General features: G+C 39.8%; 54 protein-coding genes, 3 tRNA genes, 1 pseudogene and 1 riboswitch (1 of these 59 running past the window's edge). Of the genes and pseudogenes, 27 read left to right on the top strand and 31 right to left on the bottom strand.

Features of this window, described 5'->3' with window-relative positions:
* The 3 genes from FZ954_RS09050 to FZ954_RS09040 all read right to left on the bottom strand — a co-directional run.
* Positions 1 to 323: the 5' end (the start) of a DUF4956 domain-containing protein gene (locus tag FZ954_RS09050; RefSeq protein WP_148878136.1), read on the bottom strand. Its footprint begins 358 nt before the window's first position; only the first 323 of its 681 coding nucleotides appear in the window; its start codon is at positions 321 to 323; its stop codon lies beyond the left edge, outside the window.
* Positions 316 to 1,041, bottom strand: a complete 726-nt coding sequence (locus tag FZ954_RS09045) for a polyphosphate polymerase domain-containing protein (RefSeq protein WP_148878135.1) — start codon at positions 1,039 to 1,041, stop codon at positions 316 to 318. The genes FZ954_RS09050 and FZ954_RS09045 overlap by 8 nt, the downstream gene beginning before the upstream one ends.
* Positions 1,042 to 1,282: 241 nt before the next feature.
* Positions 1,283 to 3,682: a YhgE/Pip domain-containing protein gene (locus FZ954_RS09040; RefSeq protein ID WP_148878134.1), complete on the bottom strand. Its 2,400-nt coding sequence runs from the start codon at positions 3,680 to 3,682 to the stop codon at positions 1,283 to 1,285.
* Positions 3,683 to 3,823: 141 nt separating this feature from the next.
* On the opposite strand from FZ954_RS09040, the gene FZ954_RS09035 reads away from it, so the two are divergent.
* A complete protein-coding gene (locus FZ954_RS09035) occupies positions 3,824 to 4,354 on the top strand; it encodes a TetR/AcrR family transcriptional regulator (RefSeq protein ID WP_005591417.1) in 531 nt (176 codons plus the stop codon).
* 104 nt (positions 4,355 to 4,458) lie between these two features.
* Here the strand turns inward: FZ954_RS09035 and rpsD are convergent, their stop codons facing one another.
* From rpsD to FZ954_RS08955, 16 genes are all read right to left on the bottom strand, one after another.
* Entirely contained in the window at positions 4,459 to 5,070 is a 612-nt protein-coding gene (rpsD, locus tag FZ954_RS09030) for a 30S ribosomal protein S4 (RefSeq protein ID WP_148878133.1), read from the bottom strand.
* Between the two features lie 251 nt (positions 5,071 to 5,321).
* Positions 5,322 to 6,044 carry an ABC transporter ATP-binding protein gene (locus FZ954_RS09025; RefSeq protein ID WP_148878132.1) on the bottom strand — a complete coding sequence of 241 codons (723 nt, stop codon included), beginning with the start codon at positions 6,042 to 6,044 and terminating at the stop codon, positions 5,322 to 5,324.
* A complete protein-coding gene (locus FZ954_RS09020; protein WP_187423359.1) occupies positions 6,044 to 7,042 on the bottom strand; it encodes an ABC transporter substrate-binding protein in 999 nt (332 codons plus the stop codon). Before FZ954_RS09020 ends, FZ954_RS09025 begins: the two co-directional genes overlap by 1 nt.
* A 42-nt stretch (positions 7,043 to 7,084) precedes the next feature.
* The gene (locus FZ954_RS09015; protein WP_148878130.1) at positions 7,085 to 7,837 is read right to left on the bottom strand and encodes an ABC transporter permease; all 753 of its coding nucleotides are present in this window, start codon (positions 7,835 to 7,837) and stop codon (positions 7,085 to 7,087) included.
* Positions 7,800 to 8,090, bottom strand: coding sequence for a thiamine-binding protein (locus FZ954_RS09010; protein WP_045499954.1), 291 nt, complete (start codon positions 8,088 to 8,090; stop codon positions 7,800 to 7,802). Before FZ954_RS09010 ends, FZ954_RS09015 begins: the two co-directional genes overlap by 38 nt.
* A gap of 222 nt (positions 8,091 to 8,312) precedes the next feature.
* Positions 8,313 to 8,415, bottom strand: a riboswitch (TPP riboswitch).
* An 84-nt stretch (positions 8,416 to 8,499) separates the two neighbouring features.
* Positions 8,500 to 9,123 (bottom strand): HAD family phosphatase, encoded by a 624-nt coding sequence (locus FZ954_RS09005; RefSeq protein WP_187423358.1) that lies wholly within the window; start codon positions 9,121 to 9,123, stop codon positions 8,500 to 8,502.
* A gap of 204 nt (positions 9,124 to 9,327) precedes the next feature.
* Positions 9,328 to 9,600, bottom strand: a complete 273-nt coding sequence (locus tag FZ954_RS09000; RefSeq protein WP_005592064.1) for a Veg family protein — start codon at positions 9,598 to 9,600, stop codon at positions 9,328 to 9,330.
* A gap of 1 nt (position 9,601) precedes the next feature.
* A complete protein-coding gene (gene dnaB, locus FZ954_RS08995) occupies positions 9,602 to 10,957 on the bottom strand; it encodes a replicative DNA helicase (RefSeq protein WP_005592121.1) in 1,356 nt (451 codons plus the stop codon).
* Between the two features lie 25 nt (positions 10,958 to 10,982).
* Positions 10,983 to 11,435: a 50S ribosomal protein L9 gene (gene rplI, locus FZ954_RS08990; RefSeq protein ID WP_005591407.1), complete on the bottom strand. Its 453-nt coding sequence runs from the start codon at positions 11,433 to 11,435 to the stop codon at positions 10,983 to 10,985.
* A gap of 1 nt (position 11,436) precedes the next feature.
* Positions 11,437 to 13,422 carry a DHH family phosphoesterase gene (locus FZ954_RS08985; protein ID WP_187423357.1) on the bottom strand — a complete coding sequence of 662 codons (1,986 nt, stop codon included), beginning with the start codon at positions 13,420 to 13,422 and terminating at the stop codon, positions 11,437 to 11,439.
* Between the two features lie 287 nt (positions 13,423 to 13,709).
* Complete coding sequence (gene mnmG / locus FZ954_RS08980) at positions 13,710 to 15,620, bottom strand: tRNA uridine-5-carboxymethylaminomethyl(34) synthesis enzyme MnmG (protein WP_148878128.1); 1,911 nt, start codon at positions 15,618 to 15,620, stop codon at positions 13,710 to 13,712.
* A 146-nt stretch (positions 15,621 to 15,766) separates the two neighbouring features.
* A complete protein-coding gene (locus tag FZ954_RS08975; RefSeq protein WP_148878127.1) occupies positions 15,767 to 16,198 on the bottom strand; it encodes an SseB family protein in 432 nt (143 codons plus the stop codon).
* Between the two features lie 21 nt (positions 16,199 to 16,219).
* Entirely contained in the window at positions 16,220 to 17,341 is a 1,122-nt protein-coding gene (gene mnmA, locus FZ954_RS08970) for a tRNA 2-thiouridine(34) synthase MnmA (protein ID WP_148878126.1), read from the bottom strand.
* Between the two features lie 283 nt (positions 17,342 to 17,624).
* Positions 17,625 to 18,161 (bottom strand): LysM peptidoglycan-binding domain-containing protein, encoded by a 537-nt coding sequence (locus FZ954_RS08965; RefSeq protein WP_148878125.1) that lies wholly within the window; start codon positions 18,159 to 18,161, stop codon positions 17,625 to 17,627.
* 144 nt (positions 18,162 to 18,305) lie between these two features.
* Positions 18,306 to 20,900 carry a YfhO family protein gene (locus tag FZ954_RS08960; RefSeq protein ID WP_148878124.1) on the bottom strand — a complete coding sequence of 865 codons (2,595 nt, stop codon included), beginning with the start codon at positions 20,898 to 20,900 and terminating at the stop codon, positions 18,306 to 18,308.
* A gap of 75 nt (positions 20,901 to 20,975) precedes the next feature.
* Positions 20,976 to 22,598 (bottom strand): ATP-binding cassette domain-containing protein, encoded by a 1,623-nt coding sequence (locus FZ954_RS08955; RefSeq protein WP_045499935.1) that lies wholly within the window; start codon positions 22,596 to 22,598, stop codon positions 20,976 to 20,978.
* 239 nt (positions 22,599 to 22,837) lie between these two features.
* Here FZ954_RS08955 and trpS point away from each other — a divergent pair, with 239 nt between their 5' ends.
* Together trpS and guaB are read left to right on the top strand one after the other, a co-directional pair.
* Positions 22,838 to 23,863: a tryptophan--tRNA ligase gene (gene trpS, locus FZ954_RS08950; protein ID WP_148878123.1), complete on the top strand. Its 1,026-nt coding sequence runs from the start codon at positions 22,838 to 22,840 to the stop codon at positions 23,861 to 23,863.
* Between the two features lie 165 nt (positions 23,864 to 24,028).
* On the top strand, positions 24,029 to 25,510 hold the full coding sequence (gene guaB / locus FZ954_RS08945; protein WP_005591397.1) for an IMP dehydrogenase: 1,482 nt from the start codon (positions 24,029 to 24,031) through the stop codon (positions 25,508 to 25,510).
* 83 nt (positions 25,511 to 25,593) lie between these two features.
* Here guaB and recF read toward each other — a convergent pair whose 3' ends face one another.
* Both recF and yaaA read right to left on the bottom strand, forming a co-directional pair.
* The gene (gene recF, locus FZ954_RS08940) at positions 25,594 to 26,709 is read right to left on the bottom strand and encodes a DNA replication/repair protein RecF (protein ID WP_148878122.1); all 1,116 of its coding nucleotides are present in this window, start codon (positions 26,707 to 26,709) and stop codon (positions 25,594 to 25,596) included.
* A gap of 3 nt (positions 26,710 to 26,712) precedes the next feature.
* Positions 26,713 to 27,102: a S4 domain-containing protein YaaA gene (yaaA, locus tag FZ954_RS08935; protein WP_061909924.1), complete on the bottom strand. Its 390-nt coding sequence runs from the start codon at positions 27,100 to 27,102 to the stop codon at positions 26,713 to 26,715.
* 189 nt (positions 27,103 to 27,291) lie between these two features.
* Here yaaA and yfmF point away from each other — a divergent pair, with 189 nt between their 5' ends.
* From yfmF to FZ954_RS12000, 8 genes are all read left to right on the top strand, one after another.
* Positions 27,292 to 28,539 carry an EF-P 5-aminopentanol modification-associated protein YfmF gene (yfmF, locus tag FZ954_RS08930; RefSeq protein WP_316246115.1) on the top strand — a complete coding sequence of 416 codons (1,248 nt, stop codon included), beginning with the start codon at positions 27,292 to 27,294 and terminating at the stop codon, positions 28,537 to 28,539.
* Complete coding sequence (yfmH, locus tag FZ954_RS08925) at positions 28,539 to 29,834, top strand: EF-P 5-aminopentanol modification-associated protein YfmH (RefSeq protein WP_148878120.1); 1,296 nt, start codon at positions 28,539 to 28,541, stop codon at positions 29,832 to 29,834. The genes yfmF and yfmH overlap by 1 nt, the downstream gene beginning before the upstream one ends.
* Positions 29,835 to 29,892: 58 nt before the next feature.
* On the top strand, positions 29,893 to 30,708 hold the full coding sequence (gene rodZ, locus FZ954_RS08920; protein WP_148878119.1) for a cytoskeleton protein RodZ: 816 nt from the start codon (positions 29,893 to 29,895) through the stop codon (positions 30,706 to 30,708).
* A gap of 10 nt (positions 30,709 to 30,718) precedes the next feature.
* Positions 30,719 to 31,258, top strand: coding sequence for a CDP-diacylglycerol--glycerol-3-phosphate 3-phosphatidyltransferase (gene pgsA, locus FZ954_RS08915; RefSeq protein ID WP_125370924.1), 540 nt, complete (start codon positions 30,719 to 30,721; stop codon positions 31,256 to 31,258).
* Position 31,259: 1 nt separating this feature from the next.
* Positions 31,260 to 32,087 carry an energy-coupling factor ABC transporter ATP-binding protein gene (locus tag FZ954_RS08910; protein WP_187423356.1) on the top strand — a complete coding sequence of 276 codons (828 nt, stop codon included), beginning with the start codon at positions 31,260 to 31,262 and terminating at the stop codon, positions 32,085 to 32,087.
* Entirely contained in the window at positions 32,072 to 32,911 is an 840-nt protein-coding gene (locus tag FZ954_RS08905) for an energy-coupling factor transporter ATPase (RefSeq protein WP_148878117.1), read from the top strand. The genes FZ954_RS08910 and FZ954_RS08905 overlap by 16 nt, the downstream gene beginning before the upstream one ends.
* A complete protein-coding gene (locus FZ954_RS08900) occupies positions 32,904 to 33,698 on the top strand; it encodes an energy-coupling factor transporter transmembrane protein EcfT (RefSeq protein ID WP_148878116.1) in 795 nt (264 codons plus the stop codon). Before FZ954_RS08905 ends, FZ954_RS08900 begins: the two co-directional genes overlap by 8 nt.
* 186 nt (positions 33,699 to 33,884) lie before the next feature.
* The gene (locus tag FZ954_RS12000) at positions 33,885 to 34,544 is read left to right on the top strand and encodes a LysM peptidoglycan-binding domain-containing protein (RefSeq protein WP_148878115.1); all 660 of its coding nucleotides are present in this window, start codon (positions 33,885 to 33,887) and stop codon (positions 34,542 to 34,544) included.
* Positions 34,545 to 34,601: 57 nt separating this feature from the next.
* Here FZ954_RS12000 and sdaAA read toward each other — a convergent pair whose 3' ends face one another.
* The 9 genes and pseudogenes from sdaAA to rlmH form a co-directional block, all read right to left on the bottom strand.
* Positions 34,602 to 35,474 carry an L-serine ammonia-lyase, iron-sulfur-dependent, subunit alpha gene (sdaAA, locus tag FZ954_RS08890; RefSeq protein ID WP_148878114.1) on the bottom strand — a complete coding sequence of 291 codons (873 nt, stop codon included), beginning with the start codon at positions 35,472 to 35,474 and terminating at the stop codon, positions 34,602 to 34,604.
* A gap of 8 nt (positions 35,475 to 35,482) precedes the next feature.
* Complete coding sequence (gene sdaAB, locus FZ954_RS08885) at positions 35,483 to 36,154, bottom strand: L-serine ammonia-lyase, iron-sulfur-dependent subunit beta (RefSeq protein WP_061909938.1); 672 nt, start codon at positions 36,152 to 36,154, stop codon at positions 35,483 to 35,485.
* Positions 36,155 to 36,286: 132 nt separating this feature from the next.
* A tRNA-Asn gene (locus FZ954_RS08880) sits at positions 36,287 to 36,360 on the bottom strand.
* A gap of 5 nt (positions 36,361 to 36,365) precedes the next feature.
* Positions 36,366 to 36,437: transfer RNA gene (locus tag FZ954_RS08875), tRNA-Glu, on the bottom strand.
* 69 nt (positions 36,438 to 36,506) lie between these two features.
* On the bottom strand, positions 36,507 to 37,250 hold the full coding sequence (gene comE, locus FZ954_RS08870; RefSeq protein ID WP_148878113.1) for a competence system response regulator transcription factor ComE: 744 nt from the start codon (positions 37,248 to 37,250) through the stop codon (positions 36,507 to 36,509).
* Positions 37,247 to 38,588 (bottom strand): annotated as a pseudogene (locus FZ954_RS08865) (sensor histidine kinase). Before FZ954_RS08865 ends, comE begins: the two are co-directional and overlap by 4 nt.
* A 22-nt stretch (positions 38,589 to 38,610) precedes the next feature.
* A complete protein-coding gene (locus FZ954_RS08860; RefSeq protein ID WP_005591382.1) occupies positions 38,611 to 38,739 on the bottom strand; it encodes a bacteriocin in 129 nt (42 codons plus the stop codon).
* Positions 38,740 to 38,915: 176 nt separating this feature from the next.
* Positions 38,916 to 38,989: transfer RNA gene (locus tag FZ954_RS08855), tRNA-Arg, on the bottom strand.
* A 43-nt stretch (positions 38,990 to 39,032) separates the two neighbouring features.
* Positions 39,033 to 39,512 carry a 23S rRNA (pseudouridine(1915)-N(3))-methyltransferase RlmH gene (gene rlmH / locus FZ954_RS08850; protein WP_148878111.1) on the bottom strand — a complete coding sequence of 160 codons (480 nt, stop codon included), beginning with the start codon at positions 39,510 to 39,512 and terminating at the stop codon, positions 39,033 to 39,035.
* Between the two features lie 202 nt (positions 39,513 to 39,714).
* On the opposite strand from rlmH, the gene FZ954_RS08845 reads away from it, so the two are divergent.
* The 5 genes from FZ954_RS08845 (at position 39,715) to FZ954_RS08825 (ending at position 44,934) form a co-directional block, all read left to right on the top strand.
* Positions 39,715 to 40,893: a S1C family serine protease gene (locus FZ954_RS08845; protein WP_148878110.1), complete on the top strand. Its 1,179-nt coding sequence runs from the start codon at positions 39,715 to 39,717 to the stop codon at positions 40,891 to 40,893.
* 62 nt (positions 40,894 to 40,955) lie between these two features.
* Positions 40,956 to 41,717 (top strand): ParB/RepB/Spo0J family partition protein, encoded by a 762-nt coding sequence (locus tag FZ954_RS08840; RefSeq protein ID WP_148878109.1) that lies wholly within the window; start codon positions 40,956 to 40,958, stop codon positions 41,715 to 41,717.
* Between the two features lie 212 nt (positions 41,718 to 41,929).
* A complete protein-coding gene (dnaA, locus tag FZ954_RS08835; RefSeq protein ID WP_148878108.1) occupies positions 41,930 to 43,285 on the top strand; it encodes a chromosomal replication initiator protein DnaA in 1,356 nt (451 codons plus the stop codon).
* A 157-nt stretch (positions 43,286 to 43,442) separates the two neighbouring features.
* A complete protein-coding gene (gene dnaN / locus FZ954_RS08830; RefSeq protein WP_148878107.1) occupies positions 43,443 to 44,579 on the top strand; it encodes a DNA polymerase III subunit beta in 1,137 nt (378 codons plus the stop codon).
* 160 nt (positions 44,580 to 44,739) lie between these two features.
* Entirely contained in the window at positions 44,740 to 44,934 is a 195-nt protein-coding gene (locus FZ954_RS08825) for a DUF951 domain-containing protein (RefSeq protein ID WP_015604158.1), read from the top strand.
* Between the two features lie 90 nt (positions 44,935 to 45,024).
* Here FZ954_RS08825 and FZ954_RS08820 read toward each other — a convergent pair whose 3' ends face one another.
* On the bottom strand, positions 45,025 to 45,519 hold the full coding sequence (locus FZ954_RS08820; protein WP_148878106.1) for a DUF1307 domain-containing protein: 495 nt from the start codon (positions 45,517 to 45,519) through the stop codon (positions 45,025 to 45,027).
* Positions 45,520 to 45,684: 165 nt separating this feature from the next.
* On the opposite strand from FZ954_RS08820, the gene ychF reads away from it, so the two are divergent.
* The 11 genes from ychF to FZ954_RS08765 all read left to right on the top strand — a co-directional run bounded on the left by ychF (position 45,685) and on the right by FZ954_RS08765 (position 57,568).
* Entirely contained in the window at positions 45,685 to 46,800 is a 1,116-nt protein-coding gene (gene ychF, locus FZ954_RS08815) for a redox-regulated ATPase YchF (protein ID WP_125388440.1), read from the top strand.
* A 72-nt stretch (positions 46,801 to 46,872) separates the two neighbouring features.
* Positions 46,873 to 47,442 (top strand): aminoacyl-tRNA hydrolase, encoded by a 570-nt coding sequence (gene pth / locus FZ954_RS08810; RefSeq protein WP_148878105.1) that lies wholly within the window; start codon positions 46,873 to 46,875, stop codon positions 47,440 to 47,442.
* Complete coding sequence (gene mfd, locus FZ954_RS08805; RefSeq protein WP_148878104.1) at positions 47,435 to 50,938, top strand: transcription-repair coupling factor; 3,504 nt, start codon at positions 47,435 to 47,437, stop codon at positions 50,936 to 50,938. Before pth ends, mfd begins: the two co-directional genes overlap by 8 nt.
* 88 nt (positions 50,939 to 51,026) lie before the next feature.
* The gene (locus tag FZ954_RS08800) at positions 51,027 to 51,293 is read left to right on the top strand and encodes an RNA-binding S4 domain-containing protein (protein WP_005591371.1); all 267 of its coding nucleotides are present in this window, start codon (positions 51,027 to 51,029) and stop codon (positions 51,291 to 51,293) included.
* Positions 51,286 to 51,654: a septum formation initiator family protein gene (locus FZ954_RS08795; RefSeq protein WP_045499867.1), complete on the top strand. Its 369-nt coding sequence runs from the start codon at positions 51,286 to 51,288 to the stop codon at positions 51,652 to 51,654. Before FZ954_RS08800 ends, FZ954_RS08795 begins: the two co-directional genes overlap by 8 nt.
* A gap of 2 nt (positions 51,655 to 51,656) precedes the next feature.
* On the top strand, positions 51,657 to 51,785 hold the full coding sequence (locus tag FZ954_RS11995) for an SP_0009 family protein (RefSeq protein WP_125372373.1): 129 nt from the start codon (positions 51,657 to 51,659) through the stop codon (positions 51,783 to 51,785).
* A complete protein-coding gene (locus FZ954_RS08785; protein WP_148878103.1) occupies positions 51,778 to 53,061 on the top strand; it encodes a serine hydrolase in 1,284 nt (427 codons plus the stop codon). Before FZ954_RS11995 ends, FZ954_RS08785 begins: the two co-directional genes overlap by 8 nt.
* Complete coding sequence (tilS, locus tag FZ954_RS08780) at positions 53,058 to 54,332, top strand: tRNA lysidine(34) synthetase TilS (protein ID WP_148878102.1); 1,275 nt, start codon at positions 53,058 to 53,060, stop codon at positions 54,330 to 54,332. The genes FZ954_RS08785 and tilS overlap by 4 nt, the downstream gene beginning before the upstream one ends.
* 8 nt (positions 54,333 to 54,340) lie before the next feature.
* Complete coding sequence (gene hpt / locus FZ954_RS08775) at positions 54,341 to 54,883, top strand: hypoxanthine phosphoribosyltransferase (RefSeq protein WP_048765820.1); 543 nt, start codon at positions 54,341 to 54,343, stop codon at positions 54,881 to 54,883.
* Positions 54,884 to 54,900: 17 nt separating this feature from the next.
* Positions 54,901 to 56,868, top strand: a complete 1,968-nt coding sequence (gene ftsH, locus FZ954_RS08770; RefSeq protein WP_148878101.1) for an ATP-dependent zinc metalloprotease FtsH — start codon at positions 54,901 to 54,903, stop codon at positions 56,866 to 56,868.
* A gap of 217 nt (positions 56,869 to 57,085) precedes the next feature.
* Positions 57,086 to 57,568, top strand: a complete 483-nt coding sequence (locus FZ954_RS08765; protein ID WP_045497765.1) for a sigma-70 family RNA polymerase sigma factor — start codon at positions 57,086 to 57,088, stop codon at positions 57,566 to 57,568.
* Positions 57,569 to 57,671 lie beyond the last annotated feature (103 nt).

Raw genomic sequence — 57,671 nt, 5'->3', positions numbered from 1 at the left:
ATGGCAATCCCGATTGTCATGACTAGGAAAATGGACACCAGCTCCTTGGCCCCTCCTGGTGCGGAACGGAAACGAATCAAGCTGAAGGCCCCCATGACGGCAACCCCTGCTCCCAAACTTCCATTGACCAAGAAAATCACAATTGCAATCAAGGTCGGTAAGAGCGCCAAACTCATCACAAAGGATTTGCTGTAAACTGTCTTAAACTGGTAAACCTTGGCAATGACTAAGCCCAAAAACAAGGATACTCCGATAGCCAGCATCATCATAGCCGGATCTACGGCCGTATCGGTAAAAATATCATAAAATAAGTGACTAAGCATGATTTACAACTCCTTTATAGTCTGTCGTTTTCTTATAAGCAACCCCGTATTTGGAAAAGGAGCTTGGGAAGACCTGATGGCGATCCAAAATCTCACTCAGCCAGAGCGGATAGGCTCCTGGCACCTTGACTTCCATAATCACATGATGATTCGGCAGAAGATTTTCCCCGTAATGACCATTCAAAAGGCTTAAATCATAGTTGCGGTAGGTCAAATCGTGGTCAATGGTAATCCGAACATTGGGATCCTCAATCCCCTTCATAGAATAACGATTGTAGTAGATATACATCATGGGCTGCAGGCCACCGTAGCGCTGACCCAGCCAGTCGATTTCCTCACGAATCTGACAATCTTCAATCTTACTGTGATCGCCCTCCAAGTAAGCCTCGGCAGCTACTAAATCTGTCGAAATTCGGCGCTTGTAGACAATCTTGCGCACTTTTTTCTTGATTTCCAAAAAGACTTGACTGTCTTCTTTCGGATTTTCATCGTAGGTCCGCACGCGCAATTTTTCTTTAAAATAAGGCTTTTCTAAGGACTCACGAATCATTTGATAGGTCGGGGTGTCGTAGTAAAGATTATGGATGGTCGAGTAAGCATGCTCATCCTCCACCAGATGACTTTCAAACTCGGTCAGTAAATCGGCCAAAGTTTCTTTGGAAATAATGTATTTGGTTTCAAATCGTTGAAATTTATCTTTAAATGTCTTTTTAGCCATGGATTCTCCCCCTGTCTTTCTTGTAACTAGAGCCATTTTACGGATGAAAACTTAAAGCAAGGCTAAAGAAAACTTAAAGAAAACAAAACATTCATATTTTCATAGCGAATAACATAGACTTGTGGAGAAAATCTACACAGCAAAATTCTCTACTGTTTCACGTGAAACAAAAAAACTTGGTTCTGTTCACAAAACCAAGTTGTTCCTTTCGAAGAGAAAATAGTCTGCGCTCTTCTCTATCTTAAATAATTTCTTTCTTATCAGGACGATAGGCCATTGTACCTAAAGCCATGAAAATCAGTAAAGTTGCGGACAGGAAGGCTAGTTGCCCACCGATTTGACCATTCATCGATATCGTTTCCCGCAGTCCTGACACCGCATAGCTCATTGGCAAGATTGGATTGAGCATTTGGAAGATTTCCGCCGTCAGGGGCAGCGGATAAGTACCAGCACTGGAAGCCAACTGCAGGAGCAAGAGGATCAAGGAGATAAAGGCCCCGACCTTACTATCCCAAGTGACCAGAGTCGTCACAACCGCCATAAAGGCCATGCTGGCTAAAATAGTCAAGGCAAGCGTCATCCATTCGTAGTTGGCCTCAAGACCAATCAAATGAACCGCTCCATAAACCAAGATACCTGCCAAAACAGAAATCAAGCCATTGACTTCCAGACGAGCCTTGAGCCAAGCTTTGCGAGAAGCTGGCACCTGACCAGAAGGGAGCGTGCCAAAAATAACATTGGTCGAAATCGCCGCCACAAAAAGAGCAACAGAAATCATGTAGGGAGCCATACCAACACCATTTTTACCGACTTGATCTTTATCTGTCTTTTTCAGATTGACAGGGCCAGCCAGGGCTGCCGCATTGTCCTCTGTCACTGAAAGCTCAGATAATTGACCCTTGGCATCCGTCAACCCTGTATTTAGAGTCTGGGCACCGACTGACAAGTCTCCCAGCCCACTACTTAAAGTGAGACCACCGGTCGCTAACTGCTGAGAACCATCTGCCATTTGAGTAGCACCTGTAGATAATGTTTGCATACCTGCGACCAAAGTAGATGATTTATCATTTAATTGAGAGAGGCCTGAGCTGATTTGACCGATTCCTGAAGTCACTTGGTCATTATGGCTCGCTAAATTAGCCGCTCCTTGAGAAAGCTGGTCGACCCCTGTAGTATAAGCCGCTACTCCCTGAGCTACTTGAGAAAGGCCACCTGTATAAGCCGTAATGCCTTGAGAAAGGGTCGCTGAACCAGTGCTGGCAGAGGACAAGGCGTCATTTACCTGACCCAAGCCACCGTAGAGACCACTAATCATAGCTGAAGCACCTGGCAGGACTTGGTTGGCTGCTGCCGACAGCTGACTTGCCTGACCACTGGCCGTTTGCAGTCCTTGCAGATTCGTTTGGATAGCTTGGACTTCCTGTACAATAGCTGCCGCTGCACTACTGCTAGAATCAGCACCACCTGCTAGAGCTGCTTTTAGTTCTTCTTGCTCACTGGCAGAAAGTTTCTGGTAAGCAGCTGTGCCTTCTAAAGCGGCCACGGCTGCAGCCCGATCACTTTGCGCACTACTTGCCAAAGACTGGGCATTGGTCACAATCGTTGTGAGAGAAGCCGCAATTGTTTCCGTTGGCAAGCTCGTTCCCGATGTGGCATTCTGAATAGCTGTATTGAGCTGATCTAGACCTGTCGTCAACTGAGCAACCTTTTCTTGATTAGCAGCAACACTACTATTAACAGATGATTGCAGTTCTGCTAAACCGCTGTTTAGTCGCTCCACACCAGCGACTAATTCCTGTGAATTGCCCGTTAGTTGGTTGGTTCCATTCAGTAATGTTTGTGACTGAGCGGTTAATTGACTGGCACCAGCTGAAAGCTGCCCAACTCCATCTGTATATTCCGTCATCTTGCTAGTAAAAGTCGGCAAGCCGGCATTGATCTGAGCCACTCCATTTGTGTATGCTACCAGACCAGTTGACAGCGCTGTGGCTCCATCTGAGAAAGTGAGGCTAGACTGAGCTAGACTTTCCAAGTTAGTAGACAGCTTTTGGCTACCGTTTGCCAGTTCCTGACTGCCTTCGGCCAATTTAGCTGTGCCATCTGCGGCTGTTCCAAGTCCACCTTTTAGCTTATCCATACTCGCAAAAAGGCTTGTCACATAGCTGTTTGTAATCTTCTGACTGACCGATTGCTTCATCGAAGTCATGGCAGAATCGCTCATTTTGCTGGCGATAAAACTATGACCACTGGATGTTTGGTAGTGGATCGTAACTTGCTTAGGCTGATTGCTCAAGATACTAGCCGCATTGGCTGATAGATCCTTAGGAAGAGTCACCACCATGTAATAGTCGCCCTTTTCCAGTCCCTTCTCTGCCTGATCCTTATCCACAAAATGAAAATCCAGCGCTGCATTTTTTTTCATATCTTGAACCATATCTGAACCAATGGACAAGTCTTTTCCATATAAGCTTGCCTTCTGGTCCTGATTGACCACCGCTACTGGCAGATCAGAAAGTTTGCCATACGGATCCCACATAGAGCTCAAAAAAATCACATTATACAAGGCTGGAATCAAGGCAACCCCCAGCATGACTACAATAATCTTCGGTTTTTTGAAGATCGCTTTCCATTCTTTGAACATCTTTTCTCCTTTTTTATACACATTGTCTAAAAATTTGATATAATAGATTATACACAATAAAAAAATTAAGGCAAGCAGAAAAATCTTTTTTTGTACACATTGTCTAATTTTGTATAATTCAATAACAAAGGAAAGATTAAAATGACAGAAAGTAATAAACGTAAGAAAACCAAGGCTATCATTGAGAAGGCTATGGTTGACTTATTGCATCAAGAATCTTTTGACCACATTACGACAGTCGAATTGGCCCGAGCTGCTGGCATCAGTCGCAGTAGCTTTTATACCCACTACAAAGATAAATATGATATGATTGAGCGCTATCAGCAAGGGCTCTTTCATCAACTAGAATACATCTTTGAGCACAATCGTGAAGATGTAGCAGTCGCTATCACAGAGGTCTTTCAATTCCTGACCCAAGAGCCTCTTCTGGCTGCCCTCTTGACGGAAAACGGCACTAGAGAAATCCAAAATTTCCTACGCCATAAGCTCCAATCCTTACTTTCCCAAATCCTACAGGAACGGTTTCGCAATAAAGCTTTCAATCAAATCGAAAAGGAATACGGCATCGTCTACCTCGTTAATGCCTTCTTTGGCGTCTACCAGATGTGGATCGCCCGAGGCAGTAAGGAAAGCCCGGAACAAATGGCTAATCTTCTTTTAAAGATGCTATAAAACTCAACAACTAATAAAGGCTGGGACAAGATATCCCAGCCTCTTTTTGTTAATCGAATAAAAAAGAAGCCAAAAACGGCTTCTGAATAAATTTCCAATAGAAATTAAAGCATTTTGTTGTAGAATTCAACGACAAGTGCTTCGTTGATTTCTGGGTTGATTTCGTCGCGTTCTGGCAAGCGAGTCAATGAACCTTCCAATTTTTCAGCGTCGAATGATACGAATGCTGGACGTCCAAGAGTAGTTTCTACTGCTTCAAGGATTGCTGGAACTTTCAATGATTTTTCACGAACTGAGATCACTTGACCTGGAGTTACGCGGTATGATGGGATATCAACGCGTTTGCCGTCAACAAGGATGTGACCGTGGTTTACGAATTGACGAGCTTGACGACGAGTAGTCGCAAGACCAAGACGGTAAACAACGTTATCCAAACGACGTTCCAAAAGAAGCATGAAGTTGAAACCAAGGATTCCGCCTTTGATTTTTGTAGCTTGTACGAACAAGTTACGGAATTGTTTTTCACCTACACCGTAAGTGAAACGAAGTTTTTGTTTTTCAGCCAATTGCAAACCGTATTCTGACAATTTAGAACGGTTGTTTGGTCCGTGTTGTCCTGGTACGTAGTTACGACGTGCCAATTCTTTACCTGTACCTGTAAGTGAAAGGCCAAGGCGACGAGCTTGTTTCCAAGATGGTCCTGTATAACGTGACATATGTATGTCCTCCTAAAAATAAAAATATTTCGGTGGAAATAGTCACTTAGAAAGCCCTGATTCGTGCAGATGCCCTTCGCCTAAACAGCCAAGGTTACTTGTTATAAGACACCTGTTGACGAGCTTCATGCTTTCCTGCTGCTATTTCACACAAAGGCTATTGTACCATGAATAAAGTCAAAAGTAAAGACTATTCTACAAAAAATCAAGCCCAGAGGCTTGATTAAAGTCATTTTTAGAAAAAAGGCAGCTTACAGCCCCAAAAGCTTCAAAATCTCCTGCTTGTATCGCAGCTTCTGCAGTTCTTTATCCTCGCTGTCTGACCAAGTCAGTTGGAGATCTGCTACGATTTGTCCAGGCCGATTTTTCAGGATATAGATACGGTCGCTGAGAGCCAGAGCTTCCTCGATACTATGAGTAATGAGGAGAGTCGTCAGGCCTAGCCTACGATGAATATCCAGATACCAAGCGTGCAGCTCCATCTTGGTCAGCTCATCCAAGGCACTAAAGGCCTCGTCCAGAAGAAATAGCTTATGACCGAACATATAGGTCCGCAGCAGAGCCACGCGCTGCCGCATCCCCCCGCTCAACTCATGTGGATACTTGTCTGCCACATCAAAGAGCCCGAACTCCTTCAAAATCTGACTTGCCTGCTCCGTCGCTTCCTTTTTGGATACTTTTCGGATTAGCAGGGGCAAGATGACATTGCCCAAGACCGTCTTGTGCTCCAGCAGCAAGTCCTTCTGCAGCATATAACTCACCCTGCCCTTGGGATTTTCCTGCCCGTCTAGGACAATCCTGCCCGACTGGACTTCCAAAATCCCAGCAATCAGATTAAAGAGGGTCGTTTTACCGACTCCACTAGGGCCCAAAATCGCTACGACCTGACCTGCTTCCACCTGTAGGCTGATATCTTTCAAAATCTGCTGCTCATCATAAGCGTAGCTTACATTTTCAAGTTTAATTTCTGTCATTATTTTATATAATCGTTGCTAAATCCCTTGTCACTCAAGTCATTGTTCACAATGCCGTTGTTCTTGGCCCATTTATAAAAGGCATTCCAGCGGCTAGCCTCAAACTGACCCCACTTGTCCTTATCCGATGCATATTGCTCGGACAAATATTTTTGAGAAGCCAAGACAAAGTCACGCTTAGTTTTCAACTCTGGCGCATGCTTGATTAAAATATCCGCCGCTTCTTCAGGGTGATCCATGGCATATTGATAACCCTTCTTGATAGCCTGTAGAACCTTTTTCGCTTCGTCCGGATTCTTCTTCAGATAGTCATTATTGGCAATAATCACTGGAGAATAATAGTCAAACTCCTTGACATAGTCCTTCATATAAAAGAAATTCGTGTCCATGCCCTGAGTTTGAGCCATGATACCGTCCCAGCCGTGGTAAATCCAGGCTGCATCAAACAAGCCATTTTCAATCGGCGTAATTGAGTTGGAATCGTTATTTGGAACCTTCTCTACATCATCAAACTGACCGCCTTGGCTTTCGACCAAGGTTTTGAGCATGCCCAGCTCCACTGGATCATTCCAGGTGCCATATTTCTTGCCAGCCAGATCCTTAGGACTTGTGATCCCTGCAGATTTCTTGGAAATAATGCCCGAAGTATTATGTTCTACAATGGCCGCGACAGCTGTGATTTCTGCGCCCTTATCCAGTTTTTTAGCCATGGAGTCCTGGAAGTAAATACCAAAAGGTGCCTTGCCGTTGATAATCAGATCCGAACTGCTATCTTCCGGTGGCAACTTGATATCCACATCCACGCCTGCTTCCTTGAAGTAGCCTTTTTCTTGAGCTACATAAAGGCCGGTATGGTTGGTGTTGGGTGACCAGTCTAGGATAAAATCAATCTTTTTATCCTTACTAGCAGACTCTGAGCCTGACTTGCTGCAAGCCGCTAAGCCGAAGATAGACACGGCAGCCAAACCTGCCAGCAACATTTTATAAGTTTTTTTCATTATAATCCTCTTTTCTTTTTTGGAAATAGCAGAGCTGAGCTCCTATTTCCATTTAATGACATATTTTTCACTGACAGCTACCAGCTTCATCCCCAGAAGACTGATAACCGAAACCAATATGATAATAGCAAACATGGTGTCATACTGGAAAAGTTTCTTGGACTGAATCATGTAAACACCCAAACCTTCGAAACCGCCCAGCCATTCGGAAACAACGGTCGTGATAAAGGCGTAGGAAACACTGACGCGCAAGCCCGCATAGAAATAGGGCAGACTAGCTGGAATCTTAAAATGCAAGAGAATCTGCCAGCGATTGGCCTGCATAAGCTCAAAGAGAGTCAGAGTATCTCTATCACAATGCCGAAAACCGTCCAGAATACTGACGATAATCGGAAAAGTCGTCGTCAGAATAATGAGCACAATCTTGGGCAAAATCCCATAACCCAGCCAGAGAACCAGAATTGGCGCCAAAGCAATGGTCGGAATCGTCTGCACCACGACCATCATGGGGTAGATCAGATCATTGAGCCAGCTCATGCTGTCCATGAGCACGGCTAATATACAGGCCAAGATGACACCCAAGACTAACCCCAGCAAGGCTACTTTTAAGGTGGCCCAGCTATGAATTGCTAGAAAGCTCGCATCTCTGATAAAGGCCTGACCGATTTCCAGAGGCGTCGGCAGGATAAACTTGGGCAAGAGCTTGAGCCAGCCCATGACCTGCCAGATGACAAGGATTCCCAGCATACCCAAAAGGCTAATCTGCTGCCGCAGGATATTTTTCAAGTTTTTCATCAATACTTAAAATCTTTCCATAGTTTATTTTCACATTAGCAAAAACATTGTCTGCCTGAGTGCCTGCAAGCTCAATCGCCTGCTGCAGAATAGGAAATAAGGTCTCCCATTCCCCTTCTAGAACGGTCTCAAAAGGCGTCACGACCATCTTCACTGGCTGTTTTTGCAAAAACTCAATTACTTCCTCTATGACTGCCAAACGATTCACATCATGTGACAAAGGAAGAATTTGTAAAGCAATGCTGGCTTTCATCTCTTCACCTCCTTACTTTCATGCTTCATCTGAGAATAATGTAGACAGATAGGATTAAAATTCACAAGAAAATAACTTGGTTTTTAAACAAAAAGACAGCGAGCTCCCTTTATAAACACCTTACTTTCCATACAAAAACACCTTCTCCAATATGGAAAAGGTGTTGCATGCATCAGTAAACTAAAGATTGGTGAATAATTCACCATTTTAGCAAAACCACAAGGTCTTTACAAATACAATTCCCTACGCTGGCATTACCCAGATCAGGTGCGGTCGAAGCTTACACTTCCTCTCAGACTGTACACAGACTCCCATATATAGGATTATGATAACGCAATCATCAGCAAATGTCAAGATTGGAGCTTGGACTCACTACTTTTCAACGATAAGTGAAGCAAACGATCATCAACTAGCCAAACTCTCCTTTCGTAGCCAACAAAGACTCCATAGCCCTGATATTCTTTGGCTCGCTTGTGGATAAGATGGTTTCAAAACCCAGTTCAGCTGCCGTATCCAAGTTAGCCTGGATGTCGTCAATAAAGACTGACTCTGTCGGATCAAGACTATACTTTTTTAGTAGCTTTTGATAAATCTCTGGCTCTGGCTTGACAACCCCAACTTCTGAGGAAAGGATATAGCCTGACAGCAGTGGAAAGATGAGCAGCGAACCAGCTTTTTCAATACGGTAAAAAATCTCGCAAGTAGTTGACAGGATGTAAATGCGATAACCTTGATTAGCCCATAGTCGAATCTTTTCCTGTAAACCACTGTAAACCTCCACAACCTCATACCAATTGTAGAAGATATTCTGAACAACAGGATGGTAGGAGTCATCCAGCTGAACTAGCACTTCGTCACAGGCTTCTTTCAAGCTCAACTCTCCCTTGTCTGTTTGATGCCAGACACCCGAATCAAAAATAGCCTGTCTAAGAATCTGTCGACGCTCTTTCTCAGGTTCGAAAGAGGTCAAGATTTTTTCAGAATTCCATTCAATCAAGACATTTCCTAAGTCAAAAACCAAATTTTTTATCATTTCTTTCACCAGCCCTTTCTCTATATGTAGGAGCTTTCGTAAGTTCTAGCTCATGCCTTCGCAGATACACCATTCGGCTGATCTTAACCATCCTTAGTATAGCATGTTTAGGTTAAGAAAAATCCCAGAAATGAACTGTTCCTCAAAGTTGGGTTTTACCCAACTCTAGGAAGCAATACAAAGTTCTGGAATCACCTATTATTCTTAGTCAAAATAGCGAATTAAATTTTTCTCTGTCAAAATATCTGAGTAAGTATAGGACTCCACATAGGTGTTGGCAATTTCACCCGGCTGCCCCCCTTCATTTTCATACTCAACGATAAAGAGAGAAGGATAAACTTCAATCAAACGACCTTGTTTACTTTTTTGGCGCTTACGGCCATTTTCCAAGGTCATTTCCACCATCTGCCCCTCGTGAGCCTTGATGTCCTCCTTGATTTTCTTCATTTTTGCTACATCTGTAAATGCATCACTCATACTATACATCCTCTCTTTTAGAAATACTTGAAAATTTATTATATTCTTTTTGGAAAATTAGCTCAACCGTACCACGCGCTCCGCTCCGGTTTTTCTCAATAATGACTTCAACCTTGTTGTTAGGAATGCCTTCCTCTTCCTCACCGGCCCGTTCATAATAGTCATCTCGGTAAAGAAAGGCTACGATATCCGCATCCTGCTCGATAGACCCAGACTCCCGAATATCAGATAGTACTGGGCGCTTGTCCTGCCGCTGCTCCACGCCACGCGAGAGCTGACTCAGCGCAATAACCGGCACCTTGAGCTCCTTCGCTAAAATCTTAAGCTGGCGAGAAATTTCCGAAACTTCCTGTTGACGGTTTTCACGACCCGTTCCTGTAATCAATTGCAGGTAGTCAATTAAAATCAGGCCAAGATTGCCTGTCTCTTGAGATAGCTTACGAGCTCGCGAACGAATCTCCGTAATCCGAATCCCTGGCGTGTCATCAATATAGATACTAGCATTGGCCAGATTCGCTGTCGCAATGGTATATTTCTGCCACTCTTCATCTGTCAGTTGCCCCGTACGGATAGAGTGAGAATTAATCACTCCCTCTGAAGCCAGCATCCGATCCACCAGGCTCTCTGCCCCCATTTCTAGGGAGAAGATAGCCACCGTCTTATCCAGCTTGGTCCCGATATTCTGGGCGATATTGAGGGCAAAGGCCGTCTTTCCGACCGCAGGACGAGCAGCTAGGATGATTAACTCTTCTTCGTGCAAACCAGTCGTCATCTTATCCAGCTCACGGTAACCCGTCGCAATCCCTGTAATATCAGTAGTTTGCTGAGAACGGGCTTCTAGATTAGCAAAGTTAAGATTTAGAATATCTTGAATATTTTTAAACCCACTGCGGCTGGCCGTTTCACTGACATCAATCAGAGCCTTTTCTGCTCCTGCAATGATTTCCTCTGATGGTCTCTCACCGTCATAGGCTTGGTTGATGGATTCTGTCAAGCGTGAAATCAGGCGGCGTAAGATTGCTTTTTCAGAAACGATCTTGGCATAGTACTCTGCATTGGCAGAAGTCGGTACAGAGTTAACGACCTCCACCAGATAGCTCAGTCCGCCAATATTCTGCAAGTCTCCTTGGCTATCCAAAATATTGCGAACGGTGGTCGCATCAATAGCATCCCCACGATCTGCCAAGTCAATCATGGCCTTAAAAATCAGCCGATGGGCATATTTAAAGAAATCCCCAGGCTCAATATATTCACGGACAAAGACCAGTTTGCTCTCATCGATGAAAATGGCCCCTAGTACAGACTGTTCTGCTAAAATATCTTGAGGCTGAGCTCGCAACTCATCAATCTCTGCCATAGGTGAATCCTTCCTTTAATTCTTTTTACCCTTCCGTAACTCGCAGGCGAATCACACTTGTCACATCTTGGTAAATCTTTACAGGAACATCAATCAAACCAATCGAACGAATGGGAGAATCAACCTTGATATTCCGTTTATCAATTTTTAGACCAAATTGCTTTTGTAGTTCATCAGCAATTTTTTTATTAGTAATCGAACCGAAAGTCCGTCCGTCTGGGCCGACCTTCTCTGTAAAAGCAACAACCGTTGCTTCTTCTTCCAACTTAGCTTTAATGGCTTGTGCTTCTGCCACCATCTCTGCATGAGCCTTTTCCTGAGATTTTTGCTTTCCTCTCAGCTCACCGATAGCTTGTGCATTGGCTTCCTTAGCCAGATTTTTCTTAATCAGGAAATTTTGAGCATAGCCAGTAGGTACTTCCTTGATTTCCCCTTTTTTCCCTTTTCCTTTTACATCCTCTAAAAAAATAACTTTCATTTTATTTCTCCTTTTCTATTGATTCCTCATTATCCATCACTTGATCCATAATCTCTTGATTTAGACGTTGAGTGACTTCAGCAACTGTTTGATCGCTAACTTGCGCTGCTGCTAGATTAAAGTGGCCGCCACCACCCATTTTCTCCATAATCCGCTGAACATTGATCTTACTGCGACTACGAGCTGAAATGGATACGTAACCCTCAGTATTCCTGCTGACCACAAAGGTTGCTTCAATGCCCGACATGGCAAGCATGGTATCAGCCGCCTTACTGATGACGACTGTATCATAGCTGGCATTTTCAGCACCCGCTGCTACAATCACATTTGGCAAAAGCTTCTTACCTGTCAAAATCAGCTCATTGACTGCTCTATACTCTTCAAAATTCGTCGAAGAAATATCCTGAATGACTACACTATCACTACCCCGAGCCCGCAAATAACTGGCTACATCAAAGGTTCTACTCGTTACTCTGGAGGTAAAATTCTTGGTGTCCAGCATAATCCCAGCCATGAGCAGGCTAGCTTGAATTTTATTCAGGCGATTTTTCTTGGAATTTTGAAACTGAATCAGCTCCGTTACCAATTCGCTGGCACTGCTAGCTCCACTTTCGATATAGGCGATGACTGCATTTTCAGGAAAATCCTCATCGCGACGATGATGGTCCACCACAATCGTCTGACTAAATCGATCAAATAATTCTCTTGAAAGCGTTAAGGCCAACTTCGAGTGGTCCACCATTATTAAGAGTGAGCGACTGGTCACTCGGTTTACAGCTTCCGATATCGGCAAAAGATAATCAGCGCCTTCTGATGTCAATTTTTGAATAGAGCGATAGATATCCGAGCCCATCTGTTGGTCATCATACACAACATAGGCTTTCTCAATGATATTGCTAGCAAAAAGCTGCATACCCACCGCGGAACCTAAGGCATCCAAATCAAGATTGCGATGACCAACCACGAAAACCTGATCTACACTCTTGATTTTATCTGAAATAGCTGCCATCATAGCCCTCGTACGCGTACGTGTACGTTTGACAGATGCAGCCGTTCCACCACCAAAGTAAACTGGATTCTTGGTCTCATCATTCTCTTTGACAACCGCTTGGTCACCACCCCGGACCTCAGCTAGGTTAAGATTAAGGAGGGCAATCTTACCAATTTCATCATGCTTACCATCCCCGTAAGAAAAGCCCATACTAAGCGTCAGAGGAAGTTTTCGATTCTTGGCTTCTGTCCGAAATTGATCAATGATCGAAAATTTACTATCCATCAGTTGTTCCAAAACCGTATAATCCGTGAAAAGATAATAACGATCCATTCCTACCCGACGGTAGAACATATGAAATTGCTCAGAAAACTCTGCTACAAAGTTAGCTACAAAGCTATTGATATGACTGATATCTGAATCTGATACAGCATCTTCCAAATCATCATAATTATCAACTGAGACAACACCGATAACTGGTCGCGTCGTAACGAGCCCAACTGTTGCTTCATACTCACTTGATGCATCAAAAAAGTACAGGACACTAGAAGCCGAATCAAAATAAACAGAATACTGGTTATCTCCTACTGTTGCGTAGCTACCCGATTTCGAAGCAGCAAGCTGGATAATTTCTTGCAGGAGATCACTATTTAGCTCCCCATCATCCGTTGTAAAAATCAATTCAGCATAAGGATTGAACCAGTCCACATCTCCACTATTTTCATTGATTTTAATCACACCAACTGGCATCTTATCCAACAAAGAAGCTAAACTTCCCTCTGCTTGATGATTGACATAACGAATCTGCTCAAGCTCGTCCAATTCGGTCACTCTTTGCTGCTGTATAAATAGCCAAACCAAGAGCACCAGCACTATGAAAAGAGACACCAGCATAGGCAAACTATCACCAAAAAGGCGTAGACAAATAGCTAATATGATAAAGGAAGTAAAACCCACTATCGCAAAGTGGCTCGGGGAAAAACGAATTCTTTTCATTAAAAAACCTCTTATTGCGCCATTTTACCATATTTTCTTAAAAAAAGCGAGTTTTCACTGCCCTTGAATACTTGTAAAGCAAGAAAGACTCAAATCTCGGATCTATTCTCAAATAAACATTCACAATTAATTTACAAGATGTGTAAATCTTGTAAATTTTATTAAACAAAAAGTTGACATTAGTTGTAAAAGCTTCTCTATATAAAAGAGATCTTTTGTAAACAGACATTTACAATTCTGTAAGCTATATAAAAACGTACTATCAATAAGATAGTACGTTAATATGGCTATGATTTTGCTTTATTTTTAGAAATGCTTCTAGACTTGCCTTCTAAGTAAACCATCAAAATAGAAATATCTGCTGGATTGACACCCGAAATACGGCTTGCCTGACCAATCGTTTCTGGATTGATTTTCTTAAACTTCTGTCTTGCTTCTGTCGCGATCGAGTCAATATCATCCCAGTCAATATTAGCTGGAATCCGCTTTTCTTCCATGCGTTTCATCTTTTCAACCTGATCAAGGGCTTTAGAAATATAACCTTCGTACTTAATCTCTGTCTCAATTAGCTCGATAATCTTTTCATCCAATTCTTCTGCCGCTGGACCAATGAATTGAACCACATCTTGATAAGACACTTCCGGTCGCCGCATAAATTCTTTGGCTGTCACTGCATCTGTCAGAGCTTTAAAGCCAAGCGCTTCTATCTTAGCATTGGTTTCCTTGACAGGTTTCAACTTGATGGATTCCAATCGCTTCATCTCGTTGTCAAATTGATTCTTTTTAATCTCGAAACGAGCCCAGCGCTCATCATCTACCAAACCAATTTCTCGGCCAATCTCTGTTAAACGCATATCAGCATTGTCATGGCGGAGAATCAAACGGTATTCAGCTCGACTAGTCAAGAGGCGATAAGGTTCTACAGTCCCCTTGGTCACCAAATCATCAATCATGACTCCAATGTAACCATCACTACGCTTCAAGATCAACTCTGGCTTCCCTTGGATCTTCAAGGCCGCATTAATCCCAGCGATAATCCCTTGTCCTGCAGCTTCTTCATAACCAGAAGTTCCATTGGTTTGGCCTGCTGTAAAGAGTCCTGAAATTTTCTTGGTTTCTAAGGTTGCCCGCAACTGGTGAGGCATAATCATGTCGTACTCAATGGCATAACCTGTCCGCATCATCTCAGCATTTTCTAGCCCCTTGATAGAGTGAACCAAATCCTTCTGTACATCTTCTGGCAGACTGGTTGACAGCCCTTGCACATAAACTTCTTCCGTATCACGACCCTCAGGCTCTAAGAAAAGCTGGTGGCGTTCCTTATCCGCAAAACGGACGATCTTATCCTCAATAGACGGACAATAACGTGGCCCTACTCCTTTAACGATACCTGAAAACATAGGAGCACGGTGCAGGTTATTTTGGATAATTTCATGACTTTCTGCATTGGTATAAGTCAACCAGCAAGGCACTTGATCTTTCACATAGTCCTCATCACGAGAGGTGTATGAAAAATGATTGGCTTTTTCATCACCTGGCTGAATCTCGGTCACATCATAATTGATAGATGAGGCCTTGACACGCGGAGGTGTTCCGGTTTTAAAACGGCCAATTTCAAAACCTAGATCCTGCAGGTTATCTGCTAAAGGAATGGCTGCCAAGCTATGGTTTGGACCAGACGAATACTTGAGGTCGCCAATGATAATTTCTCCCCGTAAGGCTGTTCCAGTCGTCACAATAACAGCTTTAGCTGCATATTCCTGTTGCGTCGCTGTTTTAACACCAATTACTTTACCATCTTCAACCAAGATTTCATTAATCATGGTTTGTCGCAAAGTCAGATTTTCTTGATTTTCAACAGTCTTCCGCATTTCTTTGGAATAGAGCTCTTTATCCGCTTGCGCTCTAAGAGCACGAACTGCAGGTCCTTTGCCAGTATTGAGCATTTTCATCTGGATATAGCTCTTGTCAATATTCTTGGCCATCTCCCCGCCCAAAGCATCTACTTCACGAACGACAATGCCTTTTGCGGATCCTCCGATCGAGGGATTACAGGGCATAAAAGCCAGCATCTCAATATTGATAGTTGCTAGCAAAACTTTACATCCCATGCGACTGGCAGCCAGAGACGCCTCAACTCCAGCGTGCCCTGCTCCAATCACGACAATATCATAACTTTCAGTAAAATTGTGTGTCATTTCTTTTTCCTTCATTTTTTCACCAAAAAAGGCCAAGTCTCTAGAAGTGCAGGACAAAAAAGCCTGCAACATCCATGAGCTTTGACCATCATAGGTATTGCTTATCTTATTTTAGCAAATTGAGCGAAATTGTCAATCTAAAGCAACTAAGATTGGCGAATCGCTTCAAAAGCTTCTTTATCAATCTCGACAGATTCAGAGAATGCATCCAGGACAATCCCTCTTAATGGAAATCTCCCTCTGCCTTCTGCTGCAAATAAACAGTCTGTTACAGGTAGTTGCAACCAAGAAAAGCGATCATAGTATTCTTTTGGAATCTCTTGCTCGCTTGAGAAACAGGGATAGAAATAATCATCTCCCTTTTGCAGAATATCGGGTTTTAGGCGAACACCTTCTTGACCTTCACTCTCATCCATTAGATAGGCATTGAAAGGAACCCAAACCTTAGATTGCTTTAATACCTTAAACAATGCCTCTATAGATTCTGTCGTTTTCTCATGCAAATACTGCTTCTTGTAGTCAGAAAGAGTTTCAAGGCCGTCCTTCTTATCAGTCTTTTTCTTAAAAAATTGAAACATTCTCGTTCCTCTTGTAGTTACTTAAATGTACTGCAAGACTTGACCATTCTTATAAGCTCTGTCAATCAAGCCACCACCTAAACACTCATCTCCATCATAGAAGACAACTGCTTGGCCTGGAGTAACAGCCCTCTGTGGCTGATCAAAGTTGACAACTGCCTTGTCACCCTTTACAGTAACTGTCACCTTAGAGTCTGGCTGACGGTAGCGAAACTTAGCTGTACATTCCATAGTAAATTCTTCTGGCATTTCTTTTGTGAAATGAACCTGACTAGCGTCAAGACTAGTTGACATTAAGTTGTCATGATAAAATCCTTGACCGACATAAAGAATATTTTGGCTAAGGTCTTTTCCAACCACAAACCAAGGCTCGTTGTCACCACCCTGCTGACCACCAATTCCAAGACCACCCCGCTGGCCAATGGTATAATACATTAAACCTGCATGCTGACCCATATCTCGGCCTTCCATAGTCATCATGCGACCAGGCTGGGCTGGTAAGTATTGACTCAGAAATTCTTTAAAATTCTTCTCACCAATGAAGCAAATACCGGTCGAGTCTTTTTTCTTAGCAGTGGCTAAGCCGGCTCTTTCAGCAATCTCCCGAACTTCTGGTTTTTCTAAATGCCCTAGAGGAAACATGGTCTTTTGCAATTGTTCCTGTGACAGTTGACTTAAAAAGTAAGTCTGATCCTTATTGTTGTCTTTGCCACGTAACATATGGACTAGACCATCTTGGTCTCTCTTCACCTGAGCATAGTGACCCGTTGCAACATAATCCGCTCCCAGTGTCAAGGCGTAGTCAAGGAAGGCTTTAAACTTAATTTCCTTGTTACACATAACATCTGGATTCGGAGTCCTACCAGCGCGGTATTCCGCCAAGAAGTATTCAAAAACGCGATCCCAATACTCTTTCTCAAAGTTGACAGAGTAGTAAGGAATACCGATCTGGTCTGCAACAGCTGCTACATCCTTGTAGTCTTCTGTGGCCGTGCAGACACCAAATTCATCTGTGTCGTCCCAGTTTTTCATGAAGATGCCAATCACATCATAACCTTGCTCTTTCAAGAGTAAAGCAGTTACTGATGAATCGACACCTCCGCTCATACCAACGACGACACGAGTCTTAGAGTTATCACTCATTATGTTCTCCCATCTTTTCGTTATTTCACGATTGAAGGTCGTGCTGTGCTTTCAACGATTGAAGGTCGCTTGAGCAAGGTCTATTATAGCATGATTTAGCAAGGAGAACAACGGATAACCTTTGGCTCAATCTGATGAGTATTTCAAGTTGTCAAGTAAGTTTACAGCATTGTAAATAACTTGATGCAAAACATCATATCCCAACCAAAAATGTACTAATAATTATAAAAAAGGAACTAGAATGCAAATTCCAGTCCCTATAAACATATTTCTAAATAAAGTTTTAATACCAGCCATTTGCTAACCAGAAACTTTTAGCAGCCGACCATGAGCCATAGCGACCTGCTACATAAGCATCCGCTGTCTTCTCTTGATTTTCTGGTGATAAATCTCCATTTAGATAGGTGATAGTCAACTGATAGCGACCATAGTATTGCCCATTTTGCGCTGTATAACTGCCGCTGGATTCTTTTTGAGCAATCCACTCCTTAGCCTCTGCATCCTCAGCACTCAAGTCAGAACTTGGGTTTACAGTAGATTGCTCAGCCTTATCTGATTTTTCAACAGTCACCTGCTCAGATACATCATCGTTCAGTTCTAAAACCTGGCCAACACTAATCAGATTGATATTGCTAATCTTGTTTTTTTGCGCAATCTTGTCAACAGTCGTCTGATGAGAAGCAGCAATCGCGGACAAGGTATCACCTGACTTGACAGTATAACTTTCTGCATTGGCTACAATCGGAAGCAAAGCAGCAGCTCCTGCCATCAAACTGAGTAAGCCTGCTCTCATCATTCTATTTTTAAAATACAAATTCATGTTTAGAATTCTCCTTTTCTGTGATATATCTATCCTAAAGCAAAAGTATTACAGAATCTTATTACTTTGATGAATTATATTACAGACTATTGAAGAACTTGTAAAAACAGACCTATATTCTAAAGTTTTTTGATGATGTAAAGGCTATGCTGAACTATCTCTATGTTTTTTGCTCCATTTAAATCGAACTCTATCGTAGAAGAAAAATAAAACTATTCCTAAAAAGAAAGCTGCAGTTCCTTCCTTTAATCCCCTTGGAACAAATGATAGGGTAACTCTACCCGCTCCTCTACTCACATCAAGTTTCATAAAACCGTTTTGCGCACGTTTTAACGGAACCTTCTTGCCATCTACACTGGCTGTCCAGCCCTTATCGTAAGGAATGGTGAAAAAGAGAGAACTATCTCTATCCGCATGATAATCAACCGTTACCGTATTGGATTTTGTCGTCACAGAAACTTCTTGTTCTTTCAATTTACTTATGAGTTGCTGATATTTATTCACATCCACAGAGAAAAACTCTGGCTGGTTAAAAGAAACAGTCCGATTCTCTGGAAAAGAAAATTGGATAGAAACCGTCTGTGCCTCCTTAAAGTAGCCAATATTTAAAAATGGAAAAACATTATGAGTCGGGTAACGATTCGTGATTCCATTTACAGTGATATTGACATCGGTTTGATTATCGTTTGAAAAATCAAGATCTGCAAGATTGACATAGACTTGACTACCTGCAGGCACCTCAATTGTATAAGTGACGCTAGCATAGCTTAATTGAGTGTCATTTTCGATGCTTGCAGTTACTTTCCCTTCAGTTTTTTCCTCATTACCAGCTATAGAAATTCGCTCATAATATTTATGATTCAAACCTGATAATTGATTTAAAAAGGCTGTTTGATTGTCAAGCGTTAAATTTGTAAACTTGACATCTTTGTAAACATCATTACTTAAGAAAGCCAAGCCCAAAGCATAATTATTTTCATACAGTGTCATTGACCGCTCAGTCTTCTCTGCAGAAAAACCAAATTTCTGTGGGTCTTTTTCAGACAAGTTATACTTTACAGCAAAAAGGCTATCCATCAAAATGCTATTATTTTGATAGCGGAGATTAAGATTAGTTCCTGCTGATTTAAACCCTAATTTATCTAAAGTCGAGCTTGCTTGCGTATTTCTGACTGATGAGAATTGAGAAATTCCATTATAATTAAATTTCATACTGTCATTCCCAGTCTGAGGATCAAGCCTCTCTGTTCGAAAGAAATCTCTGTTTTCTTTCTTACTATAATTGATAAGACTGTCAATTTCGTTCATCTTTTTCGAATAGGATGAACGACTTGCAAAAACCCATTCTTTAGCAATCCCATCAACCTGATAATAAGCGTTTAAAGTAAGCTCAAAAACCACAAAAAACAGTAAAGATAGTGTAAACATCCTTTGCCTAACGTGACAACGAATAAAAGCGAAGCTGATTAAGAGATAGGCAAAGAAAAACTCTAAGGTAAAAATGTAATTTTCAGGACCAAGAAAATCATAGTGTTTTCTATAATGCAAAGTGGCTAGAAAACCAAAAGAAATGAGTAGAAAGCTAAGGAATACTTGTCGCCATTTTACCTCCTCCAAACGATTGAGCGTTTCTGCAGACATCAAAATAATAAGAAGTGAGAAGAGCCAAGAATAGCGATGTAAAAACATATTTGGCGCATGCATTCCTTGCCAAAGCAAATCCAAATACTGTAGTCGAAAACTCACTATAAAAATGCCAATCAAGAAAATATAGGCCAGTTTCACGCGAAGCTTAATACTTTTTATCGTGAAAAATAAGATACTTAAAATAAGAGGAAATAGACCAACATAAATCATAGGAATCGAGCCATACTTAGTTGTGTCAAAACTTCCTATAAAATTTTTAGCAAAAATATCTAGATACCAACTTTTCTCAGTAAACAAGCCTTCAACCTTTGTCAAGGTCTCACCATGTGAACTCAGATCTAGATAAGTCGGCAAAATCATAATTAAACTAGTAAGGCCTGCTAATATTGACACGATAGCAAAATCAGGAAAAGACCGAATCCTAGCCTTAAAGTCCCAAGAAAGCTGAACGAGGTACCAAAGAACTAAAAACAAGGCCATCATATAACCAAAATAATAGTTTTGGATAAAGAGGATTGACAAGCTTGTAAAGTATAAAACTCTCCCTTGTCCATTCATCAACTTGTGTAAACCAAAGATGATAAGGGGGACTACTATAAATACATCTAACCAAGTTTTTATTTCTAGTTGACTAACTGAGAAACTCATCAAGGCAAAGGAGGTCGACAGAATCAAGATTAGTGTTTCTGGAATTTTTTTAAAGATCCCTTTTATGCTAATACAAGTTGTCAAGCCAATCAAGCCAAACTTAATAAGAGTAAACAAGTAAACCGCATCTGGCATTGATTTTAAATCGAAAAAGTAGACGAAGGGGGAAAGGAAACTCCCTAGATAATAGCTAGATAGGGCATAGAAATTCTGTCCCAATCCACTTGAAAACGTGTAAAAAAGACTATCCGTTCCGTGAAGAATATTTCTCAAAGTCGTATCAAATACGACATATTGATGGAAGCCATCTCCAAGTAGCGGAGAAGTATCGCTACCCCAGTAGATACCTTGACTCAGATAAACAAAACACATAATGAGAAAAGGTAAGGTGAAGGAAGCTAAATAAAGCCAATTTTTCTTAAAAAGATATCTGATTTTTTCCATGTTTCTTATAGAGAAAGAGGCCGAAACGTTGTTTCATGCCTCTGTAAACTTCTGTCAACTTACATTGACAACTTATTAATCTTTCCAAAGTTCTTTGACTTTTGCCTGAACTTCTTGATTTTCCAAAAATTCATCATAAGTTTCGTCAATGCGGTCAATCACACCATTTTTTGAGAGAACAATGATATGGTTGGCCAAGGTTTGAATAAACTCATGGTCATGGCTGGCAAAAATAATAGACTCTTTAAAGTTCTTTAAACCATCATTAAGACTAGAAATAGATTCCAGATCCAAGTGATTAGTCGGATCGTCCAAAACCAAAACATTTGACTTGAGAAGCATCAGTTTAGACAACATAACTCGAACTTTTTCTCCACCTGACAAGACGTTGACAGGCTTGTTAACCTCATCGCCAGAGAAAAGCATACGACCTAAGAAACCTCGAAGGAAGGTATTATCATCCTCTTCTTTACTAGCAAATTGACGAAGCCAGTCAAGAATAGATTCACCACCAGCAAAGTCACGAGAATTATCTTTTGGCAAATAAGAACGACTGGTTGTGACACCCCATTTGATGGTCCCCTCATAGTCAATATCTCCCATCAAGGCACGAATCAAGGCAGTTGTCTGAATATCATTTTGTCCAATCAAAGCCGTCTTATCGCCAGGACGCAGGATAAAGCTGATATTGTCAAGAATAGTCTCGCCGTCAATCTTGACAGAAAGATTTTCTACTGTCAAGAGATCATTCCCGATTTCCCGTTCCGCTTTAAAGCTGATAAATGGATATTTTCGACTTGACGGAACAATTTCTTCCAATTCAATCTTATCCAGCATCTTTTTACGAGACGTTGCCTGTTTAGACTTAGAAGCATTGGCAGAGAAGCGAGCCACAAACTCTTGCAATTGCTTAATTTTTTCTTCCGCCTTAGCATTTCGGTCAGCGAGCAACTTAGCTGCCAATTCACTTGATTCTTTCCAGAAATCATAGTTTCCGACATACAGTTTGATCTTACCAAAATCAAGGTCAGCCATATGCGTACAAACTTTATTTAAGAAGTGACGGTCGTGGGATACGACAATAACTGTATTCTCAAAATCAATCAAGAAATCTTCCAACCAAGTGATAGACTGGATGTCCAAACCATTGGTCGGCTCGTCTAGAAGCAAGACATCAGGTTTACCAAAAAGAGCCTTGGCAAGAAGGACCTTAACCTTGTCGCCATTCGACAATTCACTCATATTTTGATAGTGCAAGTCTTCTGGAATATTGAGGTTTTGTAGCAATTGAGAAGCTTCACTTTCAGCTTCCCAGCCACCCAACTCAGCAAATTCTCCTTCCAGCTCAGCTGCTCGAACCCCATCCTCGTCAGAGAAGTCAGGCTTCATATAAATAGCATCTTTCTCTTTCATAATGCTGTAAAGGTGCTCGTTCCCCATGATAACGACATCAATGACCCGCTCATCCTCATAGTCAAAATGATTTTGACGCAAAACAGAGAGTCGCTCATCTGGCCCTAAAGAAATATGGCCTGTCGTTGGCTCAATATCCCCAGCTAAAATCTTCAAGAAGGTAGACTTACCTGCACCATTAGCTCCAATCAAACCATAGGTGTTTCCTTCTGTAAATTTAATATTTACTTCATCAAATAATTTTCGATCACTGAAACGCAGTGACACATCAGATACTGTAAGCAATGATTTTCTCCTATATATGTAATCTCCTCCATTTTACTAGAAAATTCTTCTTTTTTCAAATTATTATGGGATAAAAAACTATTTTAAGAGATAAACATGCTGTCAATCTTGTAAAGATAATGTAAATATATTGTCAATTAATTGTTTTTTGAGCTGCGATTCTTCTTTTTTCTTCTAGCTTCTTCCGCATTTTCTTTGAAAATGATATAATGAGAGCAATACTAATTGAGGAGCAAGCAATGACAAAACCTATTATTTTAACCGGAGACCGTCCGACTGGAAAATTACATATTGGTCATTATGTAGGAAGCTTACGTAACCGTGTCCTTTTACAAAATCAAGACAAGTATGAGATGTTTGTTTTTCTAGCGGATCAACAAGCTCTGACAGACCATGCGAAAGATCCACAAACAATTGTAGAATCCATTGGCAATGTAGCTTTAGATTATCTAGCAGCTGGACTGGATCCGAAAAAAGTGACTATTTTTATCCAAAGTCAGATTCCAGAGTTGGCAGAGTTGTCAATGTATTACATGAATTTGGTATCTTTAGCTCGATTAGAGCGCAATCCAACTGTCAAGACAGAAATTGCTCAGAAAGGTTTTGGAGAAAGTATCCCAACTGGATTTTTGGTTTATCCTATCTCTCAAGCTGCGGATATTACAGCTTTTAAGGCAAACTATGTACCTGTCGGAAATGACCAAAAACCGATGATTGAGCAGACACGTGAAATTGTTCGTTCCTTCAATCATGCCTATGACTGTGAGGTTTTGGTGGAGCCAGAAGGCATCTATCCAGAAAATGAAGCAGCTGGGCGTTTACCAGGGCTTGATGGTAATGCTAAAATGTCAAAATCATTAAACAATGGGATTTATCTAGCGGATGACATGGATACTCTCAAGAAAAAGGTCATGAGTATGTACACCGATCCCGACCACATCAAAGTTGAAGATCCAGGAAAAATCGAAGGTAATATGGTATTCCATTATCTGGATGTTTTTGGTCGGCCAGAAGATGCTGCTGAAATTACAGCTATGAAAGAGCACTACCAACGCGGTGGTCTGGGGGATGTCAAAACTAAACGCTATCTCCTGGATATTTTAGAGCGGGAATTAGGACCAATCAGAGAGCGTCGTCTCGAGTTTGCAAAAGACATGGGACAAGTCTATGAGATGCTGAAAGAAGGCAGTGATCGTGCTCGACAAGTTGCTGGACAAACCCTGTCAGAAGTCAAAAATGCAATGGGAATTAATTACTTTAAATAACGAACAATAATAGCAGATTGTATCAAAAACCATCGTCTTTTACCTTCAAAAGAGATGGTTTTTAATTTTTGCATAATAATCATTGACAAATGCCTATAGAATGGTATGATATTAACAATAAAAAGACGAGCCCTGCTCAATATATAAGAAAAGAGGAAACTGTGGATGTCTAACTGGGACACTAAATTTTTGAAAAAAGGTTTTACCTTTGATGACGTATTGCTTATTCCAGCTGAAAGTCACGTGTTGCCAAATGATGCTGATTTAAGTACAAAACTTGCTGAGAATTTAAAATTAAATATCCCAATTATTACTGCGGCTATGGATACAGTTACCGAAAGTCAAATGGCGATCGCCATTGCCCGTGCCGGCGGTCTAGGTGTCATCCACAAAAATATGTCTATTGCACAGCAGGCTGATGAAGTTCGTAAGGTAAAACGTTCTGAAAATGGTGTCATTATCGATCCATTCTTCCTGACTCCTAATCATACAATTGCTGAAGCAGATGAATTGATGGGGCGCTACCGCATTAGTGGTGTGCCCGTGGTTGAAACGATGGAAAATCGTAAATTAGTCGGTATCTTAACCAACCGTGATTTACGCTTTATTTCAGATTATAATCAACCAATTTCCAACCACATGACCAGTGAAAATCTTGTTACAGCTCCAGTCGGAACTGATCTGGCAACTGCTGAAAGAATCTTGCAAGAACACCGAATTGAAAAACTACCTTTAGTAGATGAAAACGGTCGACTTTCTGGTCTCATCACCATTAAAGATATTGAAAAAGTGATTGAGTTCCCAAATGCAGCAAAAGATGAGTTTGGTCGTCTGCTAGTTGCTGGTGCGGTAGGTGTCACTTCAGATACATTTGAACGTGCAGAGGCCCTCTTTGAAGCAGGAGCAGATGCCATTGTTATTGATACAGCCCATGGTCATTCAGCTGGCGTTCTACGTAAAATTGCTGAAATTCGTGCTCACTTCCCAGATCGCACTTTGATTGCCGGAAATATTGCAACTGCTGAAGGTGCACGCGCCCTCTTTGATGCCGGTGTTGATGTAGTAAAAGTCGGAATTGGACCAGGATCTATCTGTACAACTCGTGTCATTGCCGGTGTCGGTGTGCCACAAGTAACAGCAATCTACGATGCAGCTGCAGTTGCACGTGAATATGGAAAAACCATCATTGCTGACGGAGGCATCAAGTATTCAGGTGATATTGTCAAAGCCCTTGCCGCAGGTGGAAATGCAGTCATGCTTGGTTCCATGTTTGCTGGAACGGACGAAGCGCCAGGTGAAACTGAAATCTTCCAAGGACGTAAATTTAAAACTTACCGTGGAATGGGCTCTATCGCAGCTATGAAGAAAGGCTCCAGCGATCGCTACTTCCAAGGCTCTGTCAATGAAGCGAATAAGCTAGTTCCAGAAGGAATTGAAGGGCGTGTAGCTTATAAAGGAGCCGCTGCAGATATCGTCTTCCAAATGTTGGGCGGTATCCGTTCTGGTATGGGATATGTCGGTGCAGCTAATCTGCAAGAACTTCATGAAAATGCTCAATTTATTGAGATGAGTGGTGCTGGTTTGAAAGAAAGTCACCCTCACGATGTACAAATCACAAATGAAGCTCCAAACTACTCTGTCCAATAGAATTATAAAGAAAAACAACCTTGTCAACTCCTTGACAAGGTTGTTTTAGTTTACAAAAGTTGTAAATTCACTTTACAGTTGTTTTACTCATTTGTAAAACCTATATTTTCTTCTTTCTTAATTACGCCTTGACTTATCTGAAAAATATTAATATCATCTGGTAGATTATGTAAGTGATCTAAGCTGGTTGTCGTGATGAAAGTCTGGATATTTTGAGAGATAGTTTCTAGCAATTTAAGTTGACGCATATTGTCAAGTTCGCTCATTACATCGTCAAGCAATAATATTGGAGTATCTTTTGTAAGGCTTTCGATTAGTTTAATTTCAGCTAACTTGAGAGATAGAACAACACTACGGTGTTGGCCTTGGCTACCAAATCCGGCATCCATATCATTGATAAAAAAGTTGATATCATCTCGGTGAGGACCAACACCTGTATTTTTTTTGAAAAGATCGCGTCTACGACTTTCTGATAAGCCTGCTCGAAAAAAAGCTTCCAAGTCTTCGAGGCATGAAAACGGAACAGAGGATAAATACTTGATTGTCAATTTCTCTTTCCCTTGAGAAATATCACTATGACTTTCCTGAGCAAAACCTTCTAGCTTTTCAATAAAGTCTAAGCGATGTTGCATGACACGACAACCAAAATCAATCAGTTGCTCATCTAAAACAGAGAGAAAGGTTTCATCTACCTTATCATTTGCCTTAAGATAAGCATTTCTCTGCTTAAGTACATGGTTATAGTTAGATAAATCAGCAAGGTAGATGGGCTTGATTTGCCCAAGCTCAATATCAATAAATTTTCTACGTAAAGCAGGGGCGCCTTTAATGAGCTGTAAATCTTCTGGAGCAAACAAGACAACGTTGACAACCCCTATATAATCGGATAATTTCCCTTGTTTTAAATGATTTATTTTGGTGATTCTCCCCTTTGGTGTCAACTCGATGTCAAGTGGGATTTTACCCGTTGTTTTTTCAATGATTCCTGAAATTTGAAGATTTTTTTCTTGGAAATGAATCAAATCCTTATCGGTTCGGGTTCGGTGACTGCGAGTAAGGGCTAAAAAATAGATGGCTTCTAGAATATTGGTTTTCCCTTGTGCATTTTGTCCCAGAAAGATATTAAGGCCAGGATCAAAATCAACCTCTGCAGACTGGTAATTACGAAAATGTTTAATTTTCAGCGTTTTTAACCACATGGCTTAGGTTCCTGGAAAGCGAACAGGAGCTTTTTTATTTTTCTGCTCGAGCTTTCTTTTCTTTTGTTCTTTTTTTACTGGTTGAGATTTTTTCAAGTCCTTATTCATGGCTTTAACTAAGTCTGCCACTCTTTTTTTCTCTGCTTGCTCCTCTTGATGTTCAAGAATTTCCTCCTGACTTGGAGCAAGGAGGATGATCTCCAGTTCTTGGTCTGGGAGAGAGACGACATCTCCAATTCTAAGTTTTTTCCCTCGTCTATTTTCTAGTTCGCCGTTAAAAAAGACCTGATGATCTGCCAAAAAGGACTTGATTGCTCCGCCACTTTGAATAATACCCACTTCTTTTAAGAGAGCCTGTAGAGTAATAAATTCGTCAAATAATTTGTATTCCATATTTCACCTCAATCCTTGTCATTATATCATAATTTAAGCGGAAACTGTTCCGTGGTAGTCTCATTCAAGGACAAGTTTTACTAGAAAAATAGAAAACGCTTTAATCACTAAAATTGCCGATCCTTACAAAGCATTAAACAGCATTTCGTGTTATAATAGAAGTCTATATTATTCGGTATGAGGAGCGCAATGGAAATCATAAAAGGAGTACATCTTCACTTCATTCAATCAGAAAAATTTAAAACTAATAAAATTAAAGTGCGATTTTCAGCTCCTATGTCTGAAAAAACAATAGCCGGGCGGGTTCTTACGGCCAGTATGCTAGAGACTTCAAATGCTCTTTATCCAACATCGCAAGCCTTTCGAGAAAAATTAGCAAATTTATACGGTGCTAATTACTCGACAAGCCTTTCACGACGGGGATTAGTGCATTATCTGGATATCAATCTTTCTTTCGTGCGGGATCAATTTTTGAGCCGAAAAAATGTGTTGGCAGATGAAATGCTAGATTTTTTGAAGGCTAGTTTCTTTTTTCCTCTGTCAAATGGAAAGGCTTTTGATACTAAAACCTTTGAAATTGAAAAGAGAAATGTTTTAACAGACTTGGAAGCTGAAATTGAGAATCATTTCTACCATGCTCACAGAGAGTTAAATAATTTATTTTACGATTTACCAGAAATGCGGATTCCACGCGTGGCAACAATCGAGCTAGTAGAAAAAGAAACAGCTGAAACTAGTTTTGCTGCTTTTCAGCAAATGCTAAATCAGGATCAAATTGATTTTTTCTTCATCGGTGATTTTAATGAGATTGCTGTCCGTGAGAAAATCCAAGAATTCCAGTTTTCTGAACGAGAGCAGCCTTTACAGCTTAGCTACCAACAAAACTATTCAAATATAACTAGAGAAAAGCTGGAGCAACGAGATGTACATCAGTCGATTGTTGAACTGGCCTACCATTTTTCTAGTCAATATGGGGATCGCAGCCATCTGCCCCTAATTGTTTTGAATGGCTTATTAGGAGGATTTGCTCATTCCAAGCTCTTTGTCAATGTTCGGGAAAAAGAGAGTCTAGCCTATACCATTTCTAGCAATTTTGATATTTTTTCTGGTTTGATGCGAATCTATGCTGGAATTGACCGAGCAAATCGGACAAAGACCGTCGCTTTAATCAATCGCCAAATTCTAGATTTGAAGCGGGGGCATTTCACAGATGAAGAACTTGAACAAACCAAGAATATGCTGAAAAATTCAATACTTCTGGCTCAGGATCGACAAAACACCTTGATTGAGCGTGCTTACATGTCCTCTGTTCTAGGGAAAAAATTTCTGTCACTAGAGGCTTGGCTGAAAGCATTAGAAAATGTCAGCAAAGCTGATCTTATAGAGGCAGCCCAGCAGTTGAAATTACAGGCGATTTACTTTATGGAAGGGAAATAATGCAGAATCCAGGTTTAGAAAAAATCAATTATATAGCCGTGGGAGAAAGCATCTATCGGGCGGTGCTAGCAAATGGATTGCAGGTTTACCTACTCCCTAAAAATGATTTTAATGAAACCTACGGCATCATCTCAACACATTTTGGCTCTGTTGACACTAAGGTTGTTTTACGTGAAACAAAGCAAGTTTCTCATTATCCAGCAGGGATTGCGCATTTTTTGGAGCACAAATTATTCGAGCGTGAAAACGGTGAGGATTTACTGCTAGAATTTACCAAGTTTGGCGCAGAAAGTAATGCCTTTACAAGCTTTACACGTACCAGCTATCTGTTTTCTACGACAAACTGTGTAGCAGAAAATCTGAAGCTGTTGCAGGAACTCGTTTCCCAAGCCAATTTTTCAAAAGAATCTGTTCAGCGTGAGCAAGGAATTATCCAGCAAGAAATCGAGATGTACCAAGACGATCCAGATTATCGGCTCTTCTTTGGTGCTTTGAGTAATCTCTACCCTCAAACTCCACTAGCAGAAGATATTGCCGGAACGACAGAGTCAATCATGGATATTACTGTGGAAGATCTGACAGAGAACTTTGAGCTTTTCTATCGTCCGTCCAATATGACTTTATTTGTCATTGGTAATTTTGATTTGGAGTCTACTTTTGAAGATATTGTCCAAACACAAGAGACCTTATCTCCTCAATTATTAACTGAAACGATTGAAAAAGAGCCTATCATCTTACAGCCAGTAGTTTCAACTGCTACTAGTCGGATGGAAGTTGCCAGCCCTAAGTTGGCGATTGGTATTCGTGGCAAAGATGCAATACAGGATACGGAGCTTTATCGCTATAAAATTGCCCTGAAATTGCTTTTTGCCATGATGTTTGGTTGGACTTCCAAGCGTTTCCAGACCCTGTATGAAAATGGCAAGATTGACAATTCGCTCACTCTTGAAGTAGAGGTAGAAAAGGATTTCCACTTTGTCATCCTAACTATGGACACGCAGGAACCAGTAGGGATTTCTCATCAATTCCGCTCAGCTATTCGGAAATTTGCTCAGGATCCAGATGTCACAGAAACACACCTAGATACGATTAAAAGTGAAATGTTTGGAGATTTGCTGCATGGTCTGAATTCTCTTGAATACATGGCAACCCAATATGAACCGCATTTAAAAGGGGAGAATCTTTTTGATTTACCTAAGATTTTACAGGATATCACTTTAAATGACGTCTTAAAAGTCGGACGTCGCTTTATCGACCAGTGTGATATGACAGATTTTACTATTTTCCCAAAATAGTTCCAAGTTTATTTCAAAATTTTGTTAGAATAATGTCTAAGAGAAAAGGACTATCCGTATGAGAAAAAAAACGATAGGAGAGGTACTCAGACTTGCTCGAGTAAACCAGAAACTTACTTTAGCAGATCTAGCCAAAAAAACAGATATAAAAACTGACTATCTAAAGGCTCTTGAAAACAATCAATACGAAAAATTTCCAAATGCCTTTTACATCCGTAGCCTACTACGAAAATACGCTTGGGCTCTGGATTTAGACGAGCAGATTCTATTGGAGGCATACGACACAGATAATACTGTCGTTTATGACGAAATTGAATTAGCTGAAAACGAGGAATTTCGAAGCAGAAAATATAAAAATCGTTCTTTTTCGCTTCCTCTCTTTTATTTCCTAGTAGTTGCCTTGTCTATCATTATTTTTGTCACCTATTACGTTTGGCAATATGCCAATACAACTACTCCGCAGTTTGCCAGCTCCGATAGTTACAGCCTCGTCTCGAGCTCAAGTATCGAAGATAGTTCAACTCCACCTGAGACTTCCACAACAGACTCTAGCTCAACAAAAGAAAAGCTGGAAGTCACTGGAGAAGGAAACTATTTAACTGCAAAATATCGTGGTAAGTCGCAAACTACTCAGTTAACAATCTCAGCGAGCAACACCTCAAGCTGGATTAGTGTGACAAATACAGACTTGGCAGCAGGTACAACCCTTACTCCAACCCAATCAAGCCAAACAGTGACACTCTCTCCCAATACCACTTATACAATTACCTTAGGAGTTGTAAAAGGCGTTACTGTCACTGTCGGCAGTCAGAAAATAGACCTATCTACCTTGACCAGCGACAGTGCTATAATTACCCTTACAATTGAATCATAAAGGAAGAATGATGAAAAAAGAAAATATCCCCAACGCTTTAACCCTTGCCAGAATTGCCTTAATTCCAATCTTTATTTTGATTTTGACTTTTGGGCATTCGCCAGCCATGCATATCCTAGCTGGAATCATTTTCGCCCTTGCCAGCATCACAGACTACCTGGATGGCTATCTGGCGCGCAAGTGGCAGGTCGTGACCAATTTTGGGAAATTTGCCGATCCCATGGCCGATAAACTGCTGGTTATGTCCGCTTTTATCATGCTGATTGAAATGAAAATGGCTCCTGCTTGGGTAGTAGCTATCATCATTTGCCGAGAGCTGGCTGTCACTGGTTTGAGGCTCCTCTTGGTAGAAACTGGCGGAACAGTTCTAGCGGCTGCTATGCCAGGCAAAATCAAGACTTTCACGCAGATGTTTGCCATCCTCTTTCTTCTGCTCCATTGGACTTTAATCGGTCAGATTCTCCTTTACATAGCCCTGATTTTCACTATTTATTCTGGCTATGATTATTTCAAGGGCAGTGCCTATCTCTTTAAAGATACATTTAAATAATATGGAAAATATCATTGAAGTAAAAAATCTTAGTTATCGCTATGACCATAAGTCTGAAGATTATATTTTAAAAGATGTCTCGTTTCACGTGAAACAAGGAGAATGGTTATCTATTGTCGGCCACAATGGCAGCGGAAAATCGACTACGGTTCGTTTGATTGACGGTCTTTTAGAAGCCGAGAGTGGCGATATCATCATTTCTGGAGATAAATTGACGGCTGATAATGTTTGGGAAAAACGTCGCCAAATCGGCATGGTCTTTCAGAATCCTGATAATCAGTTTGTTGGAGCCACTGTTGAAGACGACGTTGCATTTGGTCTGGAAAATCAAGGCATGGATTATCCCATGATGGTGAAACGCGTCCATGAAGCTCTGGAGCTAGTCGGCATGCAGAATTTTAAGGAGAGAGAACCTGCTCGACTTTCTGGTGGACAGAAGCAAAGAGTCGCTATTGCTGGCGTAGTCGCGCTCCAGCCAGATATTATCATCTTGGATGAAGCAACCAGTATGTTAGACCCAGAAGGACGACTAGAATTGATTCGGACTGTCAAAGAAATTAAAGATAAGAATCATTTAACAGTCATCTCCATTACTCACGATTTGGACGAGATTTCGCTTAGTGACCGTGTCCTTGTTATGAAAAATGGTCAAGTTGAGTCAACTGCTACACCAAGAAAACTCTTTTCCAGACCTGATTTGGAAGACTTGGGCTTGGATCAACCCTTTGTCAATCAGGTCAAAGCTGCCATGATTCAAACTGGGCTAACTCTGCCAGAAACCTATTTAACTGAAAAAGAATTGCAGGAACAATTATGGGAATTACTCTAAATAAAGTCAGTTATACCTATCAGGCTGGAACTCCATTTGAGGGTCCAGCGCTTTTTGAAGTTGATTTGGAAATCAAAGATGGTAGCTATACGGCTTTGATTGGGCACACTGGTAGCGGAAAATCAACCATTTTACAGCTCTTGAATGGCTTGCTGACTCCTAGTGAGGGCAGCGTGCAAGTCAACAATGTTACCATTACTTCAAATTCCGTCAACAAGGACATTAAACAAGTTCGTAAACAGGTCGGTTTGGTGTTTCAGTTTGCTGAAAGTCAGGTTTTTGATGAGACTGTTTTGAAAGACGTGGCCTTTGGTCCGCAAAATTTTGGTGTCTCTAAAGAAGAAGCCGAGGCTTTAGCACGTGAAAAATTAAGTCTTGTCGGCATTTCTGAAGAACTGTTTGGCCGCAGTCCTTTTGAACTTTCTGGCGGACAGATGAGAAGGGTTGCTATTGCTGGAATTTTAGCAATGGAGCCTGATATCTTGGTGTTAGATGAACCAACGGCCGGACTTGATCCAGCAGGACGCAAGGAATTGATGGGACTCTTTAAAAAACTGCATCAAGCTGGAATGACCATTGTTCTTGTAACCCATTTAATGGATGATGTAGCTGATTTTGCTGATACAGTCTATGTACTGGAGAAGGGCCGCGTCGTCAAAAGCGGCCAGCCTGCTCAGGTTTTTCAAGATGTCGATTTTATGGAAAAGATTCAGCTAGGGGTTCCTAAAATCACAAAATTTGCCCATGAATTAGCTGAAAAAGGAATGAAATTTTCTCATTATCCAATTACAATTGAGGAATTTAAGGAGATGATACATGGATAAGTTGATTTTAGGACGGTATATCCCAGGAAATTCAATCATCCATCGATTGGATCCGCGCAGTAAATTGTTGGCCATGTTCTTCTTTATCTTATTAATTTTCTGGGCCAACAATCTCATCACTAATTTGCTGCTATTTGTTTTCGTTTTTACTCTGATTTTTCTCTCAAAAGTTCCTTTGACATTCTTTCTAAAGGGCATTCAATCAATGGTTTTCATTATTGCCTTTACCACCCTCTTCCAGCTCTTTCTGACAGGAGGAGACAAGGTACTTTTCCAGTTTGGTTTCATTAAAATTACGGAATTTGGTCTTTCTCAAGCGGGGATTATCTTTAGCCGTTTTGTTTTGATTATCTTCTTTTCAACCCTTCTGACCTTAACCACAACACCACTCAGCCTTTCAGATGCAGTGGAAGCTCTACTGAAACCACTCAAAGTCTTTAAAGTTCCTACGCATGAAATTGGTCTCATGCTCTCTATGAGCCTGCGTTTCGTACCGACTTTAATGGATGACACTACGAGAATTATGAATGCTCAGAGGGCTCGAGGAGTTGATTTTGGCGAAGGAACGATTGTTCAAAAGGTTAAATCAATCATTCCAATCTTAATTCCTTTATTTGCTTCTAGTTTCAAGCGGGCAGACGCCTTAGCTATCGCAATGGAAGCGCGTGGCTATAGTGGTGGTGAAGGAAGAAGCCGCTATCGACAACTTTCTTGGAAAATGATTGATAACCTTGCTCTTCTCTCTATTTTCCTGATCGGTATCTTGCTCTTTATCTTAAAAAAATAAAGAATAGTATAAGTTTGATAGCAATATTTTTGTTAGAGATCTAATGAAATACACTAAAAATCCTTTTAAAATAATATTTTTATGTGTAAATCTCAATATTTTTGTAATATTCGTGCTTAAAATGTAATCTTTTAGTAATATTTAATGTGTATGATAGTATTATAACTAAAGGAGAAAACTTTTAAAATGAGTATGAAAGTGAAAAAATTGACTCTAGCAGGAACGATTGCTACAGCAACACTATTTGCATCAACTATTGTTGCTAGTGCTGAATCTTATACAGTAAAAGCTGGAGATACCTTATCAGAAATCGCTGAAAGTAAAAAAACAACTGTTGAACGTTTGGTAGAATTAAACAAAATTTCAAATCCAGATTTTATCATGACTGGACAAGTTTTGGAATTGGGTGATTTGAAAGATGTTGCAAAACAAACAACATCAGCACCTGCTGTCTCACCAGCGACACCAGCAGTCCCAGCTCCAGTAACTCCAGCTGCCCCAATAGCTACGGAAACTCCAGTAACGACAGAAACTCCTGCAGTTGCTGCAACTTCAGACTACTCTGCCTATTCATCAGACGTCGTACTCGCAAATGGTAATACTCCAGGTGCTGTAGGTTCTTACGCAGCTGCTCGTATGGCTGAAATGACAGGAGTGTCTGCATCTACATGGGAAAATATTATTGCTCGCGAATCTAACGGACAAGTCGATGCTTACAACCCATCAGGAGCAAGTGGTCTTTTCCAAACAATGCCAGGTTGGGGATCTACTGCAACTGTTGAAGATCAAATTCAAGCAGCTTACCGTGCTTACAGTGCACAAGGACTATCTGCTTGGGCTTACTAAAATAATAAAAAAATGACTAAATATATTTAGTCATTTTTTCTTACTCAAAGATACTATTTATTCTCCAAAAATTTCTTTTGAAAGTCTACGGCCTGTAGGAGTTGTAGCCAGCCCTCCTTCAGCCGTTTCCCTGAAAGCAGTAGGCAGGCTAGAGCCTACTTGGTACATAGCATCAATGACTTCGTCAACAGGGATTTTAGACTCGATTCCGGCCAAAGCCATGTCCGCTGCGATAAAGGCGTAGCTGGCTCCCATGGCATTTCGCTTGACACAAGGAACTTCTACCAAACCAGCTACTGGGTCACAAATCAAGCCCAGCATATTTTTGATGACAAAACAGATAGCTTGACTCGCCTGAAAAGCAGAGCCACCAGCAGCCAAAACCAGGGCAGCTGCGCTCATAGCAGAAGCAGAGCCCACCTCAGCTTGACAGCCTCCTTCTGCACCGGAAATAGAAGCGTTATTCGCAATAACCAAGCCAAAAGCACCAGCAGCCAGCAAAAAGTCTAATTGCTGCTCCTCTGTTAAATCTAATTTTTCAATCGCTGATGTAAGCACGGCTGGTAAGCAACCAGCACTGCCAGCCGTAGGAGTTGCACAAACCAGCCCCATTTTAGCGTTGTATTCATTGACAGCAATGGCATTTTTTGCAGCAGTCAGCACAGTATAATCCGACAAGGCCTTCCCTGACTGGATATAGTGGTGCAGCTTGGCTGCGTCTCCACCGGTCAATCCGCTGCGAGACTTACTCTCATCAAGCCCAAGAAGAACCGAAGCTTTCATGACCTCAAGATTTCGGCTCATCAGACGTAAAACTTCGTCTCTTTTCCGACCTGTCAATTCATATTCGGTCGCAATCATTAATTCAGCAACATTGCCATTAAAATCTAAATCAGCCTGCTCAACCAATTCTTTTATTGAATAAAACATCTCTTCTCCTATTTAAAGAAATTGACATTATGGAGATAGGGGATTTTCCGAATCTCTTCGATAGCCTCTTCGCAACTACGACTATCCACCTCAATGATCATAATCGCTTTCTCACCCGCTTTTTCTCTAGTCACCGTCATTTGAGCAATATTGATATTGTAGCGTGATAGAGCCTCCGTTACATGGGCAATCATACCTGGAACATCTTGGTGGACGATGATAATGGTTGGCGTATTCATGCTGAGAGAGACTGAGAAGCCATTTAACTCGGTCACCTGAATATTTCCACCACCGATAGACACACCCGTTACACTGATGCTTTTATGGGCGTTTTTAACCGTGATTTTTGTCGTATTTGGATGAGGAGCATTGCTATCTTTCTGAATAGTCCAGACAATCTTGATACCGCGTTTATGGGCAATTTCAAGGCTGTTAGGAATTTCAGGATCATCCGTATCCATTCCTAAAATACCTGCTACCAGAGCCAAATCTGTTCCATGCCCGCGATAAGTCTTTGCAAAAGAATTAAAAAGTTGAAATTCAACCTCGGTCGGTGTATCATCAAAAATAGAGGATACGATCTTACCGATACGCACAGCCCCTGCAGTATGACTGCTGGAAGGGCCAATCATGACAGGTCCGATAATGTCAAAAACAGACTGAAATTTTAATGATTTCATAAGAAACCTCTTGAACATATTTTCTAAAATTATTATATCAAACTTATCAAATTTCTGCCTGATATCATACAAAAAAAGAGGACAATTGTCCTCTCTTCATTATTGGTAATTCGCATACCTGAAACTCTTTTACTCCGCCAGTAGGACTCGAACCTACGACATCATGATTAACAGTCATGCGCTACTACCAACTGAGCTATGGCGGATAGTATAGTCCGTACGGGATTCGAACCCGTGTTACCGCCGTGAAAAGGCGGTGTCTTAACCCCTTGACCAACGGACCATCGACCATCTATGTTCTTTTCAGAACATATTCTATTATATCAGGTTTTGAATCTTTGTCAACAGTTTTTTATTTATTTTTTAAAATTTCTTTTAAATGTTTCGTTCTTAGCCTAGAAACAGGGCAACGGCGGCCTTCATAAAATATAATTTCCTTTGTTTTCTTATCATAATCGCAGATATTATCGATATTGACTAAGAAAGATTTATGGGAAGGAAAGAAACGTTGGGTTTTCTCATCCTGCTCTTGAACACTGGCAATCGTTCCATAAAATTCTTTTATAAAGTTTTTTCCGACCATCCGTAACTTATGAGAGGAGCTTGAGGTTTCGATATACAAAATATCATTAAATGGCACGCGCACATCATTGCCTCGATAGCTGTATTCAAAGTAATCAACCATGTTGGTGTTTGTAATTAAGGTGTTTTTCGTATAAATGATACAATCTTTGATACGTTTTTTAAACGAATCATCGTTAATATCCTTGTCAATAAAATCAAGAGCAGATACTTTATATTTAAAGGTCATGGTCGCAAACTCTGATTTTGAAGTTACAAAGACAATAATAGCATATGGATTATGGTGACGAATAAAACGAGCGACCTCCAGTCCTTTGGTCTCTTCCCCTTTAATATCTATATCCAGAAAATAAATCTGATTGACATCTTCATTTTCGACGTAGTCCTTAAATTCCTGAATTTTTCCTGTGATTTTTACCTGGATGTCGAGCCCCATTTCTTCAGCAATCTCTGCTAAAGTTTTTTCCATGCGGAGTTGGTGGGCTAAGGTATCTTCTAATGCTAAGATTCTCATAAACTATTCCTTCTTTTAATTGTTAATACTTGGGTGAAATCATACTTACTTATTTCTGTATCTAGCATGATATATTCATAATTCTCTAAAATTTCTTTCAGATTATTTAAACCTAGGCCTCTTCGATAACCTTTCGTTGAGAACTCTGGTTCATAAATTTCTTCTAAATCTAATTTCCTTTGCTTGCGGGAATTTTTTACAACAAAAATGATTTCCGTATCGAGTTGAACTAAAGTCACATGAATCATTTTTTCATAGCTTTCGATTGCGCCTTCAACAGCATTGTTTAGCAATATACTAGCCATTCTTACCACATCTAATAGCTTAATCGGTAATTTCTCAACAGAATCTTTGACTTCGAAGGTCAAATCAATCTGGTGCTCACGCGCTTTGAATAAAGTCTCCGTCATAACGCTTCGGAGAGCTGAGTCACCAACGTTGTTCAAATCAAAATAAGTGTATTTATCCGAGCGTAATTTTAAATTTGCATCAACTAAAACTTCTTGATATATTTTTTCAATTTCCTTGATATCTTGAGTATTGATGGCCGTCTGAAAGCTGGTCAGCATGCCAGCATAATCATGGCGAAAGCCACGAATTTCATTATAAAGAGAAACAATTTCATCTGTGTACTGCTGCAGCTGTAACTGTTCCAATTCTCTTTGTCGAATCTCCTCTTCTTTTTCATACTTTTCCCGAATCGCCTTCAAATAGAAAAGAGTCGTCATAAAGATCAAGAAACAAATAGTCGCTAGCATACTACTAAAACTATTAAAATGATCGTCTTCACTTAACCAATGAGAAACATTTAAAATGAAAATATCTATAACATAAAAAATATTAATTCTCTTAATTGTCTTTTTAAAGACCTCCTCTTTAAAATCACATGCGTAAAATGGTAAGTAGTCGATAAACTTAAGCATAAATAGAACAGAGATACTGTTTATCATGATATAAAAGACAGCCCAATTATCTTTTACAAATGAATCCCCTGTAATTGAGGAAATAATGACGGAAAAAAAGGTAGTAGAAGCCTGAACTGTTAAATAAAGGAGAAGAGATAGAAATATAGAGAAAAGAGTTGATAACTTCTCTTTTTTATAAAAATACCTGTAGAAAAAAAGAGGATAAATCAGTAGTAAAATACAGAACATGCCTTGACAAAGAAAATATAGATTCTAAATTTAATATGAGTAATGGTAATAAAATTAAGACTATAGCACACAGAAAAGTAAAGTAAAAACTAGATTTTACTTTATTGATCTTTTCATATATAACAATAGTGAAATATACTTCAATGGCGGCTTGCAATATCCAAAAAAATAATTCAAACATAATTCCATTTCCTCAGTTATCAATGTTATTTTTTCTTAAATTTAATTTTTAAGAAGATATTTCTTAAATCTCCTCCAAGAACTTCTTTAAGTTCTTTTTCATTCAAGACTGGGAATTGAGCGATTGTTTTAAAGTTTTTCTGAGTATTTTTCATATTAGATTCTCCTAAACATTTTTTCGTAAGTGTTACCTTACAAGATCTATTATAAATAAAATTTCAAATAATCTGTCATCTTTCCCTGAAATGTCATTTTTTATTCCTGAAATGTCGTTTTCTCAAAAATATAATAAAAAAACACGAAATTTTTCGTGTCTGAGTAATGCATATTATGATCCCAGCAGGATTCGAACCTGCGACCGTTCGCTTAGAAGGCGAATGCTCTATCCAGCTGAGCTATGAGACCGATACCTTTTCATTCTATCAGAAAAATCTAGTATCGTCAAGATTTACTTATGGTAGGGACTCCCCTGTTGAATCATGAAAGCCCGGTAAATCTGCTCTACCAAAACAAGGCGCATCAATTGATGAGGCAGGGTCAATTTTCCAAAACTCATCAGTAGATTAGCTCTTTTTTTGACAGCAGGAGACAGACCCAAGCTGCCGCCAATCACAAATGTAATATCAGAAAAGCCACGAACTGTGATGTCGTTCAAGATCGAACTAAACTCTTCTGAAGGAAATTGTTTTCCCTCAATAGCCAAAGCAACTACGAATTCTCGTTCAGAGATTTTTGCTAAGATCCTATTTCCCTCTTTTTCGAGGATTCGCTGATTTTCTAGCTCACTGGCCTTATCTGGTGTTTTTTCGTCTGCTAATTCTACAATTTCTAACTTACAAAATCGCCCCAGGCGTTTGGCATATTCAGCAATCCCATCCTTGAGATACTTTTCCTTTAATTTCCCAACGGTTACAAGCTTTATTTTCATATTTCCATTCTATCATATCCACATGGATTTCACACTTTATTCACATCAGTTTTTTATGGAAAACTTGTTGAATCTATGTATTTTCTAACCTCTATCAACATTTTTTATAAGTTTTCCACAAGTTGTGGAAAACTTGTGGATTTTAAGTTATAATTAAGAATAGATTTCTATAATTTCATCAATTGTAATCAAGGAGGAAAATATGAAAAACGCTTCAAATTTCTTTAAAAAATCTTTGTTGCTTTTTATTGTTTTAGTTGTAGGGTTTATTGGCGGAAGCCTAGGAAATTTAGCCACCGCATTTCTTAATAATAAAATGGCTAATCTTGGTTCTTCAAATTCAAAAACTACTGTATCAACGTCTTATAAAAACACAACCGATACCACAAAGGCTGTAAAAAAAGTGCAAAACGCAGTTGTATCGGTGATTACTTATACCGGTTCTAATCAAGAAGGAGTGATCAATAATGAATCAACCAGTGATCCTCAAGTAGCTAGTGAGGGATCAGGTGTCATTTATAAGAAGGAAGGAAAATATGCCTACCTTGTTACTAATACTCACGTGCTTAATGGAGCAAAAAATCCCGATATTCTACTAGCAGATGGTAGTAAGGTTCCTGGTGAAGTGGTAGGATCAGATGTTTATTCTGATATTTCTGTAGTAAGAATCAGCTCTGAAAAGGTGAAAGATGTAGCTGAATTTGGAGATTCCAACTCCCTGACAGTAGGAGAAACTGCTATTGCTATCGGAAGCCCTCTCGGAACAGAATACGCTAACTCTGTTACACAGGGAATCATCTCTAGTTTGGGTAGAAATGTAACCTTGCAATCTGAAGACGGCCAAAATATTTCGACGACTGCCTTGCAAACAGATGCTGCTATCAATCCTGGTAACTCTGGTGGCCCACTCATCAATATCCAAGGGCAAGTTATTGGTATTACGTCCAGCAAAATCTCTCACAATGGTCAAACTGCTGTAGAAGGCATGGGATTTGCAATTCCATCAAATGATGTTGTCAATATCATCAAGCAATTAGAGAAAAACGGAACAGTGACTCGTCCTGCACTGGGTATCCAAATGCTCGATTTATCTAATATCGCCACTTCTGACTTAGCAAAATTACGTCTGCCTTCATCTGTAAAATCAGGTATCCTTGTCCGCTCTGTACAAGAAGGAATGCCTGCTGAAAATAAACTTCAGAAATACGATGTCATCACAAAAGTTGATGATAAAGATGTTGAATCAACCAGTGATTTACAATCTGCTCTCTACAGACACTCTCTGGGAGATGAGTTGAAAGTGACTTACTTTAGAGATGGTAAAGAAGCCACTACAACCATTAAATTGACCAAATCAACTCAGGACTTAAGTAACAACTAAGCCTTTACATAATTGTCAACACACCTTTACACGATCGTAAAGGTGTGTTATGCTATATACAAATGGAAAATTATCAATACATACCACTAAAAGACATTCGAACAAATCCTTATCAACCTAGAAAAAGCTTTTCTCAAGAGAAAATAAATGAATTGGCAGATTCCATTAAAGAAAATGGAATTATTCAGCCCATTATTTTGAGAAAATCTTCCTTATTTGGTTACGAAATTTTAGCAGGTGAAAGACGATTCAGAGCTGCTAAGATTGCTGGCTTAGAAAACATTCCTGCCCTTATTAAAGACTTGTCTGACGATGACATGATGAAGCAAGCCATCATCGAGAATTTGCAAAGAGAAGACCTCAATCCGATCGAAGAAGCGGAATCCTATCAGCATCTGATTGAGAAAGGTCTGACCCATGAAGAAATTGCAAAAATAATGGGAAAATCTCGGCCTTACATCAGTAATCTTGTCCGCTTGTTACAGCTACCAGCTTTTATGCTGGACGCTGTCAAAGAGGAAATGATTTCGCAAGGGCACGCTCGTCTCCTCATTCCACTCAAAAAGGAAGAGCAAGTTTTTTGGCTGGACAAAATCATTCAAGATAATTTATCCGTTCGTGCTCTTGAGCTTTCATTACAAAATACCAAGAAGTCAAAGACTAAGAAGAACAAAGAAATTTTTGCCCATTCAGAAGAAGAAAAACTAAAAAAAATCCTTGGGCTCAATGTCTCCATTCAATTAAAAAATTCTTCAAAAGGAAAGATCGTTATTCCTTTTGAAAACGAGGAAGAGTATCAAAGAATTATAAACAGCCTGAAATAGGGCTGTTATTTTCTTTTTTCAAACTAACAGACTTTTCCACCTTTAAAAGTAGCTTAAAATGTTGAAAAATAGGGATTTTACTGATAATTCACAATCTGTGGATAAGTCTTATAAACATTGTTAATTTTTCTCCACAACTTGTGGAAAACTTGTCCTTTTTATGTTAAAATGAGAGTCGACATAGAGAATAATTTTTTGAAAAGGAGGAGGCAATGAACAAAGAGCAAGAATTTTGGCGAAGAATTTTAGAACTTTCCGCTGCTCAGCTAAAACAGACAACCTATGATTTTTTTGTTGCAGAAGCAAAATTGATAGCCATTGAAAATAATCAGGCCACTATCTTTCTTGATAGCCCAGTCAAACAGCTATTTTGGGAACAAAACTTAGTGGGCGTTATTCTCACAGCTGGCTTTGAAATTTTCAACGATCAAATCACGGCCAAATACGTCTTTGAAGAAGCAGGACATGACAGTATTTCTAAATATCAGCTGGAAGAACTACCTGAAAAAGCTCCATTTCGGCCAAGTTTGCCGCCAATTGATACTGGATTAAAAGCTAAATATACATTTGATAATTTTGTACAAGGGGACGGAAATATCTGGGCTAAAGCAGCAGCCTTGGCTGTGTCTGAAAATCTAGCAACTACCTATAATCCCCTATTTATCTACGGCGGACCAGGTCTAGGAAAAACCCACTTACTAAATGCTATCGGCAATCAAATTTTGGAAAATATTCCTGATGCGCGTGTAAAATATATTCCAGCGGAAACCTTTATCAATGACTTTCTGGAGCATCTACGGCTCGGCGACATGGATAATTTCAAAAAAATCTATCGGAGCTTGGATTTGCTCTTGATTGATGATATCCAGTCTCTTGGCGGAAAAAAAGTCTCTACCCAAGAAGAATTTTTCAATACGTTTAACGCCCTGCACGGAGATAATAAGCAGATTGTGCTGACCAGCGACCGCAGTCCAGATCATCTTGATAATTTGGAAGAACGCTTGGTCACGCGCTTCAAATGGGGCCTCACTCAAAATATTACACCACCCGATTTTGAAACGCGGATTGCCATCCTCCGAAACAAAATCGAAAATCTAGACTATATTTTCCCTAATGATACATTGGAGTACCTCGCCGGACAATTTGACTCGAATGTCCGTGACCTAGAAGGGGCGCTCAATGATATTACGCTCATTGCAAGAGTCCGTAATCTCAAGGAAATTACGATTGACATCGCTGCTGAAGCTATTCGAGCTCGCAAGCAAGACTCTAGTCAGGTGACCGTCATTCCGATTGAAAAAATCCAGTCTGAGGTCGGCAATTTCTATGGCGTCAGTGTCAAAGAAATGAAGGGAAGTCGTCGAGTCCAAAATATCGTTTTGGCTCGACAAGTGGCCATGTATCTAGCCCGCGAACTAACAGATAATAGCTTACCAAAAATCGGACGAGAATTTGGTGGCAAAGACCATACAACAGTCATTCACGCGCATGGAAAAATCAAAACCCGACTCGAAACTGACGATAGCCTGCGACTTGAAATCGAGAATATCAAAAACAAGATAAAATAAGGGTGTGGAAAAGATTGAACGAATCTAAAGTTTTTTCCACAGGTTGTGAACAAGTCTTAAAACTTGATTTTAGATACTTTGCTCCATTTTTCCACAGCTTCCACAAGAACTACTATTACTATTAACTTCATAATCATAAATAATAAAAGGAGTCCCTATGATTCACTTCTCTATTAATAAAAATTTATTCCTACAAGCTTTGAATACAACTAAAAGAGCTATCAGTACAAAAAACGCTATTCCAATTTTATCAACGATTAAAATTGATGTAACGAAAGAAGGCATTACCTTGATTGGTTCCAATGGCCAAATTTCCATTGAAAACTTCATTTCAGTGCAAAATGAGAATGCTGGGCTCTTGATTACTTCGCCAGGTTCGATCCTCCTCGAAGCAAATTTCTTTATCAATGTCATTTCTAGCTTGCCAGATATCGTGCTTGATTTTAAAGAAATTGAGCAAAAACAAATCGTCCTTACCAGTGGCAAGTCAGAAATTACGCTAAAAGGAAAAGATGCAGATCAATATCCACGTATCCAAGAAGTCTCTACTAGCAATCCTTTGGTTTTAGAAACAAAAGTCCTTAAAAATATCATCAATGAGACAGCTTTTGCTGCTAGCACGCAAGAAAGCCGTCCTATTTTGACGGGTGTTCATTTTGTTTTGACAGATAATCAATCCCTCAAAACAGTTGCGACAGACTCTCACCGGATGAGCCAAAAGAAAATTACTTTGGACAAGAAGGGAGATGACTTCGATGTGGTGATCCCTAGCCGTTCCCTGCGTGAATTTACGGCTGTTTTCACAGACGAAATTGAAACAGTAGAGGTTTTCTTTGCCAATAACCAACTTCTCTTTAGAAGTGAGAATATCAGCTTCTATACACGCCTGCTGGAAGGAAACTATCCTGACACAGACCGCCTGATTCCGACAGAATTTTCAAGCGTTGTGACCTTTAATACCAATAATTTACGTCATGCCATGGAACGGTCTCGTCTTCTGTCCAATGCGACTCAAAATGGAACCGTGAAATTGGAAATTGTGAAGGGCATTGTCAGCGCTCACGTCCATTCACCAGAAGTTGGACGCGTAAATGAAGAAATTGATACAGAAAGTGTGTCAGGAGAAGATTTGACCATTAGTTTCAATCCTACCTACCTGATCGAAGCGCTAAAGGCAGTCGATAGTGAGAAGGTGACCATTAGCTTTATTTCAGCTGTTCGTCCTTTCACTTTAGTACCAAGCGAAGATGCTGAAAACTTTATCCAGCTGATCACACCAGTCCGTACTAATTAGAAGATAAGATTTAAGACAAGGTTGATTCGATCTGCCTTGTCTTATTTTGATCATTTACAAGCAGCTGACTCTAAACTTGTGGTATAATACAGCTAGGATGGAGAGAAGCGCCAATCTGTATTTTTAAGATAATAAAAAAAGATTGTCAAAAGGAGAGAAGATGTACGAACTTGGAACTTTTGTAGAAATGAAAAAGCCCCATGCCTGTACCATTAAGTCAACGGGCAAAAAGGCCAATCGTTGGGAAGTCATCCGCATGGGAGCAGATATCAAGATTCGCTGCAGCAACTGCGAACACGTTGTCATGATGAGCAGGTATGATTTTGAAAGAAAAATGAAGAAGGTCATCGAATAGTCCACTTTTTTGACTTAGCCCAATTTTGAATGACCTATCTCATCAACAAAGAACGGATAAGACCAAGAAAGTCTTATCCGTTTTCTGCATTTATTTTAGTTCTTCAAATTTGCCGTCTTTGACTTCTTTATAACCAGAAGCTTCAAGAGATTTTACCGTTTCTTTATAACTGATATAATTAGCTTTTTGGTCTCCATCTATTTGGATAAGTTGTTTGCTTTTCAGTTCTGAAATATCTGCCTTGCTAAAATCCATCGTCATCTTTTGCGTCAAATGATCGTCTTTATACTCGATTTTATTAGTAAGTCCTTTAATATTTTCCAGGGTTTTCATGTAGCCCCCAATTTGCTCTTTGGCGGTATCTTTTGTCAATCCGATAGGCTCATAATAGAAAACATTGCTGGTTTCATTGTTCAGCAAATCATCGCCCTTATACTCAAGAGTGATCCGGCTGTCTTGCTTGGTCTTTTGGTCAATCAATTGAAAATAGGATTTTTTAGGACTGCTACTGCAGGCAGCTAAAAAAAGTAAAGTAAACATGGTCAAGAAAGAAAGAACAAAGGTTTTAATTGTCATTTTTTTCATGGCTAACTCCTTTTATCAAAATATTAACTATATTATATCATTTTTTGTAGAAAATATTTTTATTTCTATCCAGAAAGCAGGAAATTTTTCATTCAAATCCGCTGTTTAGGATAAGGATTTATGGTATAATGGTTTGGATTGAAAAGATGAATGGAGAAGATACGAATGGCTTTAACAGCAGGGATTGTTGGACTGCCTAATGTGGGCAAGTCAACTTTATTTAATGCAATTACAAAAGCAGGGGCAGAAGCTGCCAACTACCCTTTTGCGACCATTGATCCAAATGTCGGTCGGGTAGAAGTGCCAGATGCTCGTTTGGACAAATTAACAGAATTGATTAAACCTCAAAAGAAGGTTCCCACTACATTTGAATTTACAGATATTGCTGGTATTGTAAAGGGAGCTTCAAAAGGAGAAGGTCTGGGAAATAAATTCTTGGCCAATATCCGTGAAGTGGATGCTATCGTCCATGTAGTCCGCGCCTTTGATGATGAAAATGTCATGCGGGAACAGGGCCGTGAGTCTGACTTCGTTGACCCTATGGCTGATATCGAGACCATAAACCTGGAGCTTATTTTGGCCGATCTGGAAAGCATTAACAAACGCTATGCGCGTGTTGAGAAGATGGCTCGCACCCAGAAGGATAAGGACTCAGTTGCAGAATTTAATGTTTTGCAGAAAATCAAACCTGTTCTGGAAGATGGTCTGTCAGCTCGGACAGTTGAATTTACAGAAGAAGAGCAAAAAATCGTCAAAGGCCTTTTTCTTTTAACGACTAAGCCAGTTCTCTATGTGGCCAATGTCGGTGAAGATGAGGTGGCTGATCCAGACAATATTGACTATGTGAAGCAGATTCGCGCATTTGCAGCTACAGAAAATGCTGAGGTTGTTGTCATCTCAGCGCGTGCAGAGGAAGAAATTTCTGAACTGGATGATGAAGACAAAGCAGAATTTTTGGAAGCTATCGGCTTGACAGAGTCAGGTGTAGACAAATTGACACGTGCAGCCTATCATCTATTGGGACTTGGAACCTACTTTACCGCTGGTGAAAAGGAAGTCCGGGCTTGGACCTTCAAGCGTGGCATGAAAGCTCCTCAAGCAGCTGGTATCATTCACTCAGACTTTGAGAAAGGTTTCATCCGTGCAGTGACGATGTCTTATGATGATTTGGTGAAATATGGCTCTGAAAAGGCTGTAAAAGAAGCTGGCCGCTTGCGTGAAGAAGGAAAAGAATATATCGTTCAGGATGGCGATATTATGGAATTCCGCTTTAACGTGTAAATTAAGTGTAAAGTTAAAATACATAGGTTGGAAAGAAATTTCCAGCCCTTTTGGCTTTTATAAAGGAGTAAAATGACAAAATTAATTGTTGGATTGGGAAATCCAGGAGATAAATATTTCGAAACAAAACACAATGTTGGTTTTATGTTAGTTGACAAGATGTGTAAAGAATTAAATCTAAAGTTTACAGCAGATAAGATTTTTCAAGCAGAAATTACTTCAACTTTCTTAAATGGGGAAAAAGTCTATTTTGTAAAACCGACTACTTTTATGAATGAAAGTGGGAAAGCAGTCCATGCCCTGCTCACTTACTACGGCTTAGATGTAGATGACTTACTCGTTATTTATGATGATCTGGATATGGAAGTTGGGAAAATTCGCCTTCGTACCAAAGGTTCAGCTGGCGGGCACAATGGTATTAAGTCCATCATTAAACATATTGGAACACAGGAATTCAAGCGAGTAAAAATTGGCATAGGAAGACCTAAAAATAATATGTCAGTTATTCATCATGTTTTAGGGAAATTTGATCAGGAAGACTATATCAGTATTTTAAATACATTAGACAGAGTTGACAGTGCTGTAAATCATTATTTACAAACTGAGAATTTTGAGCAGACCATGCAACAATACAATGGATAAGACAATGACATTACTTGATATATTTGGTCGAAACCAACAAATTGTAGACTGGAAGCAACAATTACAAAAGAAGACCCGTCAGTTAGTGATGGGACTTTCAGCTTCAACAAAAGCTTTGGCGATTGCCAGTAGCTTAGAAGAGCAGGAGAAAATCCTAGTCATCACTTCGAGTCAAAATGAAGCAGAGCGTCTGGCTAGTGATTTGCTTTCTTTGTTGGGAGAAGAAAAAGTTTATACTTTCCTGGCAGATGATACCCCTTTGGCTGAGTTTGTTTTTTCATCGCAAGAAAAAATCTTTGCCAGATTAGAGGCCATGAATTTTTTATCGGACAAAGAGAAGAATGGGATTCTGATCATCAATGTCGCAGCCAGTCGCTTATTCTTGCCCCAGCCTGATATTTTTAAAAAATCTGAGCTTATCCTTTCTGTTACTGAAGAATATAACCTTGACAACCTAGTAAAGTCCTTGTCAAGTAATGGTTATAAAAAGGTTTCTCAGGTTCTCAGTCAAGGAGAGTATAGTCTGAGAGGGGATATTCTAGATATTTTTGAACGCTCGGCTCAATATCCTTATCGGATAGAGTTTTTTGGAGATGAGATTGATGGCATAAGGATTTTCAATCCTGAAAATCAACTTTCTCTTGAAAATGTGGAACAGATTTTGATAGAGCCTGTTACAGATCTTCTATTGACAGAAGAAGATTATGCAAGGGGACAGAAAAATCTAGAAGCGTCCCTCTCTACGGTTATTGATCCTTCTTTAAAATCCTATTTAGAAGAAGTATTAAGCTCTGTTAGAGAGCAATCTCATCATGCAGATATTCGCAAATTCCTTTCCTTTTTCTATCAGAAAGAATGGACTATTTTAGACTATCTACCAACTCACACTCCTATATTTTTTGATGATTTTCAAAAGATAATGGACAAGCATGCCCAGTTTGCATTAGAAGTTGCCAACATCTTGACAGATGATTTACAAAATAGTAAAGCACTGTCAAATCAACAATACTTTGCAAATAACTATCAGGACTATCGTAAATATAAACCTGCTACATTTTTTTCTAACTTCCACAAAGGCTTAGGAAATCTAAAATTTGATGCACTTTATCAATTCAATCAATATCCAATGCAGGAATTCTTTAGTCAGTTTCCTCTCTTAAGAGAAGAAATCAATCGTTTTAGGAAATCGGATTATACGGTAATCTTGCAGGCAAATTCAGACTCAAGTTTACAAAGTTTACATAAAAATTTACAGGATTATGAGATTCATTTAGATTACATCAAGGAAAAAGACATCCATGAAAAAGCTGTCCAGATCATAGAAGGAAATCTAGTTCAAGGATTTAATTTTGTCGATGAAAAAATCGTTTTGATTACTGAACATGAGATGATTCAGAAAAAAATCAAACGTAGGATTCGTCGTCAAAATATTTCTAATGCTGAAAGGCTGAAAGACTATAATGAGCTGGAAAAAGGCGACTATGTGGTTCATAATATCCATGGTATTGGTCGCTATTTAGGAATTGAAACGATTGAAGTTTCAGGAGTTCATCGAGATTATTTGACAATTCAGTATCAAAATGCAGATCGTATCTCCATTCCGGTGGATCAAATCAATCTTTTGTCTAAATATGTAGCTAGCGATGGAAAAGCACCTAAAATTAACAAGTTAAATGATGGGCGTTTCCAAAAAACGAAGCAAAAAGTACAACATCAGGTTGAAGATATTGCCGATGACCTTATTAAATTATATGCAGAGCGTAGTCAATTAAAAGGTTTTCAATTTTCTAGTGACGACCAGCATCAAGTAGAGTTTGACAATGCCTTTCCGTATGTGGAAACAGATGACCAACTCAGAAGTATCCAGGAAATCAAGAAGGATATGGAGAGTGACCGTCCTATGGATCGACTCTTGGTTGGAGATGTTGGTTTTGGGAAGACAGAGGTGGCTATGCGGGCTTCTTTTAAGGCTGTCAACGATCATAAACAGGTGGCTATCTTGGTTCCGACTACTGTTTTAGCTCAACAACACTACACAAACTTTAAAGAACGTTTCAATGATTTTGCCGTAAATGTCGATGTTCTCAGCCGTTTTAGAAGCAAAGGGGAGCAAAAAGAGACTCTGGAAAAATTGGAAAAAGGGCAGATTGATATTATTATCGGTACCCATCGCCTTCTATCAGCAGATGTAAAATTCTCCGATTTGGGACTACTGGTGATAGATGAAGAGCAGCGTTTCGGTGTCAAGCATAAGGAAAAGTTAAAGGAGCTTAAAAAGAAGGTTGATGTGCTGACCTTGACGGCCACCCCTATTCCACGAACCCTCCATATGTCGATGTTGGGAATTCGAGATTTATCGGTCATTGAAACACCACCGACAAATCGTTATCCAGTCCAAACCTATGTTTTAGAGAATAATAAGACAGTTATTCGGGATGCGGTTTTACGTGAAATAGACCGAGGCGGACAGGTTTACTACCTTTACAATAAAGTTGACACCATTGAGCAAAAAGTTTCAGAATTAAAAGAGTTGATTCCAGAGGCTTCAATGGGTTATGTTCATGGACAGATGACAGAGGTGCGTTTAGAAAATACCTTATTAGACTTTGTTAATGGCGAATATGATATTTTAGTTACAACAACGATCATCGAAACTGGTGTCGATATTCCAAATGCAAATACTCTCTTTATTGAAAATGCTGACCACATGGGTCTGTCAACCTTGTATCAACTTCGTGGCCGGGTTGGCCGCAGCAATCGAATTGCCTATGCCTATCTTATGTACCGACCAGATAAAACTCTAACTGAAGTTTCAGAAAAAAGACTAGAAGCCATTAAAGGATTTACTGAGCTAGGATCTGGATTTAAGATTGCTATGAGGGATTTGTCTATCCGAGGAGCGGGGAACATTTTAGGAAGTTCACAGTCTGGTTTCATTGATTCTGTAGGATTTGAAATGTATTCTCAGCTTTTAGAAGAAGCCATTGCTAAGAAACAAGGTAAGGAAACCAAGCGCCAAAAAAGCAATGCTGAAATCAATCTTCAGATTGATGCCTATCTTCCAAGTGATTATATTTCTGATGAGCGTCAGAAAATCGAGGTTTACAAGAGAATTCGTGAAATTGACAATCGTGTAAATTATGAACATCTGCAAGATGAATTGATTGACCGCTTTGGAGAATATCCGGATGTAGTAGCTTACCTACTGGAGATTGGTTTAGTCAAATCCTATCTTGATCAAGCCTTTGTGGCACTTGTTGAGCGGAAGCAAGAATCTGTCATCATTCGTTTTGAAAAAATTTCTCAGCAAATCTATCTGACCCAAGATTATTTTGAAGCTTTGTCAGCGACAAATCTAAAAGCTCGAATTGGAGAGCAGCAAGGCTTGATTGAAGTCATTTTTGATGTTCGGAATAAAAAAGATTTCGAGATTTTGGAAAACTTGCTGAACTTTGGTGAGAAACTGGTAGAAATCAAGAATCGAAAAGCTGAATAAACATTACAATTCGGTAAAATTTCAGCTTTTAAGCTTTGTTTCTTTCAAAAGAATGATAGAATATTAAGAGAAAATCGAGGAAAAGACTATGAGATTAGACAAATATTTAAAGGTATCACGCATTATCAAGCGGCGCCCTGTAGCTAAAGAGGTAGCAGATAAAGGCCGTATCAAGGTAAATGGAATCTTGGCAAAAAGTTCGACAGATTTGAAAATCAATGATCAAATTGAAGTTCGTTTTGGCAATAAGCTACTAACAGTGCGGGTTCTTGAGATGAAAGACAGCACTAAAAAAGAAGATGCTGCTAAAATGTATGAAATTATCAGTGAGACAAGGATCGAAGAAAATGTCTAGAAATATTGTTCAAATAAATAATCGCTTTATCCAAGATGAAAATCAGCGTCGCAGATACCTCGATGAGGAGCGTCGGAAACGAAATCGTTTTATGGGATGGGTTCTAATTTTAGTTATGCTACTTTTTATCCTTCCAGCCTATAATTTATACCAGAGCTACGAAACTTTACTTAATCGTCGTGCTCAATATGCACAACTACAAAAAAAATATGAAAAATTAGGTGAAGAAAAGAGCTATCAGTCTGATATTGCTACTAAGTTGAAAGATGACAGCTATGCTGCCAAATATGCTCGTGCCAAGTATTCTTTTTCAAAAGAAGGAGAATACATTTACACAACACCAGATTTATTACCACAATAATCATGGAAAATTTACTTCAAAATATAGAGAAATTTTTATCTTTTTCGGATGAAAAACTAGCAGAATTATCCGAAAAGAATCAAGCTTTAAAACTTCAAGAAACGAAAAAGGAAAGGGGAGGTCATGCGTAAGTTACTTTTGCTGATATTTTTACTGCCAGCTTTATGGAGCAGTCAAACAGCAATCAGTACTGAAAAGGAACTTGTTTTAGACGAAGAAGAAAAGTATCAGCTGACAGGTACAGCTTATGGCCGTTACCATACGAGTATCCCTACAAATCCTAATGTTTATGAAGAAACGCCTACTTTTACAGATGCTACTTTGACTAAGGTAGCTGGGAAACTTTTGCCAGATCAGCCACTAGAGCTGACAGAGTTGCACGTGAATGAGGCTGGAATTCCTATCTTTAAATTAAAGAATGGCCAGTTTGTAATTGCAGATAAGAATAGCATTTATGAGGATACTGTTCAGTCTATCACAGATGTCAAACAGGAAAGATGGCTGGCCCCTAACTATGTGCTCTACGATACTATCCCGATCAATTCTTCTAAAAAGATTGCAGCTAAACTACCTGCTTATAGCAAAGTAAAGGTGGTACAAATTGCTCAAACAGCTAAGGGAGAATATGCTAAAATTGAAGGTCAAGGTTGGGTTTCTGTTGATTTTCTTTCCCAAGAAGATAATCGGATGGAAAAGGTTCAGGAGCTTTTAAATTCTAAGTACAAAAAAGCTGACTTTTCTATTTATGTAAAACAGCTAGAAACGGGCAAAGAAGCAGGTATTAATCCAGATCAACAAATGTACTCAGCCAGTGTGACGAAAATTCCTTATCTTTATTATGCGCAGGAGCAACTGAACAACCATAGCCTTTCCTTGGATAAAAAGTTAAAATATACAGCGGCTGTCAATGATTTTGCAGGTGCCTATGACCCTGAGGGAAGCGGCAGTATTTCCAAATCAGCAAATGATAAGGAATATTCTGTGCAGGACTTAATCAATGGTGTAGCAAAAGAGTCGGATAATGTGGCCCACAATATCCTTGCCTACTATACAAGCAATCAATCTGATAGTCAATTTCAAAATACTATTGAAAAAATTGCGGGTAAAAAGTGGGATGTGGAAAGCAGACAAGCTTCAGCTCGAATGGCAGGCAATGTTATGGAAGCCATTTATAAGCAAAATGGCATGATTATCGATGCCTTATCTCAAACAAATTATGATAATCAGCGAATTTCTAAAAACATCAATGTAAAAGTTGCTCATAAAATTGGTGATGCTTACGACTTCAAGCATGATGTCGCTATTGTGTATGCGGATTCGCCATTTATCATTGCCATTCTTACGAATAATTCGGATTACGATACAATTTCTAAAATCGCAGATGATGTGTACGGAGTTCTGAAATGATCGATCAGAAGTTTCGCAAACAAATGCAGGAAAAGCGGTATTTTCAAAATCATCGAAAAGTGCTGGTAGCAGTTTCTGGTGGCTTGGATTCGATGACCTTGTTCCATCTTTTGTACCAGAACAGGGAAGAATTAGAGATTGAGCTGGGGATAGCGCATGTCAACCACAAGCAACGACCAGAGTCAAATATGGAAGAAAAAGAGCTGTCAAATTTTGCCCAGAAACTTGGTGTGAAATTTTTCAGCTCAAATTTTTCAGGTGATTTTTCCGAGGAAAAAGCTCGGCGATTTCGCTATCGTTTTTTTGAAGAAATCATGCTGACAGAAGGCTATACGGCCTTAGTAACGGCTCATCATGCTGATGATCAGGCCGAGACGGTGTTTATGAGGTTATTACGAGGAGCAAGGCTGCGCCACTTGTCTGGAATGACCGAGGTTCAACCTTTTGCAAATGGTGAATTAATCCGACCTCTGCTTTATTTTCATAAGCAAGATTTCCCTGATATTTTGCATTTTGAAGATAAGAGCAATCTTCAAAATGACTATCTCAGAAATCGGATTCGCAATCTTTATCTTCCCAGTCTTGAAAAGGAAAATCCACGCTTTAAGGATTCTCTGATTTCTTTAGGGAAAGAAGTTGGGAACTTACAGACAGCTCTGTCTCATCTGACGCAAGGTTTGGACATTACAAATCTTGAAGTGTTTGAGCGGCAAATTCCAGAAGTGCAAAATTTTCTCCTGCAGGAATATTTAAAGAAATTTCCTTCATTAAATATAAATAAAAAGCAATTTGAAGAAATCTTAGGAATCTTACGAACCAAGGCTAATTACCTCCACCCTTTAAAGGATGGATATGAGTTGGTGAAAGATTATAAGCATTTTGAAATCAGAAAAATCAGTCGTAGGTCTGATTTGAAAGTAGGCTCAATTCTGTTAGAATGTGGTAATCAACTTCAATTTTGGGACTATCAATTCTCATTTGGCACTCCTTTGGAGGGTGAAAATGTTCAAGCGATTGCAGTTTCACGTGAAACACCACTTCTTTTACGTCGCAGGAAAACAGGTGATTGTCTTCGTTTGAAGGGACATCACAAAAAACTTCGTCGGCTATTCATTGATCAAAAAATTCCATTTGAAGAACGCGAAAAAGCGATTGTTGTAGAGCAAAATCAGCAGATCTTGGCAATTGTAAATATCGCTATCAGTGATTTGAGTAAGGAATTAAAAAGTGATATAATAAGTACTGTACTTTATATTCAGAAAATTAGATAGGTAAAATTATGCTAGAACAAGATATTAAAAAAGTATTGGTTTCTCATGAGGAAATCGTAGCAGCGGCAAAAAAATTGGGCCAACAGTTGACAGCAGACTATCAAGGTAAAAAGCCTATTTTTGTAGGAATTTTGAAGGGTTCAGTTCCTTTTATGGCCGAATTAATCAAACACGTGGATACAGATATCGAATTAGATTTTATGCTGGTGTCTAGTTATCATGGCGGTACAACTAGTAGTGGCGTGATTAATATTATCAAAGATATTGATCAAGATATTACTGGTCGTGATATTCTTTTTGTCGAAGATATTATCGATACTGGCCAAACTTTGAAGAATTTGTGTAATTTATTCAAAGAAAGAAATGCAGCATCTGTAAAAATTGCTACGTTGTTGGATAAGCCAGAAGGACGCATTGTTGACATTGAGGCGGACTATACTTGCTTTACAATTCCAAATGAATTTGTAGTGGGTTATGGACTAGATTATGATGAGTATTATCGCAATCTTCCTTATGTAGGTGTTTTGAAAGAAGAAGTTTATACAAAATAAAGGTTTACTAGATATAAATGAAAAATAAACAAAATAATGGTTTTATAAAAAATCCTTTTCTCTATATTCTAACTATTGTAGTCCTTGTTACAGGTTTTCAGTATTTCTTTACAGGAAGTGCGACAGGCCGTAGCCAGCAAATCAACTACAGCCAATTAGTAAAAGAAATTCAAAATAATAATGTTACAGAGATGAGCTACCAGCCAAATGGTAGTATTATCGAGGTATCGGGTACTTACAAAAAACCTAAAGAATCAAAAGATACGACAGGAATCCTGTTTTTCAGTCCGGAAATCTCAAAAGTTAGCAGATTTACTAGTGTTGTTTTGCCATCAGATACAACAGTTTCTGATTTGCAAAAGCTAGCTGCTGAGCATGAGACAGAAGTGACTATTAAGCGTGAAAGCTCCAGTGGAATGTGGATTAATCTTTTGATCTCCTTGGTTCCATTTATCATCATCGCCTTCATCTTTATGTCTATGATGAATCAAGGCGGTGGCGGTGCTCGTGGCGCTATGAATTTTGGACGCAATAAAGCTCGTGCGGCCAATAAAGAAGATATCAAAGTACGCTTCTCAGATGTTGCTGGTGCAGAAGAGGAAAAACAAGAACTTGTTGAAGTTGTTGAATTCCTAAAAGATCCAAAACGTTATACTAAGCTGGGTGCTCGTATTCCGGCAGGTGTTCTTTTGGAAGGCCCTCCGGGGACTGGTAAGACCTTGCTTGCCAAGGCAGTTGCTGGTGAAGCAGGTGTTCCTTTCTTCAGCATATCAGGCTCTGACTTTGTTGAAATGTTTGTCGGTGTCGGAGCAAGCCGTGTTCGTTCTCTATTTGAAGATGCGAAAAAAGCGGCTCCTGCTATTATCTTCATAGATGAAATTGATGCCGTCGGTCGTCAGCGTGGTGTTGGACTCGGTGGCGGTAATGATGAACGGGAGCAAACTCTTAATCAGCTCTTGATTGAAATGGATGGTTTTGAAGGCAATGAAGGAATCATTATCATTGCGGCTACTAACCGTTCGGATGTTCTTGATCCAGCTCTTCTACGTCCAGGTCGTTTTGACAGAAAAGTTTTAGTTGGTCGCCCTGATGTGAAGGGTCGGGAAGCTATTCTTCGCGTTCATGCTAAAAATAAACCACTGGCTAAAAATGTTGATTTGAAACTAGTTGCTCAGCAGACACCTGGCTTTGTTGGTGCTGATTTGGAAAATGTCTTAAATGAGGCTGCCTTGGTTGCAGCTCGTCGTAATAAGAAAGTCATTGATGCAGATGATATTGATGAAGCAGAAGACAGAGTAATCGCAGGACCATCTAAGAAAGATAAAACCGTTTCAGAGCGTGATCGTCAGATTGTCGCTTACCATGAAGCGGGGCATACGATTGTCGGACTTGTTTTGTCCAATGCGCGTGTCGTACACAAGGTAACCATTGTGCCTCGTGGTCGTGCTGGCGGATATATGATTGCCCTGCCTAAAGAAGACCAAATGCTTCTGTCTAAAGAAGACATGAAAGAGCAATTGGCTGGTCTCATGGGTGGTCGTGTAGCTGAAGAGATCATTTTTAATGTCCAAACTACAGGAGCTTCCAATGACTTTGAACAAGCTACACAGATGGCGCGTGCAATGGTCACTGAATACGGTATGAGTGAAAAACTTGGCCCAGTCCAATACGAAGGTAACCATGCTATGTTTGGTGCACAAAGTCCTCAAAAATCAATTTCAGAGCAAACAGCCTATGAGATTGATGAGGAAGTTCGTTCATTACTAAATGAAGCACGAAACAAAGCAGCTGAGATTATTCAAGCAAATCGTGAAACCCATAAATTGATTGCAGAAGCATTGCTTAAATATGAAACGCTTGATAGCACCCAAATTAAATCTCTCTATGAAACAGGTCATATGCCAGAAGAATCTGAAAAAGATTTGGAACGAGAAGCACATGCCCTTTCCTATGATGAAATAAAATCCAAAATGGAAGAAAATTAAGAGATGCTTTTCTTATTAAATAGCTTGATTACTAATTGTGTAATCAAGCTATTTTTTTTTATTCTTTAAAGCCTAACATGTCATAAAAAGTCCCTGAGATGTCATAGATATTTTTGTTAGGTACCAGTTAGGGGATAAAATAGACAGGATGGAGGAATGCCCCCTGAAGGAGAAGATTTTCTTGTAGAATCATATTATCAAAGAAAAAGGAGATAACATGAACTTCAAGGAACGCTATGAGAAAGTGCAGTGGATCGTCCGGCGCTGTGCACGAGATTATTATGTACATTTATGGGAGAGTAGTGACTGGGAACAAGAAGGTATGCTGGTTTATCACCAGCTGGAAGAAAGTCATCCAGATATCAGTCAAGATGAAAGCCGCCTCTATCGTTACTTCAAGACAAAATTTCGGAATCATATTCATGACATTCTTCGCAAGCAAGAGAGCCAAAAACGCCGGTTTGATCGACAGTCTTATGAGGAAGTTGGTACCATTAGTCATAGACTGAGCAAGCGCGAACTAGCCTTAGATGATTTAGTCGCTCTTCGAAGTTCTCTAGCAGCCTACACTTCCAAGTTAGACAAAGAACAACTAGAATTATACCACCGCTTACTAGGCGACGAACGGTTTAAGGGACGTAAAAGACTGTTGCGAGAGTTAGAGGAATATTTAATAGACTTTAGCAGCACGGTGATATAGAGAATAAGGGAGAGGTAAGAGGGAGAGGATACCTTTCCCTTTTAGTTATTGATTTATCAGTGATATTGTAGGCATTAGGAAATAAATTTGTAAAAAAAAGATA

Source organism: Streptococcus sp. Marseille-P7375 (assembly GCF_902460365.1).
In the GTDB taxonomy this organism is placed as follows: Bacteria; Bacillota; Bacilli; order Lactobacillales; family Streptococcaceae; genus Streptococcus; species Streptococcus cristatus_I.
The sequence above is the reverse complement of the archived record's forward strand: the minus strand, read 5'-3'. Positions and strand labels throughout refer to the sequence as shown.

Excerpts from the sequence above, each read along its gene's own strand:
- FZ954_RS08820 (WP_148878106.1), bottom strand. The coding sequence starts at position 45,519 with ATGAAAAAAATGACAATTAAAACCTTTGTTCTTTCTTTCTTGACCATG.
- sdaAA (WP_148878114.1), bottom strand. The coding sequence starts at position 35,474 with ATGTTTTATTCAATAAAAGAATTGGTTGAGCAGGCTGATTTAGATTTT.
- ftsH (WP_148878101.1), top strand. The coding sequence starts at position 54,901 with ATGAAAAATAAACAAAATAATGGTTTTATAAAAAATCCTTTTCTCTAT.
- rplI (WP_005591407.1), bottom strand. The coding sequence starts at position 11,435 with ATGAAAGTTATTTTTTTAGAGGATGTAAAAGGAAAAGGGAAAAAAGGG.
- dnaA (WP_148878108.1), top strand. The coding sequence starts at position 41,930 with ATGAACAAAGAGCAAGAATTTTGGCGAAGAATTTTAGAACTTTCCGCT.
- pgsA (WP_125370924.1), top strand. The coding sequence starts at position 30,719 with ATGAAAAAAGAAAATATCCCCAACGCTTTAACCCTTGCCAGAATTGCC.
- FZ954_RS08985 (WP_187423357.1), bottom strand. The coding sequence starts at position 13,422 with ATGAAAAGAATTCGTTTTTCCCCGAGCCACTTTGCGATAGTGGGTTTT.
- trpS (WP_148878123.1), top strand. The coding sequence starts at position 22,838 with ATGACAAAACCTATTATTTTAACCGGAGACCGTCCGACTGGAAAATTA.
- FZ954_RS08960 (WP_148878124.1), bottom strand. The coding sequence starts at position 20,900 with ATGGAAAAAATCAGATATCTTTTTAAGAAAAATTGGCTTTATTTAGCT.
- FZ954_RS08900 (WP_148878116.1), top strand. The coding sequence starts at position 32,904 with ATGGATAAGTTGATTTTAGGACGGTATATCCCAGGAAATTCAATCATC.
- yaaA (WP_061909924.1), bottom strand. The coding sequence starts at position 27,102 with ATGGAATACAAATTATTTGACGAATTTATTACTCTACAGGCTCTCTTA.
- comE (WP_148878113.1), bottom strand. The coding sequence starts at position 37,250 with ATGAGAATCTTAGCATTAGAAGATACCTTAGCCCACCAACTCCGCATG.
- FZ954_RS08765 (WP_045497765.1), top strand. The coding sequence starts at position 57,086 with ATGAACTTCAAGGAACGCTATGAGAAAGTGCAGTGGATCGTCCGGCGC.
- guaB (WP_005591397.1), top strand. The coding sequence starts at position 24,029 with ATGTCTAACTGGGACACTAAATTTTTGAAAAAAGGTTTTACCTTTGAT.
- FZ954_RS08800 (WP_005591371.1), top strand. The coding sequence starts at position 51,027 with ATGAGATTAGACAAATATTTAAAGGTATCACGCATTATCAAGCGGCGC.
- rpsD (WP_148878133.1), bottom strand. The coding sequence starts at position 5,070 with ATGTCACGTTATACAGGACCATCTTGGAAACAAGCTCGTCGCCTTGGC.
- tilS (WP_148878102.1), top strand. The coding sequence starts at position 53,058 with ATGATCGATCAGAAGTTTCGCAAACAAATGCAGGAAAAGCGGTATTTT.
- FZ954_RS12000 (WP_148878115.1), top strand. The coding sequence starts at position 33,885 with ATGAGTATGAAAGTGAAAAAATTGACTCTAGCAGGAACGATTGCTACA.
- FZ954_RS09025 (WP_148878132.1), bottom strand. The coding sequence starts at position 6,044 with ATGACAGAAATTAAACTTGAAAATGTAAGCTACGCTTATGATGAGCAG.
- FZ954_RS08860 (WP_005591382.1), bottom strand. The coding sequence starts at position 38,739 with ATGAAAAATACTCAGAAAAACTTTAAAACAATCGCTCAATTCCCAGTC.
- FZ954_RS09010 (WP_045499954.1), bottom strand. The coding sequence starts at position 8,090 with ATGAAAGCCAGCATTGCTTTACAAATTCTTCCTTTGTCACATGATGTG.
- FZ954_RS09020 (WP_187423359.1), bottom strand. The coding sequence starts at position 7,042 with ATGAAAAAAACTTATAAAATGTTGCTGGCAGGTTTGGCTGCCGTGTCT.
- FZ954_RS09045 (WP_148878135.1), bottom strand. The coding sequence starts at position 1,041 with ATGGCTAAAAAGACATTTAAAGATAAATTTCAACGATTTGAAACCAAA.
- ychF (WP_125388440.1), top strand. The coding sequence starts at position 45,685 with ATGGCTTTAACAGCAGGGATTGTTGGACTGCCTAATGTGGGCAAGTCA.
- hpt (WP_048765820.1), top strand. The coding sequence starts at position 54,341 with ATGCTAGAACAAGATATTAAAAAAGTATTGGTTTCTCATGAGGAAATC.
- FZ954_RS11995 (WP_125372373.1), top strand. The coding sequence starts at position 51,657 with ATGGAAAATTTACTTCAAAATATAGAGAAATTTTTATCTTTTTCGGAT.
- rodZ (WP_148878119.1), top strand. The coding sequence starts at position 29,893 with ATGAGAAAAAAAACGATAGGAGAGGTACTCAGACTTGCTCGAGTAAAC.
- FZ954_RS09040 (WP_148878134.1), bottom strand. The coding sequence starts at position 3,682 with ATGTTCAAAGAATGGAAAGCGATCTTCAAAAAACCGAAGATTATTGTA.
- FZ954_RS08965 (WP_148878125.1), bottom strand. The coding sequence starts at position 18,161 with ATGAATTTGTATTTTAAAAATAGAATGATGAGAGCAGGCTTACTCAGT.
- FZ954_RS08905 (WP_148878117.1), top strand. The coding sequence starts at position 32,072 with ATGGGAATTACTCTAAATAAAGTCAGTTATACCTATCAGGCTGGAACT.
- sdaAB (WP_061909938.1), bottom strand. The coding sequence starts at position 36,154 with ATGAAATCATTAAAATTTCAGTCTGTTTTTGACATTATCGGACCTGTC.
- yfmF (WP_316246115.1), top strand. The coding sequence starts at position 27,292 with ATGGAAATCATAAAAGGAGTACATCTTCACTTCATTCAATCAGAAAAA.
- mfd (WP_148878104.1), top strand. The coding sequence starts at position 47,435 with ATGGATAAGACAATGACATTACTTGATATATTTGGTCGAAACCAACAA.
- dnaB (WP_005592121.1), bottom strand. The coding sequence starts at position 10,957 with ATGGCAGAGATTGATGAGTTGCGAGCTCAGCCTCAAGATATTTTAGCA.
- pth (WP_148878105.1), top strand. The coding sequence starts at position 46,873 with ATGACAAAATTAATTGTTGGATTGGGAAATCCAGGAGATAAATATTTC.
- FZ954_RS09000 (WP_005592064.1), bottom strand. The coding sequence starts at position 9,600 with ATGAGTGATGCATTTACAGATGTAGCAAAAATGAAGAAAATCAAGGAG.
- FZ954_RS08785 (WP_148878103.1), top strand. The coding sequence starts at position 51,778 with ATGCGTAAGTTACTTTTGCTGATATTTTTACTGCCAGCTTTATGGAGC.
- rlmH (WP_148878111.1), bottom strand. The coding sequence starts at position 39,512 with ATGAAAATAAAGCTTGTAACCGTTGGGAAATTAAAGGAAAAGTATCTC.
- FZ954_RS08840 (WP_148878109.1), top strand. The coding sequence starts at position 40,956 with ATGGAAAATTATCAATACATACCACTAAAAGACATTCGAACAAATCCT.
- FZ954_RS08910 (WP_187423356.1), top strand. The coding sequence starts at position 31,260 with ATGGAAAATATCATTGAAGTAAAAAATCTTAGTTATCGCTATGACCAT.
- mnmG (WP_148878128.1), bottom strand. The coding sequence starts at position 15,620 with ATGACACACAATTTTACTGAAAGTTATGATATTGTCGTGATTGGAGCA.
- dnaN (WP_148878107.1), top strand. The coding sequence starts at position 43,443 with ATGATTCACTTCTCTATTAATAAAAATTTATTCCTACAAGCTTTGAAT.
- recF (WP_148878122.1), bottom strand. The coding sequence starts at position 26,709 with ATGTGGTTAAAAACGCTGAAAATTAAACATTTTCGTAATTACCAGTCT.
- yfmH (WP_148878120.1), top strand. The coding sequence starts at position 28,539 with ATGCAGAATCCAGGTTTAGAAAAAATCAATTATATAGCCGTGGGAGAA.
- mnmA (WP_148878126.1), bottom strand. The coding sequence starts at position 17,341 with ATGAGTGATAACTCTAAGACTCGTGTCGTCGTTGGTATGAGCGGAGGT.
- FZ954_RS08845 (WP_148878110.1), top strand. The coding sequence starts at position 39,715 with ATGAAAAACGCTTCAAATTTCTTTAAAAAATCTTTGTTGCTTTTTATT.
- FZ954_RS08825 (WP_015604158.1), top strand. The coding sequence starts at position 44,740 with ATGTACGAACTTGGAACTTTTGTAGAAATGAAAAAGCCCCATGCCTGT.
- FZ954_RS09035 (WP_005591417.1), top strand. The coding sequence starts at position 3,824 with ATGACAGAAAGTAATAAACGTAAGAAAACCAAGGCTATCATTGAGAAG.
- FZ954_RS08975 (WP_148878127.1), bottom strand. The coding sequence starts at position 16,198 with ATGTTTCAATTTTTTAAGAAAAAGACTGATAAGAAGGACGGCCTTGAA.
- FZ954_RS09015 (WP_148878130.1), bottom strand. The coding sequence starts at position 7,837 with ATGAAAAACTTGAAAAATATCCTGCGGCAGCAGATTAGCCTTTTGGGT.
- FZ954_RS08795 (WP_045499867.1), top strand. The coding sequence starts at position 51,286 with ATGTCTAGAAATATTGTTCAAATAAATAATCGCTTTATCCAAGATGAA.
- FZ954_RS09005 (WP_187423358.1), bottom strand. The coding sequence starts at position 9,123 with ATGATAAAAAATTTGGTTTTTGACTTAGGAAATGTCTTGATTGAATGG.